Here is a 53,105-nt window from a genome sequence, read left to right on the forward strand (position 1 = left end):
GGCGGTGTAGCTCAGCTGGCTAGAGCGTCCGGTTCATACCCGGGAGGTCGGGGGTTCGATCCCCTTCGCCGCTATAAAGATCTTGTTGGACCTTTAGCTCAGCTGGTTAGAGCTCTCGGCTCATAACCGAGTGGTCGTAGGTTCAAGTCCTACAAGGTCCATTTTATATTTTGGAGGATTACCCAAGTCTGGCTGAAGGGAACGGTCTTGAAAACCGTCAGGCGTGTAAAAGCGTGCGTGGGTTCGAATCCCACATCCTCCTTTTATTATTAACGCGGGATGGAGCAGCTCGGTAGCTCGTCGGGCTCATAACCCGAAGGTCGTAGGTTCAAATCCTGCTCCCGCAATTTGGCTCGGTAGCTCAGTTGGTAGAGCAATGGATTGAAGCTCCATGTGTCGGCGGTTCGATTCCGTCTCGCGCCATTTTATAATAGTTATGCGGGTGTAGTTTAGTGGTAAAACTACAGCCTTCCAAGCTGTTGTCGCGAGTTCGATTCTCGTCACCCGCTTTGAACTTTGTTCAAATTACCAAGTTTTTGACTTGGGCGCGTAGCTCAGGTGGTTAGAGCGCACGCCTGATAAGCGTGAGGTCGGTGGTTCGAGTCCACTCGTGCCCATTAATAGGAGAATTACTCAAGAGGCTGAAGAGGACGGTTTGCTAAATCGTTAGGTCGGGTAACTGGCGCGGGGGTTCGAATCCCCCATTCTCCGTGATGTGATTTGAGAATCTTTATTAACTCTAGTGGGTTGGTGAAAAGTCATATTCTGGAGAGAGCCACATTGGCACTCTCTTTTTTTGGCTCTTTATCCTTGAGAAAGGTTTGAAAGACAGCCTGAAAGTGAGGGTGGACCAGCTTGAGATTATTTTCAACGAGTTCGAAAGAATTTTCTGCCTCCTTGTTCTGAAAGTTAAAAAGCAAGAGCTGATAGAGATTATAGTGTTTTTTCAGGTCTGGCGATAAAAGCGTTTATGACTTAGTTTCCGACTCTCCTGTTGGATGAGTTTCCAGTAGAGTTTGATTGCCTTATATTCGTACGATCTCCTATCAAACTGATTCATGAGTTGGATGCGAAGGCGGCTCATAGCACGGCCGAGATTTTGTACAATGTGAAAGCAATCGAGGATGATTTTAGCAGAAGGAAAGAGTTTCTTAGCGACGACCGTCATAGGGACTTTCTCGATTAATTTTTGAGCGATTTGGTGGTTTTTCTTGACTAAGGGAGTCTCTGCGACAGCCATTTTTCCACGGACTTTACAGCGAAAACACCGTTTTCTCAATCGAATCAGCCTTTTGTATCTCGCACCTTCTAGATAAGGGATTTTAGATTTTTTTGAAAATCATATTTCTTCAGTGATTTCCTGTTGGGGGATCCATATTGATAATATCTACACTCTTGATATTAGGGCCTTTAATATTGAGTAGTTTTGTGATAAAATGTACACTTAATTTGACAATTCAAGCCAACAAATAGGCTCCATAATCTCCATAGTGGTTTTACTCACTACAGAATTATAGAGCTTTATTATCTAATGCTGTTTCTGTAACTTTCATACTAGAAAAAATCATAAATAGACTAGATCTAGTGGTATACTAAGGTTAGAGACTTTAAGTGGCTGGGGGATAATCGAGATGAAAAATGGAGTAAAATTTCACAGTATTTTTTATAGATTTATACTATTTATCTTTGTAGTATTTCTAACTGTGATTTCAATGATCTTAGATGCAAAAAAGCGCAAATTCGCTTTTTTAACCTATCTTTGACTATCGGACAAGAGGAGTTGAAGGTTGTTACAGTTGTAGTTTTGCTCCTTACTTTTCTTCTATCTTTCTTGTTCAAATGGAAGTGTTTAATCCATAAAACTGGGATTTATCTAAGAAAAATTGATTTATTTGTAGATTGGAATGAGATTAGAGGTCTTAGCCATGTCTGGATAAATGAATATCATCGTGGACCTCATGGTTTCCTGTTCTATAATCGTAAGACGCTGGTTATTTATAGAGAAAATTATCAACCGATTTGCCTTTATAATATTTCAATATTGGCCTTATATGTGGCTAAATGTTATCATCCAAAATTGAAAACCAATATAGTTTCAGCAACGTTGGCAAGTCTCTTCAATATGGCTTTAAATGCATGCTTCTTGTACGAGATGTTTAGTAAAAATTTGGTGAATATAAAAGCTGAAGTCTTTATGTTTTGGCTGCTTTTGTATGCTGTTAAAGTTTTTGCACTTCCATTGGTCATGCTTGGACACGAAAATCACTGCTATGGGGTTTCTTTGGTACATAGCACGGCATATAAAAAGAATGCTTCGAAAGCTATTAACCTGTAAATTGTTGACAGGTTAATAGCTATTTATATATCTGTTGCTTTCTACATTCAAAAAGCACTATATGTTGCTAGTTGCATATAGTGCCGTTGTTAAGTCCAGCTAGTGAGTGAGATTTCACCACTATTGAGCCAGATTTCTGTCTGGTCATCAAGCTGGATAAGGAGTTGTCCTTTGTCGGAGATGTCCTTGGCGACTCCTTTTTTTCAGTCTGTTCTTGGATAAAACTGACCTCTCTTCCTAGAACAAGAGAGTGTTCTTTATAAAGATAGAGTAGTTCTTCGGGTGCTGTTTGGTAGAAACAACGCCAAATTTCTGAGATTAGTTCGTTTCGTGTGATAGGAGCTGGTGGTGTAAAGAGACTTCCAGCTTTTTCTTTTATCTCTTTGGGAAAATCGCTGATGGCAAAGTTGATTCCAACGCCGATAATGACATCTGTTACTAGACCTGTTTCCACGGACGTCATGGCTTCGGTGAGGATACCTGCTATTTTTTTATTTTTAAAGTAGATGTCATTTACCCATTTGATACCCACGTCAATCAAGGTGAGGTTTTTAATAGCTTTGTAAATGGCGCCTGCTGTAAGTAATGTGTAGGCAGGAAGCTGGTCATAGGTGAGATTTGGCTGAATATGTAATGACATATAAATACCTCCCTGAGCAGGAGAGTAGTAAGGGCGCTGAAAGCGGCCACGACCTGCTGTTTGACATGTGGAAAGATAGAGACTATTTCCCAGGCTTCCACCTTCAATACCTTCTTTTGCATCTGTTTGAGTAGATTTTGTTTCAGGCTTGTAGAGAATGCTTAAGTTGGTTTTCTCTTGAATCAAATCAGGTAGGATCAAATCGCCTTGAATAAGTTTGTAACCTTTATTTTTAATACTGTCAATCACGAGCCCTTCTTGTTGGAGGCGTTGAATTGCCTTCCATATGGATGTACGACTTAACGACAGTTCTTCTGCAATTTTTTCTCCGCTAACATAGTCGTTTTCTCTAGCTAATATTTGGTAGACTAGTTGGTGTGATTTCATTGATTTTCCTTTCTAGCTAAGAGGGAGTGAGAGAGTTCTTTTCGAGTTTGACTCGGTGTTTTTTGAAAAAACTGCTTGTAGGCTTTTGAAAAATGTAGTGGATCTGAGAAACCCACGGAGTATGCAATGACTTTAATAGATTCTTCAGTATGTTCCAGAAGTTGTTGTGCACGATGCATCCGAACGTAGAGTAGATACTCTTTTGGAGAGAGTTGGTGAAATTCTTTAAACACACTAGTTAAGTAACTTCTATGAACCGATAGCTCTTTAGCTAAATCTTGAATGGTGAGCGATTGTGGATAGTGACTATCTATCAATCGTTTGCAGTCAAGATAGAGTTGGTGGGTTGATGAAATATTCTTTTTTTTCTGATTAGGAGCAATCGTTCCTAAATGAAACATCAATTCATGAAGTTGCCCCATGATATGGAGTTGTGCTAGTTCGTTTGATTTTGTTACCTGAGCAAAACGGACAATATTTTCAATGAGTTTTGCAGTTGTCTGTGTATGACAGTTTTTTGACTGGATGAGGTAGGATTGATCAGAAATTTGAGACAGAGCAAAATAGTCAGGTGCCCTCCCTCCAGTAATCCCTAACCAGTAGTAAGCCCAAGGATCCTGGCTATCTGCTTGATAGAAGGTTAATTCATCTGGTTTTAGTAAAAAGAAATCTCCTGCCTTTAAATCAACAATTTTACCCTTATAATGGAATTGACCTTTTCCTTTAGTAATGTAATGTAGTACATAGGTATCTCGAATAGCTGGGCCAAAAGAGTAGTTAGGCGTGCATTCTTCATAACCGTAAAAGCTAAGAGAAAGATCAATTGTTCCAGTCTGGTATTCTGAAAAAACGAGCATGTGCCACCTCCTACCTAACATTTTACCATACTTTGTAGACATTTCTCTATTTTAGAAAGCGCTTTTATGTGATAAAATTTTATCAAGAAATCGAAGAGGTGATATATATGGGAGTTCGAATAGAGAATAATCTATTTTACGTTGAGAGTAACGGTCTAAGTTTGATTATTGAAAATAGGGATGGGTTCTTATTATTAAAACATTTAGGAAAGACCATTAAGAACTATAGAGGTGCCAATAGTGTTTATGAACGCGATCATGCTTTTTCACCTAATCCAACAGCTACTAATCGAACCTTTAGTTTGGATACGCAACGTCAAATTTTTGGACAACATGGTTTGGGTGACTTTAGAAAACCAACTTTACAGGTTCAACATGATTCAACTGAAGTAACAGACTTTCGATTTGTAGAAGCAAAGATTTTAAAAGGTCAGAATGGTCCACAGGGCTTACCTTCTCCACACAGCATGGATGGTACAGAGACGCTTGCCTTGATTTTAGAAGATTCTAAGGCTCAACTTAGTCTGACTTTGTATTATACAGCTTTTGAAAATGATGCGACAATTGCTAGTTACAGCAAATTGGAAAATAATAGTAATCAGGAAGTTGTCATCCACAAGGACTTTTCTTTTATGGCTGATTTTCCCGCTGCAGCTTACGAAATAGTGACTTTACAGGGAGCTTATGCTCGTGAAAAGACTGTTCGACGTCAACAGGTAGAACAAGGAATTTTTTCGATTAGTTCGAACCGTGGAGCTTCTGGGCATGCTCAAACACCAGCTCTTCTATTATGTGATCAAGGAGTCACAGAGGATGCTGGGAATGTGTTTGCTATTCAACTGATGTATAGTGGAAACTTCGAAGCTTTTGTCCAAAAGAATCAACTGAATGAAGTTCGGGTGGCTATTGGCATTAATCCAGAAAATTTTTCTTGGAAGTTAGATCCTGAGGAAAACTTTGAAACACCGGTAGCTTTAGTGACCTTTTCAGATCAGGGATTAACTGGTATTAGTCATGAAAGTCAGAATTTTGTACTTAAGCACATTATGCCAAGTCAGTTTTCTAAAAAAGAACGTCCAATTCTAATCAATAACTGGGAAGCTACCTACTTTGACTTTCAGAGAGAAAAACTGTTAGAATTGGCAGATGAGGCTAAGAAAGTTGGTATTGAACTTTTTGTATTAGATGATGGGTGGTTTGGTAATCGCTTTGATGATAATCGTGCTTTAGGTGATTGGGTTGTTAATGAGAAAAAACTGGGTGGAAGTCTAGACAGTCTGATTTCAGCTATCCATGAAAGAGGTTTGCAGTTTGGGCTTTGGTTAGAGCCTGAAATGATTTCTGTAGATAGTGATTTGTATCGTAAACATCCTGACTGGGCTATTCAGGTTCCAGGATATGAGCATACCTATTCTAGAAATCAGTTAGTACTTAATCTTGCCAATCCCCAGGTAGTAGGATATTTGAAAAATGTTTTGGATGAACTCCTCTCCCATCATAAAATTGACTACATCAAATGGGATATGAACCGCAATATCACTAATCTGGGGAATGGTTCAGTTTATCTGGAAACCCAGATGCAGTCTCATCAGTATATGTTGGGGCTTTACGAACTCGTTTCTTATCTGACAGAGAAGCATAGCCATATTCTCTTTGAGTCCTGCTCTGGTGGCGGTGGCAGAAATGATCTTGGTATGATGCGTTATTTCCCACAAGTCTGGGCTAGTGATAATACTGATGCAATTGCACGTTTACCAATTCAATACGGCTCATCCTATCTCTATCCAACCATTTCTATGGGGGCTCATGTGTCAGCAGTACCAAATCATCAGATGGGACGAATGACACCATTGGAAACTCGTGGTCATGTGGCAATGATGGGGAATCTGGGTTATGAGCTTGATTTGACAAGTTTATCAGATGAGGAGAAAGTTGAGATTGCTGATCAGGTGAACTTGTATAAAGAATTGCGGCCAGTAGTCCAGTTGGGAAACCAGTATAGGTTAATCAATCCCGATGCTGAATCCAATGAAGCAGCTGTACAATTTAACTATGGAAATCAAACAATTGTAACCTACGCCCGAATCTTATCAGTTGTAGAGACCATGGAAACAACTTTAAAGTTAAAAGATTTGGATGAAGAGGGACGGTATGAATTACAGGAAAATGGTGTAGTTTACTCAGGTGCAGAACTCATGTATGCGGGTATTACTATGGAGCTTCCGCAGGGAGATTATCTCAGCAGGCAGTTACATTTCATTAGAAGATAAGGAGACAAGATCATGAGATGGTATAAAAAGATAAGCTTAATTGCTGCTACAGGACTCTGCCTTTTGGGACTGTCAGCTTGTAGTAGTCAAGAGGAGTCAACTGATGGCAAGGTAACGATTGAGTTTTTTAACCAGAAGACCGAGATGGCAGATACCTTGCAAAGGATAGTGGATGATTTTGAAAAGGAACACCCTAATATTGATGTGAAGCTGACTACAGTACCTTCAGCTGGAATTGTGCTAAAGACTCGTATTTTATCAGGAGATGTTCCAGATATTATTAATATCTATCCTCAAAATATGGATTTTCAGGAGTGGGCGAAGGCAGGCTATTTTGCAGATATGACAGGAAAACCCTATCTTGAGAACATCAAGAATGACTATGCCGAAAAGTATGCAATCAATAACAAGATTTATAGTGTGCCATTAACAGCCAACCTTTATGGAATCTATTACAATAAAACAAAATTTAAAGAATTAGGACTTGAGGAACCGAAGACTTTTAAAGAATTTCAAGAGATTGTTAAAAAGATAAAAGATAGTGGAAATTCTCCATTTGCAGTTGCAGGCAATGAAGGCTGGACATTAAATGGTTACCACCAACTTTCTCTCATTACTCTTACAGGTAGTGGAGGCGCGGCTAATAACTACCTTCGCTTTTCAAAACCAAACGCTATCTCTGCAGATGATGCTATTTTAAAAGCAGATGCAGAACGACTCGATTTATTGGCAGATAATGCTCAAGATGGTTGGCGTGGTGCTTCTTATAATGATGCAGTGGTAGCATTTTCGAGTGAAAAAGCTTTGATGATGCCACAAGGATCATGGGCATTAGCGGCAATTAATCAACAGGATCCAAAATTTGAGGTGGGGATGTTTGCCTTCCCAGGAGAAGAAGTAGGAAAAGAAGTCACTGTTGGTGCAGGGGACATGGCATTATCAACTTCAGCTACTACCAAACATCCGAAAGAAACCGAAGAATTTATCAGCTATATGACTAGTCCAAAAGCTATGCAGTCATACTATGATGTAGATGGTTCACCAGTTGCGGTGAAAGGCATACAGGAAAAAGAAGATTCAGCGCTTGCAGCTATTTCTAAACTGGCATTTACGGATAAACATTATGTTTGGTTGGGCCAACGCTGGAACTCTGAAGAAGACTTTTTTAATCTAAGCGCAGGTTATCTGATGGATAAAAATCTGAAAAATATGGCAAACAATCTCAATGCTTTCTTTAATCCAATGAAGGCAGATTTGGACTAGAATAGGAGTTAAGATGATATGGCTATTCGAAAATTTTTAAATAAATACTGGGGTTGGACATTTTTGCTTATCCCGCTTGCTTTACAAGCGATCTTCTTTTACTTTCCAATGGTACAAGGTGCTTTCTATAGTTTGACTAACTGGACTGGATTGACCTATAATTACAAATTTGTTGGTTTGAATAACTACAAATTGCTGATGATTGATGGGAAATTCTTCACAGCCATAGCCTTTACTTTGATTTTAACTCTGGCATTGATTATTGGAGAGATTACGATTGGGATGGTCGTGGCACGAGCCTTAAATTCTAAGATGAAGGGGCAGACCTTCTTTAGAGCTTGGTTCTTTTTCCCGGCTGTTTTGTCTGGTTTGACAGTTTCCTTGATTTTTTAAACAATTCTTCAACTATGGGCTTCCAACGATTGGAAGAATTTTAGGGATTGGTTTTTTACAAGAGAGTCTATTAGGAACACCTGTCGGAGCGGTAGTAGCAACTATCTTTGTTCTTCTATGGCAAGGAGTAGCAATGCCAATTATTCTCTTTCTTGCTGGTCTTCAGAGTATTCCAAATGATATTTTGGAGGCGGCATCAATTGATGGTGCAACAAGTAAACAAACCTTTTGGAAGATTGAATTACCCTATTTGCTGCCAACGATTTCTATGGTTTTTATTCTGGCTCTTAAGTCCGGTTTGACAGCCTTTGACCAAATTTTTGCGTTGACGAGTGGTGGGCCAAATAATGCTACAACGTCTCTTGGACTTTTAGTCTACAACTATGCTTTCAAGAGTAATCAATATGGATATGCGAATGCAATTGCCTTGATTTTATTCTTAATTATTGGAATTGTTTCTCTGATCCAAATCAAGCTATCAAAGAAATTTGAAATCTAATAGAGGAGTCCTACACATGAAAAAAGAAGAAAAATTGAATCAGTTTTGGAAATATGTCCTCTTGATAGTCGGTGGTATTCTTATACTTGTTCCTTTGTTGGTAACGGTATTTAGTTCTTTCAAGACAACTAAGGATATCATGAATCATTTCTTTAGTTTGCCCAATCCTTTTACGTTGAGTAATTATGAACGATTGATTTCGGATGGAATTGGAGGCTATTTCTGGAATTCAGCTGTTATTACGGTGTTATCATTGATTGTAGTGGCTTTCTTTATACCAGCTGCAGCTTATTCTATTGCTCGAAATATGTCCAAGAAAAAAGTTTTTGCAATTATGTATTCGCTCTTGATCTTAGGGATATTTGTTCCATTTCAGGTGATTATGATTCCCATCACAGTTATGATGAGTAAACTCGGTCTGGCAAATATGTGGGGGTTGGTAATACTCTATCTAACTTATGCTATTCCACAGACTCTCTTCTTGTATGTTGGTTATATAAAAATCAGTGTACCAGATAGTTTGGATGAAGCTGCGGAAATTGATGGGGCTGATCGTTTTACAACTTATCGTCGAATCATTTTTCCAATGTTGAAGCCCATGCATGCGACAACTTTGATTATCAATGCTCTCTGGTTCTGGAATGACTTTATGTTGCCACTCTTGATTCTGAACAAGGATTCTAAGATGTGGACTTTACCTCTCTTCCAATACAACTACCAAGGTCAGTACTTCAATGACTATGGTCCAAGTTTTGCATCTTATATTGTGGGAATTGTAACGATAACCATTGTCTACCTCATCTTCCAAAAACATATCATTTCAGGAATGAGTAACGGGGCAGTGAAGTAAGAAAGTGCTTAGGGAATTTATAATTCCATACATAGAGGAACAGTTCAGCTTGTTGACAATTTTATGTAGAAAAAAGAAAGTAGTACTTAGTTGCTTACAGTCTATATTAGTATGAGTTCGAAGTGAACAAAAATCTAAAAATATCTTTCATTTACGAAGCCAGGTCATATAAGACTTGGCTTTCATCAGAAAAAGGGGAACATCTATGACCATTCAAAATAAAACCATGTTGATTACTTACTCAGATAGTCTTGGAAATAACCTTAAAGACTTGTATGAGAATTTGGAAGAACATTTTGGCGATGCTATTGGTGGAGTTCACCTTCTACCATTTTTCCCGTCAACAGGAGATCGTGGATTTGCACCAGTGGACTATGATGAAGTGGATCCAGTGTTTGGTGATTGGGAGGATGTTAAGCGTTTAGGTGAGAAATATTATCTTATGTTTGATTTTATGATTAACCATATTTCTCGTCAATCGAAATATTATAAGGACTATCAAGAAAAACATGAAGCTAGTGAATTCAAAGATCTCTTTTTAAACTGGGACAAGTTTTGGCCGGAAAATCGTCCGACACAAGCTGATGTAGATTTAATTTACAAACGTAAGGATCGAGCACCAAAGCAAGAGATTCTTTTTGCAGACGGTTCAGTAGAACATTTGTGGAATACTTTTGGTGAGGAGCAGATTGATCTTGATGTGACCAAAGAAGTAACGATGTCATTCATCCGTAAGACGATTCAACATCTAGCAAGTAACGGGTGTGATTTGATTCGTCTAGATGCCTTTGCTTATGCAGTGAAGAAATTGGATACCAATGATTTCTTTGTGGAACCAGATATTTGGAATTTATTGGACAAAGTTCGAGATATCGCTGCTGAGTATGGGACAGAGCTCTTACCTGAGATTCATGAACACTATTCGATTCAGTTTAAAATAGCGGACCATGATTACTATGTTTATGATTTTGCCCTTCCAATGGTGACCCTTTATACTCTTTACAGTTCCAGAACAGAGCGTTTGGCTAAGTGGTTAAAGATGAGCCCGATGAAGCAATTTACGACACTAGATACCCATGATGGGATTGGAGTGGTGGATGTCAAGGATATCCTGACTGATGAGGAAATTGACTATGCTTCAAATGAGCTCTATAAGGTTGGAGCGAATGTCAAACGTAAGTACTCTAGTGCAGAGTATAACAATCTAGATATCTACCAAATCAATTCAACCTACTATTCTGCGCTCGGAGATGATGATGTCAAGTATTTCCTAGCTCGTTTGATTCAAGCTTTTGCTCCAGGCATTCCTCAGGTTTACTATGTGGGTCTATTAGCAGGAAAAAATGACTTGAAATTATTAGAAGAAACCAAAGAAGGTCGAAATATTAATCGTCATTACTATACCAATGAGGAAATAACAGAAGAAGTTCAACGTCCTGTGGTGAAGTCTCTTCTCAATCTATTTTCTTTCCGTAATCAATCAGAGGCCTTTGACCTAGAAGGGACTATTGACGTTGAAACACCAACAGCTCACAGCATTGTAATCAAACGTCAAAATAAAGACAAGTCCGTAACAGCAGTAGCAGAAATTGATTTGCAGAGTCAGACCTATCAAGTAGTGGAAAACGGCAGAAATATTCAGTTCTAGTGCTATATTGCTGACAGAAATTTTTGTAGTGAAAACGTGTTCATTGTTCCCAAATGACGGAAAAAATGGTAGAATATAAAGATAGTTTAGCATTTATCTTCTGGAGAAATCCAGAACAGAAAGGATCCGTTTTGAAATCAATTGGATTACTGGATAAGATAAGAGGGCTTTCGAAAAAAGATTTCTTTTTATATTTGATGATCATAAGTATCTTTTTACCTTTTTATTTATTCTTAGGGCTCTTTGCTTTATATTTGATAGGTTTACTTGTTACTGGGGAGATGAAGGGAATTATCAAAGGATTGGCCAAACATCCTGTACTTCTCTTTTTTATTGCCTACAGTAGTATCATCTCTATCGTCGCTAAGAATTGGCTTGGATTGGTTGCATCTTTACTGATGTTTCTCTTCCTCATTTTCTTTAGTTTCTACCAGAAACGTCTGACACATGCTTTCTTTCGACTGATACTGCAGACAATCTTGTTTGGTAGTGTGCTCTCTGCGGCTTTTGCTACTTTGGAGCATTTCCAAATTGTAAAGAAATTTAACTATGCCTTTCTTTCGCCCAATATGCAGGTATGGCATCAGAATCGGGCAGAAGTGACCTTTTTTAATCCTAATTACTATGGAATTATTTGTTGTTTCTGTATCATGATTGCCTTCTATCTCTTTACAACGACCAAGTTGAATTGGTTGAAGGTATTCTGTGTGATTGCAGGCTTTGTTAATCTCTTTGGATTGAACTTTACGCAAAATCGAACTGCCTTTCCTGCTATTATCGCTGGAGCCATCATTTATCTCTTTACAACCATTAAAAACTGGAAGGCCTTTTGGCTTAGTATCGGGGTCTTTGCGATTGGCTTGAGTTTCCTTTTTTCTAGTGATTTGGGAGTTCGGATGGGGACTTTAGATTCCTCTATGGAAGAACGCATTTCTATCTGGGATGCTGGGATGGCCTTGTTTAAGCAAAATCCTTTTTGGGGGGAGGGGCCATTGACCTATATGCACTCTTATCCTCGGATAAATGCTCCTTATCATGAACATGCTCACAGCCTTTATATTGATACGATTCTGAGTTACGGAATTGTGGGAACCATTTTATTAGCTTTGTCTTCTGTTGCTCCTGTTCGTTTGATGATGGATATGAGTCAGGAGTCGGGGAAACGTCCAATTATCGGTCTTTATCTATCTTTCCTTACAGTGGTTGCTGTGCATGGAATCTTTGACTTGGCCCTTTTCTGGATTCAGTCAGGCTTCATTTTCTTGTTAGTTATGTGCAGTATTCCATTGGAGCGTCGAACTTTGGTATCAGACATGACGGATTAAGTTTATAAGATTGAAATCTTCTACCTTGAGTAGGAGATTTTTTACTGAGAAAAATTAGTTCTAAATCGAAATAGTTGACAGATGGAATGACAGGTGTTACAATAAAAACAATTCGATATAGAAATAAATTGGAGGGATCATGAAGGATAGTCATTTAGTTGCCCATCATATTCGTTTGTTGAATGGGCGGATTTTTCAAAAGTTACTGAGTCAGGATCCTGAGGCTCTTTATCGGAGTGAACAGGGCAAGATTTTAGCGGTTTTATGGAATAGTGAAACTGGCTGTGCAACTGCGACAGATATTGCGCTAGCGACTGGTCTTGCTAACAATACGCTCACAACCATGATAAAGAATCTTGAGGAGCAAAACCTGGTCATCATTAGCCCATGTGGAATAGATAAGAGAAAGAAGTATGTCAAGCTAACGGAGCAAGGTTGGTCCCAGAAAGAAGTGGGCTTCCGTATTAGTCAAAAACTGGATGCTATTTTTTATAAAGGATTCACTGAGGAAGAAATTCGCCAGTTTGAAAGTTATCAGGAACGCATTTTGGACAATCTGAAAGAGAAAGCAAATGAGGAATAAAATATGTCAAAACAAGTGAAAAATGCTCACAACCTATACATTCATGCTATTCAAGATGGACGAGTTGCCGAGGCTCAGGCCCAGTCTGTAGGAGATACCTACATTCAACACTCGACAGGTGTGCCAGATGGGAAAGAAGGATTTGCAGCTTTCTTTGCAAATTTCTTTGAGCGCCATCCCGAGCGTGAGATGAAAATTGTTCGCACTATTGAAGACGGCAATCTAGTCTTCGTCCATGTTCATCAATATCTCAATGGCGGGGAAGCTCAATGGGTGACGACAGATACTTTCCGTGCGGATGAGAATGGTCGTATCGTGGAGCATTGGGATGTTATTGACTACTATCGAACACCTGAAAACGGCCAATTAGACCAGATTTTTGGAGATTTTAAGATCAAGGATTTGGATAAGACAGCAGAAAATAAAAAAACTGTTCGCCGTTTCTTGACAGAAATTTTCCAAAATGGGGAGCTAGAGCAGTGGAGTGATTATGTGGCAGAAGATTTGATTCAGCATAATCATGAGATTAGACAAGGAAGTGCTGCTTATAAAAACTATGTGGCTGAACATGGTGTCACTTTTGACTTTGTTTTCCAACTTTTGGGACAAGGAAATTATGTGGTCAGCTATGGACAGACTCAGATAGATGGGGTGCCTTATGCTGAGTATGACATCTTCCGTTTGGAGAATGGCTTGATTGTGGAGCATTGGGATAATAAGGAAGTCATGCCTAAGGTAGATGACTTGACGAATCGAGGAAAGTTTTAAATAGAGGACAAAGAATGATTGAATATAAAAATGTAGCGCTACGCTATACAGAAAAAGATGTTTTGAGAGATGTCAATTTACGGATTGAGAATGGAGAGTTCATGGTTTTAGTTGGACCTTCTGGGTCAGGTAAGACGACTATGATTAAGATCATTAATCGTCTTTTGGAACCGACTGATGGAAATATTTACATGGATGGCAAGCGCATCAAAGACTATGATGAGCGGGAGCTTCGTCTTTCTACTGGTTATGTTTTACAGGCTATCGCTCTTTTTCCTAATCTAACGGTTGCGGAAAATATTGCTCTCATTCCTGAGATGAAGGGCTGGACTAAGGAAGACATTGCGAAGAAAACAGAAGAGCTTTTAGCTAAGGTTGGTTTACCAGTAGCTGAGTATGGGAATCGTCTTCCTAGTGAACTATCTGGTGGAGAACAGCAGCGGGTGGGCATTGTCCGTGCCATGATTGGTCAGCCTAAGATTCTCCTCATGGATGAGCCCTTTTCAGCCTTGGATGCTATTTCGAGAAAACAGTTGCAGGTTTTGACGAAAGAATTGCATAAGGAGTTTGGGATGACAACGATTTTTGTGACCCATGATACGGATGAAGCTTTGAAATTGGCGGACCGTATTGCTGTCTTGCAGGATGGAGAGATTCGTCAGGTGGCGAATCCTGAGACGATTTTAAAAGCGCCTTCAACGGACTTTGTAGCAGACTTGTTTGGAGGTAGTGTTCATGGCTAATTTGATATCAACTTTTCAGGATCGTTTTGGTGACTGGGTAACAGCTCTATCTCAACATTTGCAGTTGTCACTGTTGACCTTGTTACTAGCTATTTTTATTGCTATTCCCTTGGCTGTTTATCTTCGCTATCATGAGAAGTTGGCGGACTGGGTCTTGCAGATTTCAGGAATTTTCCAGACTATCCCGTCTCTGGCCTTGTTGGGACTCTTTATCCCCTTGATGGGAATTGGAACCTTGCCTGCTTTGACGGCTCTAGTGATTTATGCGATTTTCCCAATTTTGCAAAATACTATTACTGGACTGAAGGGAATTGATCCAAGTCTGCAAGAGGCTGGGATTGCCTTTGGGATGACTAGATGGGAGCGTCTCAAGAAGTTTGAAATTCCACTTGCCATGCCTGTCATAATGTCTGGGATTCGGACGGCAGCGGTCTTGATTATCGGTACGGCGACCTTGGCAGCCTTGATTGGGGCAGGGGGACTGGGTTCCTTTATCCTTTTGGGAATTGACCGCAATAATACCAGTCTGATTTTGATTGGTGCTCTTTCTTCTGCAGTGCTGGCCATTGCCTTTAACTTCCTACTAAAAGTGATGGAAAAAGCAAAATTGAGAACGATTTTCTCTGGTTTTGCCTTAGTGACCTTATTGCTCGGTCTGTCTTATAGTCCAGCACTCTTAGCTCAAAAAGAGAAAGAAAACTTGGTGATTGCTGGGAAATTGGGACCGGAACCAGAAATTTTGGCTAATATGTATAAGTTACTGATTGAAGAAAATACCAGTATGACTGCGACTGTTAAGCCGAATTTTGGGAAAACAAGCTTCCTCTATGAAGCTCTGAAAAAAGGGGATATTGATATCTATCCTGAATTTACGGGTACGGTGACTGAAAGTCTGCTTCAACCATCACCGAAAGTGAGTCATGAGCCAGAACAGGTTTATCAGGTGGCGCGTGATGGCATTGCCAAGCAAGATCAGCTGGCCTATCTCAAACCTATGTCTTATCAAAATACCTACGCTGTAGCTGTTCCGAAAAAGATTGCTCAAGAATATGGCTTGAAGACCATTTCGGACTTGAAAAAAGTAGAAGGACAGTTGAAGGCAGGCTTTACTCTCGAGTTTAATGACCGTGAAGATGGCAATAAGGGCTTGCAGTCTCTCTATGGACTCAACCTCAATGTAGCAACCATGGAGCCAGCCCTCCGTTATCAGGCTATCCAGTCGGGTGATATTCAAATCACGGATGCATATTCGACCGATGCAGAGTTGGCGCGTTATGATTTACAGGTTTTGGAAGATGACAAGCAACTCTTCCCACCTTATCAAGGGGCTCCTCTGATGAAAGCAGCTCTTCTTAAGAAACATCCAGAGTTGGAAACGGTGCTTAATAAACTGGCTGGTAAAATTTCTGAAAGCCAGATGAGCCAGCTCAACTATCAAGTTGGTGTCGAAGGCAAACCAGCAGAACAAGTAGCCAAGGAATTTCTACAAGAACAAGGCTTGTTGAATAAATAAAAGGAAAGTCAGTGGTAGTCACTAGCTCCCTTCTTTAGCAGACAAAATCCCATCTCGTCTATAATTCGAGATGGGATTTTTAGTGTTAGAGTAAGATAAACAAGAGAGCAATCAAAGCTGCTAGTGTGCCCCTTATAATGTGGTGCGATATATGTTGGTTTTCTTGCTGTCGCCCATTCCAGTAAGCACCGTAGCAGATGATGCTAGAGCCCACTATCCATAAGATGATCGTTGCTAGTGGAACGAAGAAAAAGATAGCAAGAGCTAGTGAAGTGAGACAACTGCCGACCAAGATGCACGTGTTTCCCAGACTGTAGTTCTTTTGTTTCATGGCTGCGAAAGCTGCCGCGAGATGAAGGAGGGAGAAAATAAGAGCCAATACAATCGTTAGAATTCCTAGGATAATAGAAGTTAACATGGTTGATTCCTTTCTTCGTGATAGGATTAAATTTCGAGTGATTTTGTAGAAGTCATCTCAATCACATCTAAGTAAAATCTCACCACTTGGTCTTCGGTATAAGATTTTCCTTTTTTTAGCCACCAGGTCAGTGTTTCGATAAAGTTGGTTACTACAAAATGTTTGAGGTAGGAAGCCGGAATGTTTGGATAGGACTCTTGCAAATCATCTGCCACCATGGGATAGACGTGGTGTTCGAGCTCCTTGTGTAGTTGGCGGAGGAAGTAGTCGTTTTTGGAAAAAAGAAGACTGGTGACATGGTCTTGATTTTTTTGAAAATGTAAAAAGATATGAGCGAGGTAGTCTTCTGTAGTCAAGTGTTCTTCCCTTTCAAAGAGATGATGAAAGAGGTAGCGACAGAGTTCATCTAAAAGCAGTTCCTTACTCTCGTAGTGACAGTAAAAAGTGGAACGCCCAACATCTGCCAAGTCAATGATATCTTGGACAGTAGTAGCATCATAGCCCTTGTCGTTCAAAACTTGTAGAAAAGCTTGATAAATGGCTTTTTTCGTCTTACTAACCCGACGATCTCTTTTTGGCATATAGACACTTGAGACAAACTGTTCAGAACTGAACAAGGCTGACAGTTTGCTTCTATCCTTTCTTTGGATTTTATTAGATAATACAAATGAAAGAAGTATATATACCTATTATACCAAAGGAGGGAGAGAAATGAGTTCTAAAACATCTATCTGGCTAGCCTTTTTCTTGAATCTATCATTTTCTGTTGTCGAATTTATTTTTGGAGGCATCTTCAATTCAAGTGCGGTCTTAGCGGATGCGGTTCATGATTTGGGCGATGCCCTTGCCATAGGCTTATCAGCTTGCTTGGAAACTATTTCCAATCGTCAGGAAGACAAACGTTATACTCTTGGTTATAAACGCTTCAGTCTGCTAGGCGCCATGCTGACTGCCTTGATCCTTTTGACAGGATCTGTCATGATGCTCTTGGAGAATATTCCTCGCCTCCTATCGCCACAGCCTGTCAACTACCAAGGGATGCTTTGGTTGGGGATTCTTGCGATTCTTATCAATCTCTTGGCTAGTCTGATTGTTCGTAAGGGTCAGACCAAGAACGAAGCTATCCTGACCTTGCATTTTTTAGAAGATATTCTGGGTTGGCTAGCGGTTATTCTGGTTGCTGGTATTTTGTATGTGACAGACTGGTACTTTCTTGATCCGCTCTTATCACTCTTGATTTCTAGTTTTATCCTCTGGAAAGCCATTCCTCGTTTTTGGTCAACACTTAAGATTTTCTTAGATGCTGTGCCTGAAGGAGTCGAGACTGCTGAGCTAGAGAAAGAGTTAGCAGCGCTAGCTAATGTTAAAAGTGTTAATCAACTCAGTATTTGGTCTATGGATGGTCTAGAAAATGACGCCATTGTTCATATCTGTTTAGAGGATTGGTCTCAAATGGTAGAAACCAAAGATGCTGTGCGCCACTTGCTACGAGATAGAGGAGTACATAATATCACCATCGAAGTGGATGCCAGCCAAAGCAATCATGCCAAACACAAGCGGAATGTGCATGATCTAGAGCACCTCTCAGGACACCATCACCATCATCACTAGAAAAAAACGGCCTCTTTATGAGGTCGTTTGGTGTGCTCTCTAAAGGTCAGTCTAGGGATTTTATAACCGTGAAGAACTTCTTTGTTGAGAATATTAAAACCATCCTAGTCCCCCTCCTCAGTATAGAACGTGATGCTAAAGAGAGTGGGAAATAGGTATCATTGTCCGGTAATCCTATATCATTCCCCAATCTTGACTGAGATTGATTGCAAACCGAGAAAGTCTAGAATTGTAGAGCAATTTTTCAAGTTCAAAAAGGTTGGCATAGATAAGAAATCTTGCAGTTGGCATTTGTTTTTGAACTCATTCATTTTTGACCCACAAAGAGAAACTTACAACCATTGATTTCCTCTAATCTGATAGATTTTAGATGAGCCAAATCATGTCCCGTCGTAACCATTGGCATTGCCATAGTCCAAGAGTTGCTGAAAGGGGTGAGTCCACATTTGGGTCATTATGATATTACCAAGAATGAAGAAAAGCTACTGTGAAACTCCAATCTAGCGATACCGTTACTACTCACGCAATACAAAACACTGCTATAGTAGCAGTAAGGTTCATGGTTCTCTCTTTTTATTTTTGAAATTCCTAGGGAAAATACCAATACGGAATAGAATAAGTTTGTGTCTCAAGAAGATTATTTGAAGGCACAAGAGTAATAAGTTTTATGCCCTTACTCATTCTGATTTCAAACAAAAATCTACAAAAGATGTATAATAAAAGTGAGAAACCAATAGAAAAGGAGTGGTTCTATGAAGAAAACAGTTTATACAAAAGCTGGTCAGGTTGGTCTTATTGAAGTGGAGCATCCGCAAATCATTGAGGCAGATGATGCTATTATCCGCATTGTCCGCACTTGCGTTTGTGGCTCTGATCTATGGAGCTATCGCAATCCAGATATTGAAACAGGCCATCAGAATAGCGGGCACGAAGCGATTGGTATCGTTGAGGCAATTGGTAATGCAGTGACGACCGTTAAACCTGGCGATTTTGTTATTGCTCCATTTACTCATGGATGCGGGGAATGTGATGCCTGTCGAGCAGGATATGATGGCACCTGTGATCGTCATATTGGCAATAACTGGTCAGATGGGGTGCAAGCAGAATATATGCGCTTCGATTATGCCAACTGGGCACTGGTTAAAATCCCTGGACAACCTTCTGACTATACAGAAGGCATGCTAAAGTCCCTCTTGACTCTTGCAGATGTTATGCCGACAGGCTATCATGCGGCGCGTGTTGCAAATGTTCAAAAAGGGGATAAGGTTGTGGTCATTGGTGATGGGGCTGTTGGTCAATGTGCTGTTATCGCAGCTAAAATGCGTGGAGCATCGCAAATTATCCTTATGAGTCGTCATGAAGATCGTCAACAAATGGCTTTGGAGTCAGGGGCGACAGCTGTTGTGGCTGAACGTGGCGAAGAAGGAATTGCCAAGGTGCGAGAAATTCTTGGTGGAGGAGCAGATGCAGCTCTTGAATGTGTTGGAACAGAAGCGGCTATTGATCAAGCCCTAGGAGTCCTTCACAATGGTGGTCGTTTGGGATTTGTTGGGGTTCCTCACTATAACAATCGAGCTCTTGGTTCAACTTTTGCTCAAAATATTACGGTAGCAGGCGGAGCAGCCTCTGTAACGACTTACAACAAACAGTTCTTACTGAAGGCAGTCCTTGATGGCGATATCAATCCAGGTCGCGTTTTTACTTCCAGTTATAAATTGGAAGAGATTGACCAAGCCTATAAAGACATGGACGAACGCAAGACGATTAAGGCTATGATTGTGATGGATTAAAAAAGAAAATCCTAATGGAGATTTGAGAATCTCTATTAGGATTTTTTGCTTTGTTATATTAGTTGAGTTATGGCAAAGTACTTTCTCTCAATGTCAGTCTGGTTCCCAGCATGGTCAGGCTAGGAATTTTCCGACCGTGGAGGACTTCCTTGTTAAGAATATCCATCCCTGCTCGGCCCATTTCTTCGGTATAGATAGTGATACTGGATAGGGGAGGATAGACCTGCTTGGTCAGGCTAGTGTCGTTAAAAGAAATGAGACTGACGCGGTCTGGTAGGCTGATTCCAGCTTCTTGAAGGGCACGAAGGGCACCGATGGCTAAACTATCGCTGGCTGCGAAAAAGGCTGGTGGGAGTTGTTCTCCTAGCTTGTGAATGGCCTCCTTCATCAAGTCATAGCCAGACTGGGCAGTAAAGCTCCCCTGAAAGACCAGTTCTTCATGGTAGATTCCATTTGCTTGGGTAATGTCTTTGAAATTTTCTAGCCGCTTATCCTGGATAATTTCTTCCTGGTCGGTTGTTTCTTCGAGACCTGTTAGAATCCCGATACGGTCCATCCCTTGGCTGAGGAAATGGTCTACAACTTGTTTCACAGCAGTGTAAAAGTCAGTGATAATACAGGTATGACCTAGTGAGAGGGTGTCGCTGTCTATAAATACCAAGGGTTTTTGATATTCTTCAAAGGCAGAAATCTGAGCTCGGCTAAATTTTCCGATGCAGAGAATCCCAATCACTTCCTCACTTAATGTAAAAGGATGGTCATTAAAATAGCGCAAGATATCATAGTCCAACTCTTGGGCTCTTTTTTCAATACCTAGACGAATCTGGTAGTAGTAGAGGTCGTCCAACTCCCCTTGTTCGCTGACCCATTGGATAATGGCAATCTTTTGCTTGGGTTTGTGGGATTCGCCTGTCTTGAGGTGCTTAGTATAGCCCAGCTCTTCAGCAACGGTTAATATACGGTGTCTGGTTTCTTCTGTAACAGATAGGCTCTGGTCGCGATTAAGGACACGGGATACGGTCGCGATAGAGACAGAGGCTAGCTGTGCAATGTCTTTTAAGGTAGCCATAAATCCTCCTCCTTTTAGGTTAGTATATCATATTTTTCTGCTTTTTACTGATAGTTTAGTAAAAGTTTAGTAAAAAGGATTGACCTTGGTAAATCCCTTGGATACAATAGAAGAAAACGATTACACGTTAAGGCGACTTAACGAACAGTCAAAGGAGAATTTATATGACACAAGATCTTACTACTGAAGCCCTTCGCAAAGACTTTCTTGCCGTTTTTGGTCAAGAAGCAGACCAAACTTTCTTTTCACCAGGCCGTATCAATTTGATTGGTGAACACACGGATTACAATGGTGGACATGTTTTCCCAGCAGCTATTTCCTTGGGAACTTATGGGGCGGCTCGCAAACGTGACGACCAAGTTTTGCGTTTCTACTCAGCCAACTTTGAGGACAAGGGTATCATCGAAGTGCCTCTTGCTGATCTCAAATTTGAAAAAGAGCACAACTGGACCAACTATCCAAAAGGGGTTCTTCATTTCTTGCAAGAAGCTGGGCACGTGATTGATAAAGGTTTTGATTTTTATGTTTATGGGAATATCCCAAATGGTTCTGGCTTGTCTTCATCAGCATCCTTGGAACTCTTGACAGGGGTCGTGGCAGAGCATCTCTTTGATTTAAAACTAGAGCGTCTCGATTTGGTTAAAATCGGAAAACAAACAGAAAATAACTTTATCGGAGTAAACTCTGGTATCATGGACCAGTTTGCTATCGGTATGGGGGCAGACCAACGTGCTATTTACCTAGATACTAACACTTTGGAGTACGACTTGGTGCCACTTGATTTGAAAGACAATGTCGTTGTTATTATGAATACCAACAAACGCCGTGAACTAGCGGACTCTAAATACAATGAACGCCGTGCTGAGTGTGAAAAAGCAGTAGAAGAATTGCAAGCTGCCTTGGATATTCAGACCTTGGGTGAATTGGATGAGTGGGCCTTTGACCAATACAGCTATCTGATTAAAGACGAAAATCGTTTAAAACGTGCTCGCCATGCTGTGCTTGAAAACCAACGTACTCTTAAAGCTCAAGCAGCACTTCAAGCAGGTGATTTGGAAACATTTGGTCGTTTGATGAATGCTTCTCACGTTTCTCTAGAACATGACTATGAAGTAACTGGTTTGGAATTGGACACACTTGTTCATACAGCTTGGGATCAAGAAGGTGTTCTGGGTGCTCGTATGACAGGAGCAGGTTTTGGAGGTTGTGCCATTGCCTTGGTTCAAAAAGACGCTGTTGAGGCCTTTAAGGAAGCTGTTGGCAAGCACTACGAGGAAGTAGTTGGATATTCTCCAAGCTTCTATATCGCTGAAGTTGCAGGTGGCACTCGCGTCCTTGACTAGTCAAAAGGAGGCTCTATAGTGACCTTAGTAGATAAATTTGTAACACATATCATTTCTGAAAGTTCATTTGAGGAAATGGATCGAATCTACCTGACCAATCGTGTTTTGGCTCAAGTGGGCGAAGGTGTTTTGGAAGTTGAGACTGATCTGGATAAATTGATTGACCTCAAGGACCAGCTGGTTGAGGAAGCGGTTCGATTAGAGATGATTGAGGATAGTCAGACTGCGCGTGAAATCCTTGGTGCTGAACTAATGGACTTGGTAACCCCTTGTCCAAGTCAGGTTAATCGTGACTTCTGGGCAACCTATGCCCAATCTCCCGAACAGGCAATTGCGGACTTCTACCAACTTAGCCAGAAAAATGACTACATCAAACTCAAGGCCATTGCAAAAAATATTGCTTATCGTGTTTCATCTGATTATGGAGAACTTGAGATTACCATCAACCTCTCTAAGCCTGAAAAGGATCCAAAGGAGATTGCGGCGGCTAAGTTGGTTCAAGCTAGCCATTATCCCCAGTGTCAACTCTGTCTAGAGAATGAGGGCTACCATGGTCGAGTTAACCATCCAGCCCGTAGCAACCACCGTATTATTCGTTTTGAAATGCCTGGTCAGGAGTGGGGTTTCCAGTATTCGCCCTATGCTTATTTTAATGAGCACTGTATTTTCTTAGACGGCCAGCATCGTCCCATGGCTATTAGCCGTCAGAGTTTTGAGCGTCTGCTGACTATCGTTGAACAGTTTCCAGGCTATTTTGCGGGCTCAAATGCCGACTTGCCGATAGTGGGGGGGTCTATCCTGACCCATGATCACTATCAGGGAGGCCGTCACGTATTTCCTATGGAAATGGCTCCTTTGCAAAAGGTTTTCTGCTTTGCTGGATTTGAGCAGGTCAAGGCTGGGATTGTCAAGTGGCCTATGTCAGTGCTACGTTTGACTTCGGATTCCAAAGAAGATTTGATCAACTTGGCTGACAAGATTTTGCAGGAATGGCGCCAGTATTCAGATCCTGCAGTGCAGATTTTGGCAGAGACAGACGGGACACCGCATCACACCATCACACCGATTGCGCGTAAGCGTGATGGTCAGTTTGAGTTGGACTTGGTCTTGCGAGACAATCAGACATCGCCAGAGCATCCTGACGGCATCTATCATCCCCACAAGGATGTCCAACATATCAAGAAGGAAAATATCGGCTTGATTGAGGTCATGGGCTTGGCTATCCTGCCGCCACGTCTGAAAGAAGAAGTGGAGCAAGTAGCAGGCTACCTTGTAGGAGATGATGAAGCAGTTGCCTCTTATCATCAGGAGTGGGCCGACCAACTCAAAGCCCAACATCCAGATCTAACGGATAAAGAAAAAGCCCTTGAAATCGTTAAGAACTCTGTTGGTGTTATCTTTGCGCGCGTTTTGGAGGACGCAGGGGTTTACAAGCAGACGGAACAAGGACAGGCAGCCTTTATGCGCTTTGTTGAGCAGGTTGGAATTTTACCAGACTAGGAGCTTTCTCCTTGCACAGTCCTATAAAAAGTAGTATCATAGGGTCGTTTGAAATATCAGGAGGAAACGATGAAAGATTTTCATTTTGACGCTATATCTGCCTTTGAAAATTACGAAATTGAACAAATGAGAGATGGTCACGTTGAGGTGACGACCAAAGTAGTGGACTCGTCGCTCAACTACTATGGCAATGCCCATGGAGGCTATCTCTTTACCCTCTGTGACCAGATCAGTGGATTGGTGGTCATCTCGCTGGGGCTTGATGGAGTGACGCTCCAGTCCTCTATCAACTACCTCAAAGCAGGAAAGCTAGATGATGTACTGACCATTAAAGGAGAATGTGTCCATCATGGACGCACAACCTGTGTGGTAGATGTCGATATCACCAATCAAGAAGGCAGAAATGTCTGCAAAGCCACCTTTACCATGTTTGTCACAGGCCAGCGGTCAGAAGAAAGACAGGTAAGGATATAAAGTACTGAGAGTTGACCTGCACTCTAAGGGTTAGATATTTTTTGTCGAACTTTTGGAGTGCAGGTTAGTTTTGATCCTCGCAGATGAACCAACTGCTTCACTAGACCCCAAAAACTCTGAGGAATTACTTTCTATATTAGAATCTTTAAAAAATCCGAATCGGACCATTATTATTGCGACCCACAATCCTCTTATCTGGGAGCAAGTGGATCAAGTAATTCGAGTTACCGATTTATCTCATCGATGATAAGAGAACATTAAGTTAGAAGAAAGAGTCACAAATACACTTTGTGGCTTTTTTATTTCCGTAAAAATGGTAAAATAGTAGGAGTAGAAATGGAGTTTGAGACATGAAAGTAATCGATCAATTTAAAAATAAGAAAGTCCTTGTTTTAGGTTTGGCTAAGTCTGGTGAGTCTGCGGCCCGTTTGCTAGACAAGCTGGGAGCTATTGTGACAGTAAATGACGGCAAGCCTTTCGAGGAAAATCCTGCTGCTCAAAGCTTGTTAGAAGAGGGGATCAAGGTTGTCACTGGTGGGCATCCTTTGGAGCTCTTGGATGAAGATTTTGCTCTGATGGTGAAAAATCCAGGTATCCCTTATAGCAATCCCATGATTGAAAAGGCTTTGGCAAAGGGGATTCCAGTCTTGACTGAGGTGGAGTTGGCTTACTTGATCTCAGAAGCGCCGATTGTTGGTATTACTGGTTCAAATGGGAAAACAACCACAACGACCATGATTGGGGAAGTTTTGACTGCTGCTGGTCAACGAGGTCTTTTGTCAGGCAATATCGGCTATCCTGCCAGTCAAGTGGCTCAAACTGCAACAGCCAAGGACACGCTTGTCATGGAACTTTCTTCTTTCCAACTGATGGGTGTTCAAGAATTCCATCCTGAGATTGCGGTTATTACCAACCTCATGCCCACTCATATCGACTACCATGGTTCTTTTGAGGAATATGTGGCAGCTAAGTGGAATATCCAGAACAAGATGACAGCAGCTGATTTTCTTGTTTTGAACTTTAACCAAGATTTGGCAAAAGAATTGGCTACTAGAACACAAGCCACTGTTGTTCCATTTTCAACACTTGAGAAGGTTGATGGAGCTTATCTGGAAGATGGTCAACTCTACTTCCGTGGGGAAGTGATCATGGCAGCTGATGAGATTGGTGTTCCAGGTAGCCACAATGTAGAAAATGCCCTTGCTACTATTGCTGTAGCCAAGCTCCGAGGTATCGACAACCAAATCATCAAGGAAACTCTCTCAGCCTTTGGTGGTGTCAAACACCGTCTCCAGTTTGTGGATGAAATTCAGGGTGTCAAATTCTATAACGATAGCAAATCAACCAATATCCTGGCCACTCAAAAAGCCTTGTCAGGATTTGACAATAGTAAGGTTATCTTGATTGCAGGTGGTTTGGACCGTGGCAATGAGTTTGACGAATTGGTGCCAGATATTACAGGGCTCAAGAGAATGGTTATCCTCGGTCAGTCTGCAGAACGTGTCAAACGGGCAGCAGAGAAGGCTGGTGTGGCTTATGTAGATGCGACAGATATTGCTGATGCGACTCGCAAGGCTTATGAGCTAGCGACTCAAGGAGATGTGGTTCTCCTCAGTCCTGCCAATGCCAGCTGGGATATGTATGCTAACTTTGAAGTACGTGGCGACCTCTTTATCGACACAGTAGCGGAGTTAAAGGATTAATATGAAAAAAATTGTCTTTACAGGTGGGGGGACGGTTGGACATGTCACCCTCAACCTTTTGTTAATGCCTAAGTTCATCGAAGACGGCTGGGAAGTTCACTATATCGGGGATAAACACGGAATCGAACACCAAGAAATTCTCAAGTCAGGCTTGAATGTGACCTTCCATTCCATTGCGACTGGGAAATTGCGTCGCTATTTCTCTTGGCAAAATATGCTGGACGTGTTTAAAGTTGGTTGGGGAATTGTCCAATCCCTCTTTATCATGCTACGAATGCGTCCACAGGCCCTTTTTTCTAAGGGAGGATTTGTCTCTGTGCCGCCGGTTATTGCAGCGCGAGTTTCCAGAGTGCCTGTCTTTATTCACGAATCGGACCTATCTATGGGCTTGGCCAATAAAATTGCCTATAAATTTGCGACCAAGATGTATTCAACCTTTGAGCAAGCTTCAAGTTTGTCTAAGGTTGAGCATGTGGGAGCAGTGACCAAGGTTTCGGACCAAAAAACTCCAGAACCAGATGAATTGGTGGATATCCAAACCCACTTTAATCCTAAATTGCCAACGGTATTATTTGTCGGTGGTTCTGCAGGAGCTCGTGTCTTTAACCAATTGGTGACAGATCATAAGCAAGAACTGACAGAGCGCTACAATATTATCAATCTCACTGGAGATTCAAGCCTCAATGAGTTGAGTCAAAATCTCTTTCGTGTTGACTATGTGACGGACCTCTATCAACCCTTGATGGAGCTGGCAGATGTGGTGGTGACGCGTGGCGGTGCCAATACGATTTTCGAGCTCTTGGCCATGGCGAAACTCCATCTCATCGTACCATTGGGTCGTGAAGCAAGTCGAGGAGACCAGATTGAAAATGCAGCCTACTTTGTTAAGAAAGGCTATGCAGAAGAGCTTCAAGAAAGTGACTTGACCTTGGAAAGCTTGGAGGAGAAACTCAGCCACTTGCTTAGTCACAAGGACCAATACCAAGTTAGCATGAAGGCTTCGACTGAATTGAAATCTCTTGCAGATTTTTACGATCTATTAAGAAAAGACCTATCATAAGGAATATCAATGTCAAAGGATAAGAACAAAGAATCAAATCAGAAGCAAGAATTGTCTGAATGGCAGAAACGAAACCAGGAATACCTGAAAAAGAAGGCTGAGGAAGAAGCTGCCCTAGCTGAAGAGAAAGAAAAGGAAAAACAAGCTCGAATGGAGGAAAACTCTAAGATGTTAGAGGAAGCCAAGAAATCATCGAGCGAGTCAGACGAGGAAGCCGCAAGTCCGAGCAAGGAACCATCCGAAAAAGAAGAAAAATCTCAAAAGGATGATCATAAAGTCAAAGAGGAAAAAGAGAAGAAGAAAAAAGAAAAACCAGAAAAACCTGCCAAGCCTAAAATTGCGCCTATTCATATTTGGCGAGCTGTGAGTATCTTGGTACCGAGTGTTCTGGTTCTCCTCCTTTCTATCTATCTCTTGACCCCTCTTTCGGCTATCAAGCATATCGAGGTCAAGGGGAATGTCCAGACTCAAGCGGATGACATTAAACAGGTTTCTGGCATTCAGGATAGTGATTATACCTTGTCTTTGTTATGGAACAAGGAGAAGCACGCTGAGCAGATCAAGTCGAATCACTGGATAGAGTCAGCAAAGATTGACTACAAATTTCCGACAAACTTTACGATTGAAGTCAAAGAGTTTGAGATTGTTGGCTACTATGTGACAGGTGAAGACCACTATCCAATCCTATCTAGTGGAACAATTGACTCAAGCCCTGTCAACCTTTTGAATCTGCCTGAGACCTACCTAACAGTCACCTTTAACGATGAGCAGCAGGTGAAAGAGCTGATAACAGGATTGTCTACCATCAGTGAGGATATCAAGAGTCAGATCCAGAAGATCGAATTAGCGCCGAGCAAGGCAACAGCCGATCTTCTAAAAATTACTATGCAGGATACAGATGAAATATTGGTTCCCCTATCAGAATTGAGTAAGAAATTGCCTTATTACAGCAAAATTAAGCCACAGTTAGCAGAACCGAGCTTCATCGATATGGAGGCAGGAATCTATAGCACTAGCCTGGCTGATAAACGTTTAGAAGAAGCTGAGGAAAAGGCTAAACAAGAAGCTAAAGAAGCAGAGAAGAAAAAACAGGAAGAAAAAAAAGCTGAAGAAAAGAAACAAGAATAAGAATCTTCAGTTTTTACTTGACAAGTGTCGTTATAAATAATAGAATAGTAGAAAACTTTTAAAGCAGTCCAGAGAGGCAGCTAAGGTTAGACAGTGAAAGGGTGGAGACTACCCGTTTTTCGTGGAACCTAGCTGCTAGCAGGTTCCTTTTTTTGAGCAATGGACTGTTAGCAAAGAATAGGAGAAAAGAATGCGTGAGAGTCGCCCGGTCATTGCTCTGGATTTTCCAAGTTTCGAGGAAGCCAAAGAATTTTTAGCCCTTTTTCCAGCAGAGGAAAAACTCTATGTCAAGGTAGGAATGGAAATCTACTATGCAGTAGGTCCCGAAGTTGTGCGTTATTTGAAATCATTGGGACATAGTGTTTTTTTGGATCTCAAGTTGCATGATATTCCAAATACGGTCAAGTCAACCATGAAAATCTTGTCAAGTCTGGGTGTCGATATGACCAATGTTCAGGCTGCAGGTGGACTTGAGATGATGCAGGCCGCGCGTGAAGGCCTTGGTGATCAAGGGATTCTTATCGCGGTGACCCAATTGACCTCAACATCTGAAGAACAGATGCAAGACTGTCAAAATATCCAAACTAGTCTGCAAGAATCAGTGATTCACTATGCTAAGAAAACAGCTGAAGCTGGATTGGATGGAGTGGTTTGCTCAGCCCAAGAGGCGCAGCTCATCAAGGAGGCGACAAACGAAGACTTTATCTGCTTGACACCAGGTATTCGACCAGCAGGTGCTGCAGCAGGGGATCAAAAACGAGTGGTAACCCCTGGTCAAGCCTATCAAATCGGTAGTGACTACATTGTAATAGGCCGTCCAATCACACAGGCAGCAGACCCTGTAGCAGCTTACCACGCTATCAAGGAAGAATGGACACGCGATTGGGTCTAAAGCGTATTTGATTATAGATTTAAGGATAAGAAGGAGTATACCATGACACTTGCTAGAGACATTGCTAGCCATCTATTGAAAATTCAAGCGGTTTATCTCAAACCAGAAGAGCCTTTCACTTGGGCATCTGGTATTAAGTCACCTATCTATACGGATAATCGTGTGACCCTAGCTTACCCGGAAACTAGAACTTTGATTGAAAATGGTTTTGTGGATGCTATCAAAGCAGCCTTTCCAGAGGTTGAAGTCATCGCTGGTACAGCGACAGCAGGGATTCCTCACGGAGCTATCATCGCGGATAAGATGAATCTACCATTTGCCTATATCCGTAGTAAACCAAAAGACCATGGAGCCGGAAACCAAATCGAAGGCCGTGTAGCCCAGGGGCAAAAAATGGTAATTGTAGAAGACCTGATCTCAACTGGTGGTTCTGTTCTCGAAGCGGTAGCAGCTGCCAAGCGTGAAGGAGCAGATGTTCTCGGTGTAGTAGCCATTTTTAGCTATCAACTAGCAAAAGCAGATAAGAACTTTGCAAACGCAGGCGTGAAACTGGTGACTCTCTCAAACTACAGCGAGCTCATCCACCTAGCTCAGGAAGAAGGCTACATCACACCAGAGGGATTGGATCTCTTAAAACGATTCAAAGAAGACCAAGAAAATTGGCAAAATGCCTAAAATATTGAAAATCAGGTAGTCACTAGGATTACCTGATTTCTTTTTATTTTCGGAAAGTATTAGTCAACTTTTCCACCTTCAACCACTAGATCATCTGCCTTAGCAGCATCACCGTAAGTTGGGTGAAGTGTTTTTTCATAGGCCTTGTGGAAGAAGTTTTCTTTGCCTAATTTTTCAATATCTTTATTGATGAAGTCAAGCAATTCTTGGTTTCCTTTTTGAACTGCTGGCGCAATGGTGTCTGGATCACCGAGGGAAGTAATTCCTACTTCGTACCCTTTATTTTCAAGAGCCCAAGCTAGGACTTCAGTATTGTCAGTAGAGAAGGCATCTCCACGTCCGTCCAGAAGGGCTTGGTAGGCATCACTATATTGGTCGTATTTTTGAAGTTTGACTTCTGGGTGATTTTTCTCAAAGTAGGTTTCAGCAGTGGTTCCTTTTGTGACAATCAAGGTTTTGCCTTCCAGCTCTTTAACGTCTTTGATGACTTTATCTTTTGGTGACACAACACCGAGAGAAACTTTCATGTAAGGAAGGGCAAAATCAACTTGTTTCTTACGTTCGTCAGTGACTGTAAAGTTGGCAAGGGTGATATCCACCTTGTTTGAAATCAAGTATTCCGCACGGTTGGCTGCATCAACTGAAACGTATTTAACCTTCACACCAAGGTCTTGAGCTAGTTGATTTCCCAATTCGATATCGTAGCCTTGGTAAGAACCGTCGTTGTCAACATAACCAAACGGTTTTTTGTCTCCAAATACGGCGATTCGTAACTCACCGCTTTTTTTGATTTCGTCGATAGTGCGGGCCTTGGCAGTTGCTTTTCCTGATGAAGCATCAGAGCTTCCACCTGAGCTACAAGCTGTGACAAAGATAAGCGCAAATGCTAGAGCAAAAACAGTTAGAATTGGTTTGATGATTTTCATATAAATCTCCTTTATAGATATGAGCCAAACTGGCTAAAGTCAAAGACGTTTAAAAATTCCTGTGCTCGTTTGGTTTGTGGGTTGGTAAAGAAGTCTTGAGCCGTTCCTTCTTCAGCGATTTTCCCTTGGTCGAGAAAGATAATGCGGTCTGCAATGGCTTGGGCAAACTGCATTTCGTGGGTCACCAAAATCATAGTGCGCCCTTCTTGAGCCAAGTCATTGATGAGTTCGAGAACCTCGCGCACCATTTCTGGATCCAGCGAAGCCGTCACTTCGTCAAAGAGGATAATTTCTGGATGCATGAGCAGAGCACGGACAATGGCAACCCGTTGCTTTTGTCCACCAGATAATTGTCGAGCAAAGCTGTCTTTTTTATCAAGTAGTCCGACGCGTTCCGGTAATTGCAGGGCTTCTTCCGTCACCTCTTTCTTATCTCGACCTTGTGCTTTGATAGGACCTAGGATGAGATTTTGCAGGACGTCCAGATGGGGAAAGAGTTCATAACTTTGAAAGACCATCCCAATCTTTTGGCGAACCAAGTGAAAGTCTTTCTGGTTTCCAATAATGGACTGGCCATCCAGAAGAATATCCCCACCTTGTATGCTTTCTAGACCATTGAGGCAACGAAGGAGAGTGCTTTTTCCGCAACCAGATGGTCCTAGAATGACGACGACTTCTCCCTTTTTGATATCTAGAGAAAGGCCTTGGAGGATGGGATTGTCTCCAAAGGATTTTTTTAAGTCTTTGATTTCTAAAATAGTTTCAGACATTTAGTTCCTCCAATGTTTTTCTAAGTGAGTGGATAGTTTGGAAATAGGAAAACAGACTGCGAAATACAGGACCAGAATGGTTCCATAAATCCAAAAGGAAGCGGTTGGGATGGTCAAGCGATTGCTATCGATGATTTGTTGTCCAACCTTGGTAACTTCCACAACCCCAATCAAGACAACTAAGGAAGTCGTTTTGATCATCCGAGTGACAAGGTTGATGGCCTGCGGAAGCAATCTTCTCAAGACCTGTGGAATGATGATATGGTAGTAAAGTTGGAAATTTGTTAAGCCAAGCGCCTGTCCGCTTTCAAACTGATGTTTGGGAAGGGAAGTGATGGCTCCGCGCACCAAGTCCCCCATCTCAGCTGTTCCCCAGAGAGTAAAAACGATAATAGCCGAAGTCTCACCTGAGATATTGATATTAAAGTTTCGAGCCAAGCCGAAATAAACTATGAAAAGTAATACTAGCTGGGGCATGATACGGATAAATTCCAGATAAAAGCGTGTTAAAAAACGAATAACTCTAGAATGGGTGGTCATGATGATTCCCATGACTGTTCCGAAAATCATGGATAAAATGACAGACAGGATCGAAATCCCAATCGTGACTCCCAATCCCTGTAAAATCCGCAGGAGATTATTTCCCTGAAAGAGTACTTGGATTCCCGAATCCTGCATGGCGGAGCCTCCTTTCTATCCAGCTAAAGACTAGAGAGATGGGTAGAAGCATGATCAGGTAAGCAACTACCAACATGGCTAGTGCAATGTCTGTCTCATAATAGAGTCCAATCAAGTCCTTGGCGACGTACATGAGATCGGCTAAGGCTACCGCAGAGAAAACTGAGGTTTCTTTGATGAGAAAAATGACATTGGCACTAAAGGACGGTAGGGCTACCGCAGTCGCTTGCGGAAGAACCACATAGCGAAAGACCTGTACAGGCGTTAGACCAATGGCTAAACCAATCTCGTGCTGGGTTTGACTAACTGCTTCCAGTCCGCTTCTGAAAGATTCAGCCATGTAGGAGCCACCTAAAAAGATGAGCCCAACTGTTGCACAGACTTCTGAAGAAAGAACAATCCCTATTCGGGGAAGCCCGAAATAGAGGAAGAAGAGCTGAATCAAAAGGGGCGTGTTGCGTGACAATTCGATGTAGGCTGTTGCTAACTGTGAAAAGATAGGAACGCGATAATGACGAATGACACTAACGATTAGACCAACAAGGAAAGAACCCAGAATTCCCCAAACTGCGATATGTAAGGTCAGAAAGAATGCCTTTTGATAGAGTGGTAAATATTGTTCAACAATGGACCAATCCAAAATAGAACCTCCCATCTAGGAATAATATAGCTATTGTAGCACTAAAGGGCATGTTTGGATAACATGAATTTTTTATCACAATGATAGAAAATATTTATCATGTCTGTGCTTTGAAATTTCCAGACAAATTTTTTGAAAGGAATCTGAAAAAGGGTTAAGATATTTATGTAAGAAAAAAAGTAAACGCTTACTTAACAAGGAGGACACTTTATGTCATATAAAACAAGCAATGCAGAAGGACCTGTAGATTTTATTAACACTTATGATTTGGAGCCAATGGCGCAACAAGTCATTCCTAAAGCTGCCTTTGGTTATATCGCTAGTGGAGCAGAGGATACTTTCACTTTACGCGAGAATATCCGTGCCTTTAACCACAAACTCATCGTTCCACATACGCTTTGTGATGTTGAAAATCCAAGTACAGAGATTGAATTTGCAGGTGAAAAATTATCTTCACCAATTATTATGGCGCCTGTTGCGGCTCATAAATTGGCAAATGAACAGGGGGAAGTAGCTACTGCGCGTGGTGTGCATGAATTTGGTTCTCTCTACACAACTAGTTCCTACTCTACGGTTGACCTTCCAGAAATTACGGAAGCTCTTCAAGGAACACCTCATTGGTTCCAATTTTACTTTAGTAAGGATGACGGCATTAACCGCCATATCATGGACCGTGTGAAGGCTGAAGGTTATAAAGCGATTGTCTTGACAGCAGATGCTACTGTAGGGGGTAATCGTGAGGTCGACAAGCGCAATGGTTTTGTCTTCCCAGTTGGCATGCCGATTGTTGAGGAATACCTGCCAGAAGGTGCTGGAAAATCAATGGACTTTGTTTACAAATCAGCTAAACAACGCTTGTCTCCACGCGATGTCGAATTTATCGCTGAATACTCAGGTCTTCCTGTTTATGTCAAGGGGCCACAATGCCGTGAAGACGTTGAACGTTCGCTTGCCGCAGGTGCTTCTGGTATCTGGGTAACCAACCACGGTGGCCGCCAAATCGACGGTGGGCCAGCGGCCTTTGACTCACTTCAAGAAGTAGCAGAAGCAGTTGATAAACGTGTGCCAATTGTCTTTGACTCTGGTGTTCGTCGTGGTCAGCACGTCTTTAAAGCTTTGGCTTCAGGAGCAGACTTGGTAGCTATTGGCCGCCCTGTGATCTATGGTTTGGCTCTTGGTGGTAGTGTTGGTGTGCGTCAAGTCTTTGAGCACTTGAATGCAGAATTGAAGACAGTCATGCAATTATCTGGAACTCAGACTATTGAGGATGTCAAACACTTCAAACTCCGTCACAACCCATACAACCCAACCTTCCCAGTCGACCCTCGTGAATTAAAATTGTATTGATAAAGAAGACGGCCTCCACCTTATGTGGAGGTTTTTCTTCGTGTATAAAAAGATTAAATCGTTATTAGAAACTATATAAATATATTTTCCGGTCAAATATCTTGCTAGGGCTTTCAATTTCTGTTATACTGGTCCAGTAATAAAATAATAAAGACATTTGGGGTGCTTTAGGCTGAGATGATACCCATTGAACCTGATACAGTTAAGACTGGCGAAGGGAAATGTGAAAAGGTTTTTTTCGTATGTCGAAATGAACTGTCTAATCTTGTAAGGTAAACTCTAATTCTCGTTTGTAATTGGAGTTTTTTTGTTTATCAAAAGAGGATAGGCTTGACCGCAAGTCTTTCGGTAGCTCTCCTTGAATGCCCCACTTTTCTTTAAAAAAGGAGTTTTTTATGTTGAAAAAATGGCAATTAAAAGATGTTATCTTGCTTGCTTTCTTGTCTATCTTTTTTGGTGGCGTTTTTGTGGGTTCAGGCTATCTATTTGATATCCTCACCCTAATCTTGGCCCCTCTTGGTTTACAGGCTTTTGCCAATGAAATCCTCTTTGGTCTCTGGTGTATGGCTGCGCCCATTGCGGCCATCTTTGTTCCAAGAGTCGGAAGTGCAACGATTGGAGAAGTGCTCGCTGCGCTTGCTGAAGTCCTTTATGGTAGCCAATTCGGTCTAGGCGCTCTTTTGTCTGGCTTGGTTCAAGGCTTGGGAAGTGAATTTGGTTTTATCGTAACCAAGAATCGCTATGAAAGTTGGCTCTCTCTAACTGCTAATAGTATTGGGATTACGCTTTTTAGCTTTGTCTATGAATACATTAAGTTAGGTTACTACGCCTTTTCCCTTCCTTTTGTCCTTTCCTTGCTTGTGGTGCGTTTTATTTCCGTCTTTTTCTTCTGTGCCATCTTGGTTCGTGCCATTGTCAAACTCTATCATCAGTTTGCGGCTGGAGGAAAGGCGTAGATGGGGCTGGAACTACGGGGGATTCAGTCCCCAATCTTTTCGGAGCCGATTGATTTTACTTTTCATGCGCAAGCCTTTACCTTGTTAGTTGGGAGCAGTGGTTCAGGAAAATCCAGTCTCTTTCAAGTCATTGCTCAAGTAAGTTCTCTTCCCTATAGTGGTCAAGTCCTGATAGATGGGAGCGAGGTCAGTCAGCTTTCTATCGTTGAACGTGTCCAGACGGTTGGTATTCTCTTTCAAAATCCCAATCATCAATTCACCATGGAGAACTTGTTTGAGGAGCTGGTTTTTACCTTGGAGAATATCGGGCATCCCCTTCAAGATATTGATGCTAAAATAGCAGAGGTGGTCCGGCAATGTCGCTGTAAGGCAATCTTGCACCGTCCCATTCATCACCTATCAGGTGGGGAAAAGCAAAAGGCTGCGCTAGCTGTTCTCTTTGCCATGAATCCTAGGGTCTATCTCTTGGATGAGCCCTTCGCTTCCATTGATCGAAAGAGTAGGCTGGAGATATTGGAGATTCTAAAAGAGTTGGCTCTTGATGGGAAGACAGTCATCCTGTGCGATCATGATTTAACGGACTATGGAGCCTACATTGACCATATGGTGGAGTTAAGAGACGGACAGCTAAGGGAAGTGTTTCAAATCCCTTGCTCTGAGATGATACAGGCTTCTTCAAAGGAAGTTGCTTCTAGCCCAGAACTATTCCATATGGATCGTGTGACTTGTGAGCTGGGTAATCGCCCCCTCTTTTCGATTGCTGATTTCACGTTTTACCAAGGAATTTCCTGTATCCTAGGTGATAATGGTGTTGGGAAATCAACCCTCTTTCGTTCCATTCTTCAATTTCAAAAGTATAGAGGGCGCATTACTTGGAAGGGTTCGGTCCTAAAAAAGAAAAAGAGTCTGTATCGTGACCTGACGGGTGTTGTTCAGGAAGCTGAGAAGCAGTTTATCCGAGTCAATCTGAGAGAGGAACTGCAATTAGATAGCTCAGACTCCGTGAGAAATCAGCGGATTCTCCAAGCATTACAATTTTTAAATTTGGATCAGGCACTCGATAAGAGTCCTTATCAATTAAGTGGTGGCCAGCAAAAGATTCTTCAGCTATTGACCATCTTGACTAGCAAGGCTTCTGTGATCTTGCTAGATGAACCTTTTGCAGGTTTGGATGATAGAGCTTGCCATTATTTTTGCCAGTGGATTGTGGAGGAGAGCAATCAAGGAAGAAGTTTTTTGATCATTAGCCATCGTTTAGATCCCTTGATTTCTGTGGTCGATTATTGGATTGAGATGACTAGTGAGGGTCTCAGTCATCTCCAAGACGTGACCATCAGCAAACCTCTCCCCTCTCTGAACAATGATACTCTAGGGGAGGTGAGGTAGTATGATCAAAGTAGCAACCAAGACACCAGTTATCAGCCTCTTCTTTCTAATTTTATCCTTGGAAACATCTTTCATTCCTTCGATTGCTCTGAATCTTTCGGTAGTCGCATTTTGCATCCTCTTTATGCTCTATTATCGTCGATTTAAGATGTTAGCTTGGATGTTCGTGCTCGCCATCTTACCATCTTTGGCCAACTACTGGGCAGTTCAGTTACATGGGGATACTTCGCAGGCAGTCATGCTTGGAACGAGGGCCTTTGTGACGGTTTGTATCGGTCTTGTCTTTGTTTCCAGTATTTCCTTAAAAGAGCTTCTCTTGTACTTGGCTCAAAAGGGGTTATCACGGTCTTGGGCCTATGCCTTGATTGTGGTATTCAATGCCTTTCCCCTCATTCAGCAAGAAATCAAATCCCTCAAGGAAGCTTGCCTATTACGTGGTCAAAAACTGCATGTTTGGTCGCCCTTGATTTATAGCAAGGTTCTGATGACGGTCTTTAGGTGGCGCCATCTTTACCTGAGAGCTTTGTCTGCACATGGATATGATGAGCATGCACAGTTGGAGAATCGCTATCGGACTTTTTATATTTCTCAGAGGACAAAATTGATCTACCTGCTGTTCTTTTTATTGCTTCAAACCAGTTTATTTCTATAAAGGAGTTATTATGGAATTTACAGATATTGCGATGGAATTATCCAAGGAAGCTTGGCAGGCTTCCTTTCATCACCCCTTTGTTTTACAGTTACAAGAGGGGAATTTAGAACCTTCTATTTTCCGCTATTACCTGATTCAGGATGCCTACTACCTGAAGTCTTTTTCAGAAGCCTATCACCTCTTGGCTGATAAGACTTCAAACCAAGAGATGAAAAGACTCTTGAAACAAAATGCCCAGAGTCTAGTGGAGGGTGAGTTGTTTATCCGCCAACAATTTTTCATGGAATTAGGAATCAGCGACCAGGAGATGGACGAGCAACCGATTGCTCCGACTTGCTATCATTACATTTCGCATATTTATCGGCAATTTGCAGAGTCAAATTTGGGCATTGCTTTTGCTAGTTTGCTTCCATGTCCTTGGTTATACCATGATTTGGGCAAGGCACTTAATCGCAAACCATCCCCGAATCCTCTTTATCAACAGTGGATTGAGACCTATATCACCGATGAGTTAGAACAGCAGATTAAAGAGGAAGAAGCCCTGGTCAATCAGCTCTATCGCGAAAGCAACGAGACAGACAAACAAAAAATGCTAGAGGCCTTCCACCGAAGTGTCCACATGGAAGCTAAGTTTTGGGAGATGGCTTACCAACATCAAACCTGGACGAGTGATTTGCAATCCTTAGAAAAAGAGAAGAAATAGAAAATGAGAAACCACCAACTACAAGTTCACAAATTAACCATTTTATCCATGATGATTGCCCTTGACGTAGTTCTTACACCCATCTTTCGAATTGAGGGAATGGCACCGATGTCCAGTGTAGTCAATATCCTAGCAGGAATTTTGATGGGGCCTGTTTATGCCTTGGTCATGGCTACAGTCACAGCCTTTATCCGTATGTCAACTCAGGGGATTCCTCCTTTGGCCCTCACAGGAGCTACTTTCGGAGCCCTCCTAGCAGGTCTCTTTTATAAGTACGGTCGGAAATTTCACTATTCTGCCCTAGGAGAAATCTTGGGAACAGGGGTTATCGGTTCCATTGTTTCCTATCCTGTTATGGTTCTCTTTACAGGATCTGCGGCGAAGCTTAGTTGGTTTATCTACACCCCTCGATTTTTCGGAGCAACCTTGATTGGTACAGCGATTTCCTTTATTGCCTTTCGATTTTTAATCAAGCAGGAATTCTTTAAAAAAGTGCAGGGATATTTCTTTGGAGAAAGGATAGAATGATGCAGGAATTTACAAATCCCTTTCCTCTAACCTCCAGCTCCTTAATTCACTGCATCACCAATGAGATTTCTTGTGAGATGCTGGCAAATGGCATTTTGGCTCTGGGATCTAAACCTGTCATGGCAGATGATCCCCGTGAGGTCCTTGATTTTACCAAACAAAGCCAAGCTCTCTTCATCAATTTGGGGCATTTGTCAGCTGAGAAGGAGAAAGCAATCCGTATGGCGGCTACTTATGCAAACCAAGCTTCTCTCCCAATGGTAGTAGATGCGGTTGGCATAGTGGCTTCCCCCATTCGTAAGGATCTAGTCAGAGATCTTTTAGACTATAGACCTACGGTCCTTAAAGGAAATATGTCGGAAATCCGAAGTCTTGTTGGCTTAAAACACCACGGAGTCGGGGTCGATGCTAGTGCTAAAGATCAAGAAACTGAAGATTTGCTCCAAGTCTTGAAAGACTGGTGTCAGCTTTATCCTGGTATGTCGTTCTTAGTAACTGGACCCAAGGACCTCATAGTTTCAGAAAATCAAGTTGCTGTATTGAGGAATGGCTGTGCAGAATTGGACTGGATAACAGGGACAGGAGACTTGGTTGGAGCCTTGACAGCTGTTTTTCTCAGCCAAGGAAAGACTGCATTTGAAGCTTCCTGCCTAGCGGTCTCTTATCTCAATATCTCTGCCGAGAGAATACTTGTTCAAGGAATGGGATTGGAAGATTTTCGTTACCAAGTTCTCAATCAACTCTCTCTCCTAAAAAGAGATGAAAATTGGCTAGATACCATCAAAGGAGATATTTATGAATAGAGAAGCACTCAGACTATATCTGGTAACCAATCGCTACCAAGATTCCTTGGAAAACTTTCTTAGAAAGGTCGAGACGACCTGCCGTTCAGGTGTTACCATCATCCAGCTACGAGAAAAAAACCTCACTACCAATCAATATTATCAACTGGCAAAACAAGTCAAGGAAATAACAGATGCCTACCAAGTACCCTTAATTATCGATGATCGGTTGGATATCTGTCTAGCAGTCGATGCTGCAGGTCTGCATATCGGAGACGATGAACTACCAGTTTCGGTTGCCCGCAAAGTCTTGGGTCCTGAAAAAATCCTCGGTGTCACTGCTAAAACAGTTAAAAGAGCCCTAGAAGCAGAAGAAGGAGGTGCGGATTACTTGGGAACAGGAGCCATTTTCCCGACTAGGACCAAGGAGAATGCGCCTATCACTCTGATTTCAACCTTGAAAACAATTTGCCAAACGGTCGCCATTCCAGTAGTTGCTATCGGAGGATTGACGTCAGAGAATATTGACCAACTTGTCGACACGGGTATAGCTGGAGTAGCAGTCGTACGCGATCTGATGCAGGCAGAAGATATAGAAGCAAAAACGCAAGCTTTTTTAACAAAGCTTGATGACATTATTTCCTAATCAAAAACTCTCTAATTCCCTTAAAGTGGGAACTAGAGAGTTTTTTTAATCTTTAAAGCTTGTATGGTTGACTGGGCCAGAACCATGACCGAGTTGAGGGGCATCTTGGATGGCTTTCGTGATAAAGGCCTTGGCTTTATCGACTGCTTGATAGAGGGTTTTCCCCTTGGCTAGTTCAGCAGTAATCACTGCAGCAAAGGTACATCCAGTACCATGTGTATGACAGGTTTGAATTCGTGGACTTTCCCAGACAAATTGGTCCTCCTTGGTAAAGAGGAAATCCTTGGCACCGCCTTCGAGATGGCCTCCTTTGATGACAACAGACTGAGGACCAAATTCTTTTAAAATCAGGCGACCGGCACGCTGCATGTCTTCAGGATCATGGATTGAAAAACCAACAATCTCTTCTGCCTCAGGGAGATTGGGTGTAATAATAGTTGCAAGGGGAAGTAGATTTGTTTTTAGGTAGTCTCTGGCACTGGTATCAATCAGGGTGTCTCCGCTTGTTGCGACCATAACAGGGTCAAGGACGTAGGGACAATCCAGCTTTTTAAGATAGGGTTGGATGATTTCCATAATTTCGGTAGTTGCCAACATCCCAGTTTTTACAGCCTGAGGCTTGATATCCGAAAAGACACTCTCCAATTGGGCTTTTAACATTTGAGGAGAAACGTGCTCGATTAATTGAACACCTCTGGTATTTTGAGCGACAAGACTGGTTACAACGGCCATTCCATAGACATCTCTAGCTTGGAACGACTTTAAATCTGCCATAATGCCAGCACCACCACTAGGGTCAGTCCCTGCAATGGTCAAAGCAACGGGTAAATAAGTCATCTAAAACCTCCCAACCAACTGAAGTTTGCATTCTTAAGAACAAGCTAGTCTGTTTTAGGAAAGCAATAGAAGACAGGTAGTCCTCATTATCATTTCCACTTCCATCAGCTAGCATTACCTAGATTGAGTCAAAGGGTCAAACAGTCGTTAATCTCAGCTTTACGCACCCCTAGTGGTTGTTTTCTTTTTTCTACAGTATAGCATATTTTTATAGTTTATATAGTAAAATTTGACTGCAAATCTCTCGTTATGTACTTAAAATTCTATTTTTCGAAAAAATAAGAAGATTTATAATTGACAAACGTAGATTTTGAGAGTATACTTAGATTTATAATTGACAAACGTAGATTTTGAGAGTATACTTAGATTTATAATTGACAAATGTAGATTTTGGAGGTGTACTGATGCAGATTTCAGATGCAGAATGGCAGGTTATGAAGATTATTTGGATGCAGGGGGAGCAGACCAGTACGGATTTGATCAGGGTTCTGGCAGAGCGGTTTGACTGGTCCAAGTCCACGGTTCAGACCCTTTTGGCTCGTTTGGTTGAGAAAGAGTGTTTGACTAGAAAAAAAGAGGGCAAGTCCTTTGTTTATTCAGCCCTTTTAACTCTAGACCAAAGCCGAGACTTGCTTGTCCAAGATATCAAGGACAAGGTTTGTTCTCGTAGGATTAAGAACTTGTTGGCTGATTTGATTGCTGAATGTGATTTTACTCAGGTTGACTTGGAAGACTTGGAAGCTGTGATTTCTGAGAAGAAATCAAGCGCTGTAACAGAAGTAAAATGTAATTGTATGTAAAGGAGACGTCATGTTAAATAGCATTGTAACCATTATTTGTATTGCCCTTATCGTGTTTATCTTGTTTTGGTTTTTCAAAAAGCCTGAAAAATCTGAACAAAAGGCCCAGCAAAAAAAGGGCTACCAAGAGATTCGAGTGGAAGTCAAAGGGGGCTATACGCCTGAGTTGATTATTCTTAAGAAATCAGTGCCAGCCCGTATCGTCTTTGACCGTAAGGACCCTTCACCCTGCCTAGATCAGATTGTTTTCCCAGATTTTGGGGTGCATGCGGACTTGCCTATGGGTGAAGAGTATGTAGTGGAAATCACACCTGAACAGGCTGGAGAGTATGGTTTCTCTTGTGGCATGAATATGATGCACGGTAAGATGATTGTAGAATAGGAGAATGATATGACTGAAATTGTAAAAGCAAGTCTTGAAAATGGTGTTCAAAAAATCCGTATCACGGCAGACAAAGGCTACCATCCAGCCCACATCCAGCTTCAAAAAGGAATTCCCGCTGAAATTACCTTTCATCGTACAACTCCTTCAAACTGTTATAAGGAAATTCTGTTTGAAGAAGAAGGCATCTTGGAACCAATCGGCGTGGATGAAGAGAAGACAATTCGTTTTACACCCCAAGAGTTGGGGCAACATGAATTTTCATGTGGTATGAAGATGCAAAAGGGAAGCTACACCGTAGTTGAGAAGACTCGAAAATCTCTATCCCTCCTACAGCGTTTTTGGATTACCAGTATCTTTACCCTGCCTCTTGTGATTATCATGATTGGGATGTCGACAGGAGGAATTAGTCACCAAGTCATGCGTTGGGGCACCTTTTTAGCTACAACACCTATCATGCTAGTAGCAGGTGGTCCATATATCCAAAGTGCTTGGGCCAGCTTTAAAAAGCACAATGCCAACATGGATACCTTGGTTGCTCTGGGAACTCTAGTGGCCTATTTCTATAGCTTAGTTGCCCTCTTCGCTGGTCTCCCCGTTTACTTTGAAAGTGCTGCATTTATCTTCTTCTTCGTTCTTTTGGGAGCCGTTTTTGAGGAAAAAATGCGAAAAAATACTTCCCAAGCTGTGGAGAAATTACTTGACTTGCAGGCTAAAACTGCAGAAGTCTTGCGTGATGATAGCTATGTTCAAATCCCCTTGGAGCAAGTCAAGGTAGGTGACCTGATTCGAGTGCGTCCCGGTGAAAAGATTGCGGTTGATGGGGTTGTAGTCGAAGGTGTGTCCAGTATTGATGAGTCTATGGTGACAGGTGAGAGCCTGCCGGTAGACAAAACAGTTGGAGATACCGTCATTGGCTCAACCATCAATAATAGCGGAACGCTTGTTTTTAAAGCAGAAAAAGTTGGTTCAGAGACTGTCTTGGCACAGATTGTGGACTTTGTGAAGAAAGCCCAGACCAGCCGAGCACCAATTCAGGATTTGACGGATAAGGTTTCAGGGATTTTTGTACCAGCGGTTGTCATTTTAGGGATTGTGACCTTTTGGGTTTGGTTCGTCTTGCTCAGGGATAGTGTAGTCGTGCTTGGAGCGAGTTTTGTCTCTTCTCTTCTCTATGGAGTGGCTGTTTTGATTATCGCCTGCCCTTGTGCCTTGGGTCTTGCAACACCGACAGCTCTTATGGTGGGGACAGGTCGCAGTGCCAAGATGGGGGTTCTCCTCAAAAATGGAACGGTTCTACAGGAAATCCAGAAAGTTCAAACTATTGTCTTTGATAAGACCGGGACTTTGACGGAAGGGAAACCTGTGGTAACAGATATCATCGGCGACGAAGTAGAAGTGCTTGGATTGGCAGCCTCCTTGGAAGAAGCTTCCCAACACCCACTGGCTGAGGCCATTGTCAAGCGAGCGAGTGAAGCTGGACTTGAGATTCAAACTGTGGAAAATTTCCAAGCCTTGCACGGAAAAGGTGTCTCAGGGCAAATCAATGGAAAACAAGTTCTGCTTGGAAATGCTAAAATGCTGGATGGCATGAACATTTCTAGCACTTATCAAGAAAAACTAGAAGAACTAGAAAAAGAAGCTAAGACAGTTGTCTACTTGGCTGTTGACAATGAAATTAAAGGCTTGCTTGCCCTGCAAGATATTCCCAAGGAAAATGCCAAGCTAGCCATCAGTCAGCTGAAAAAACGTGGACTTAAAACAGTCATGCTGACAGGGGATAATGCTGGAGTGGCGCGTGCTATTGCAGATCAGATCGGAATCGAAGAGGTCATTGCAGGTGTCTTGCCAGAAGAAAAAGCCCATGAAATCCATAAACTACAATCAGCTGGAAAAGTAGCCTTTGTTGGTGATGGTATCAATGACGCTCCTGCCCTCAGCGTAGCAGATGTGGGGATTGCTATGGGAGCTGGAACAGATATTGCCATCGAGTCAGCAGATTTGGTGTTGACAACTAATAACCTCTTAGGAGTGGTTCGTGCCTTTGACATGAGCAAGAAAACCTTCAATCGAATTCTGCTCAATCTTTTCTGGGCCTTTATCTACAATGTCGCCGGAATTCCGATTGCAGCAGGAGTCTTTTCAGGAATTGGTCTCGTTCTCAATCCAGAACTGGCTGGTCTAGCCATGGCCTTTAGTTCTGTATCTGTATTAACCAGTTCACTCATGCTAAACTTTAGTAAAATAGACTAAAAGCGAGCTTGCTCGCTTTTTATTATAAAACAGTTACATAAAACGTTTTCAAACTGTACTGTAATAGAGAATAAAAACTTCTGAGCACATTCTTAGGAGACCCAAAACAAATGTGGTAAAGTAGTAGAGTAAAAATTTGCTGAAACGTTTCCAATTAGTATATGAAAACGGATTTATCAAGTTTTAAAAATATTTGAAGGAGAGTTATCATTATGACTCAAGGGAAAATTACTGCATCTGCAGCAATGCTCAACGTATTGAAAACATGGGGCGTAGACACAATCTACGGTATCCCATCAGGAACACTCAGCTCATTGATGGATGCTTTGGCTGAAGACAAAGATATCCGCTTCTTGCAAGTTCGCCACGAAGAAACAGGTGCTCTTGCAGCGGTCATGCAAGCTAAATTCGGTGGCTCAATCGGGGTTGCAGTTGGTTCAGGTGGTCCAGGTGCGACTCACTTGATTAACGGTGTTTACGATGCAGCTATGGATAACACTCCATTCCTTGCTATCCTTGGATCACGTCCTGTTAACGAACTCAACATGGATGCCTTCCAAGAATTGAACCAAAACCCAATGTACAACGGTATCGCTGTCTACAACAAACGTGTAGCATACGCTGAGCAATTACCAAAAGTAATTGACGAAGCTTGCCGTGCTGCAGTTTCTAAAAAAGGTCCAGCTGTTGTTGAAATCCCAGTAAACTTCGGTTTCCAAGAAATCGATGAAAACTCATACTACGGTTCAGGTTCGTACGAACGTTCATTCATCGCTCCTGCCTTGAACGAAGTTGAAATCGACAAAGCTGTTGAAATCTTGAACAATGCTGAACGTCCAGTTATCTATGCTGGTTACGGTGGTGTTAAAGCTGGTGAAGTGATTACTGAATTGTCACGTAAAATCAAAGCACCAATCATCACAACTGGTAAAAACTTTGAAGCCTTTGAATGGAACTATGAAGGTTTGACAGGTTCTGCTTACCGTGTTGGTTGGAAGCCAGCCAACGAAGTGGTCTTTGAAGCAGACACAGTTCTTTTCCTTGGTTCAAACTTCCCATTTGCTGAAGTTTACCAAGCATTCAAGAATACTGAAAAATTCATCCAAGTGGATATCGACCCTTACAAACTTGGTAAACGTCATGCCCTAGACGCTTCAATCCTTGGTGATGCAGGTCAAGCAGCTAAAGCTATCCTTGACAAAGTGAACCCAGTTGAATCTACTCCATGGTGGCGTGCAAACGTTAAGAACAACCAAAACTGGCGTGATTACATGAACAAAATCGAAGGTAAAACTGAGGGTGAATTGCAATTGTATCAAGTTTACAATGCAATCAACAAACATGCTGATCAAGACGCTATCTACTCAATCGACGTAGGTGACACTACTCAAACATCTACTCGTCACCTTCACATGACACCTAAGAACATGTGGCGTACATCTCCACTCTTTGCGACAATGGGTATTGCCCTTCCTGGTGGTATCGCTGCTAAGAAAGACAATCCAGATCGCCAAGTATGGAACATCATGGGTGACGGTGCATTCAACATGTGCTACCCAGACGTTATCACAAACGTTCAATACGACCTTCCAGTTATCAACGTTGTCTTCTCAAATGGTAAATATGCCTTCATCAAGGACAAATACGAAGACACAAACAAACACTTGTTTGGTTGTGACTTCCCTAATGCTGACTATGCGAAAATCGCTGAAGCTCAAGGTGCTGTAGGATTTACAGTTGACCGTATCGAAGACATCGATGCAGTTGTTGCAGAAGCTGTTAAACTCAACAAAGAAGGTAAAACTGTTGTGATCGATGCTCGCATCACTCCACACCGTCCACTTCCAGTAGAAGTACTTGAATTGGATCCAAAACTTCACTCAGAAGAAGCAATCAAAGACTTCAAGGAAAAATACGAAGCAGAAGAACTCGTACCATTCCGCCTCTTCTTGGAAGAAGAAGGATTGCAATCACGCGCAATTAAATAATTCCTTCGTGGAACTTAAAAAGATCGGAGCAATCCGGTCTTTTTCTGGAGGATAGTAAATGAATTTAAATCAATTAGATATTATCGTTTCAGATGTTCCCCAAGTCTGTGCTGACTTGGAGCGTATTTTGGATAAAAAGCCCGATTATGTTGATGACAGTTTTGCTCAGTTTACGATTGGCAGTCACTGTCTGATGTTGTCCCAAAATCATTTGATTCCTTTGGAAGATTTTCAGTCAGGAATCATTCTTCATATCGAGGTTGAGGATGTAGACCAGAATTACCAACGGTTGAAAGAACTTGGTATCCAGGTTTTAAACGGACCAACTGTAACCGATTGGGGAACAGAGTCCTTATTAGTTAAAGGGCCTGCTGGTCTAGTGATTGATTTTTATCGTATGAAGTAGGTAATTCTATTATCAAATTTTTTATCTAAACATTCTTGGAGTGAAACTTAAAAAGATCGGAGCAATTCGATCTTTTTTGTATTTATGCGACTTTCAGTCCGTCTCGCTCCGTTAGGTGCGAGACAAAAAACCACCCGTTTTCACGGGTGGTTATGATTTCTACACTTATTGTTTGGCTTCCTGTTTTAATTGTTGCACCTGTTCCTCGTACTGGACAAGCTCCCTGTCTTTTATATTGATAGTCGCTTCTGCTTCAGCAATGCGGCTTCTCAGATCTTGAGTCTTGTTATGGTGATAGCTAATACCAATAGCACTACCAGCAATGATCCCGATTACTAGACAAGTAAAAATCACCAAAATCAAGGGAGCAGATAGTTGTGTAAAGACAAGACTGACAGTTACTGTTTGACGATTGAGTAGACCAAATGAGATCACAATGACTAATAAGCTCAAACCGCCAATTAGATAAGCCTTATCTTTCAGTGACAATTCATTAAATTTTTTTAGCATAAGTTCCTTTTCTCCTGACTATGTTGATAGAAAACTACACACCATTTAGGTATTAACAAAATTCATTTTACTAGAAAATTTCGATACTGTTAATAATTTCTAACGGCTTATTTACCATCAATCAATCGATTCATTGAAAAGGAGTATTCATTTTCTAATATTTGATTGAGTAAACAGAACGGAGCAATTCGGTCTTTTTTCTGTTCCCTCTTTCTTATAACAAGATTGTGATAGTTTATATCTTTATAACAAAAGTTTTAAAGACTTGATTGTTTTGAAAGAATATTTTAAAATAAGATTCAGTAAAAATGAAAGAGGTTTTGAAAATGTCTGAAAAACAAATGAAAATTTTAGGTTGGGTAGCGACCTTTATGTCTGTTATGATGTATGTGTCTTACTTCCCACAAATCATGAACAATCTGGCTGGTCAAAAAGGAAATTTCATCCAGCCCTTGGTTGCTGCCATCAACTGTAGTCTCTGGGTTTACTACGGTCTTTTCAAAAAAGAAAGAGATATCCCCCTTGCAGCAGCTAATGCACCAGGTATTATTTTTGGTCTGGTAACGGCTATCACAGCTTTGATTTAAAAAGAAGACTGGTTTCAGTCTTTTTTGTACATAAAAATAGATTCTCAAGTAAAGAAAGTCTAATGAGAGTTGAGGAGAATAGCCGTTGACAGCGAGCTTTCTGATTGCTGCTTTAGGGGTTCCTCCATCAAGTAAGAGATTGTTTCGTTACTATTTTTACAAAATCTTCTCCCTACTTTATAAAATAGAAAAAAGAGTTCAATTCGAACTCTTTTTTTGCTATAATGAGGGGAGAAAAATCAGACAGGAGATCGACATGTCAGAACCATTATTTTTACAATCAGTTATGCAAGAAAAAATCTGGGGTGGGACCAAGCTACGTGATGAGTTTGGTTACGACATTCCAAGTGAAAAAATCGGGGAATACTGGGCTATCTCAGCCCACCCAAATGGAGTTTCTAAGGTAGCCAATGGACGCTACGAGGGAACAGACCTTGCTACTTTGTATGCGGAACACCGTGAGTTGTTTGGCAACCGTCCAGAACCAGTATTTCCTCTCTTAACTAAAATTCTCGATGCCAACGACTGGCTTAGCGTCCAAGTTCACCCAGACGATGCCTATGGACTAGAACACGAAGGCGAACTTGGAAAAACAGAATGCTGGTATATCATCGCAGCGGATGAGGGATCAGAGATTATCTATGGTCACAATGCCAAGTCAAAAGAAGAACTCCGCCAGCAAATTGAGGACAAGAACTGGGATGCCTTACTGACAAAAGTGCCAGTTAAGGCTGGAGATTTCTTCTATGTGCCAAGTGGTACCATGCACGCTATCGGTGCAGGTATCTTGATTCTTGAAACCCAGCAGTCTAGTGACACTACCTACCGTGTCTATGACTTTGACCGCAAGGATGACAAGGGCAACTTGCGTGAACTTCATCTTGAAAAATCCATCGATGTTTTAAACATTGGAGAACCTGCCAATAGCCGACCTGTCACTGTCAAAGCAGATGATCTACGTTCCACTCTCCTTGTATCCAATGATTTCTTCGCAGTTTACAAATGGGAAATTACTGGAAAAGTTAACTTTGAAAAGACAGCTGACTACAGCTTGTTGAGTGTCTTGGCTGGTCAAGGTCAACTAACTGTTGACGGGAAAAACTATCCAATCCAAAAAGGGAGCCACTTTATCCTACCAAGTGATGTTGAAGCTTGGACTCTGGAAGGGCAAGGTTTGGAATTGATTGTCAGTCATCCATAAAAAGAAAAGACTTGAGAGATATTCTCAAGTCCTTTTTTGTATTTACATAAATTGGGCGATAAAGACCACGATGATGATGATAGGAATGATAAAACGAAGAAGGAAAAGCCAGACTTGGAAAAGTCCCTGTTTCCATGCTGTTTCATCAAGGTGTAGTTCCTCCATTGCAAGAGCCTTTTTAAAGACATAGCCTGTAAAAAGTGAAAGGCAGAGAGCTCCAAATGGCATGAGGAGATTGGAAACTAAGAAGTCCATAGCATCAAAGAAAGTCTTACCAAAGATGTGAACATCCGCCATAACTCCATAGGATAGGGCTGAAGGAATGCCAAAGACAAAGGTCAAGATTCCTAAAATGGTACTCCATTTAGCACGCATACTGTTGTCCTGGTTGGTGATATTGCCCACATTGATTTCCAGCATCACGACAGAGGAAGTGACCGTCGCAAAAAGGAAGAGCAAGAGGAAGAGGATGTAGAAAATGGTTCCAAAAGGCATCTTGTCAAAGAGTTGAGGCAAGACGATGAAGAGCAGGCTTGGTCCCCCTTCAGACTGAATATTGAAGGCTGACATGGCTGGGAAAATGGCTAGACCTGCCATGATGGATACCGAGATGTTCATGGCTACGATGGAAATCCCTGACTGGACCAGATTGGTTTTCTTGTCTAAGTAAGAAGCATAGGTCAGCATGGCTGTGACCCCTAGTGAAAGGGCAAAGAAAGATTGTCCTAGAGCATAAAGGAAACCGGCACTGGTCAGTTTTGAGAAGTCTGGTTTGAGGAAGTAGAGAACGCCTTCCATGGCATTTGGCAAACTGAGAGAGCGTCCAATGATAATGACAAAAATGATAAAGAGCAGGGGCATCATAACTTTTGAGGCTCTTTCAATCCCTTTTTGAACCCCACGTGATACAATAAAGATATTCAACAAGATAAAGGAAGCTTGAGCCCCTAGAGCAATGGCTGGATTTGAAATGATTGAAGTAAATAACTGAGCATAATCACCCGTTCCGCCAAGTTGGAACAATTTCCCAAACTCAATACTCAGATAGACTAGAATCCATCCTCCGATGACACTGTAAAAGGAGAGGAGGATAAAGAGGGCAAAGGCACCAATCCAACCGATAAAGTTGTACTTGTTATTCTTGCCCAGTTTTCCAAAGGTTTTGATAGCAGAAACGCCAGCACTACGGCCAAGGGCAAACTCAGCAAGCAAGAGCGGGAAACCGATTAAAATGGTAGAAATGAGAAAGACCAGTAGAAAGCCTCCACCGCCATTTGCAGCAGTCATGTATGGAAACTTCCAAACGGCTCCAAGTCCGATGGCTGAACCAGCAGATGCTAGAATAAAGCCTAGTTTTGAACCCCATTGTGATTTTTCTGACATAGTTGAAACTCCAATCTCTTTTTTAAAATAAGAAAAGGCTACTTGAGATGTCAAATAGCCTTCTCTCAACGGCTCTCTATGAGCCTTCTGTTTGATTGATAGACTTGACTATCCTATCATGTTTTCTAAGGTCTGTCAAGAAAACCATTTTCAAGTTTTCACACCTTTCCCAAAAAGTTAAAAAATTTTCGCAGAAACACTTGACTCTGACCTAAGGGGAGGGGTTATACTATCAATGTAATACTCTTCGAAAATCAAATTCAAACCACGTCAGCGTCGCCTTACCGTACTCAAGTACAGCTTGCGGCTAGCTTCCTAGTTTGCTCTTTGATTTTCATTGAGTATAAGGAGGAAATCATGTACCATATAAAAGAAGCTGCGCAGCTTTCGGGTGTCTCTGTCAAGACCCTGCACCACTACGATAAGATAGGACTCTTGGTTCCGTTAAAGTCGGAAAACGGCTATCGAACCTACAGTCAAGAAGATTTGGAACGCCTTCAAGTCATTCTTTACTATAAATATCTAGGTTTTTCTTTAGAAAAAATAGCAGAGCTGTTAAAGGAAGAAAGGACAGATTTATTGCCTCATTTGACCAGGCAGTTGGACTATTTGACCCAAGAAAGGCAACATCTGGATACCTTGATTTCCACCTTGCAAAAAACCATTCAAGAACAAAAAGGAGAAAGAAAAATGACGATTGAGGAAAAATTCACTGGATTTAGCTATCAAGACAATCAAAAATACCACCAAGAAGCGGTAGAGAAGTATGGACAAGAGGTGATGGACCAAGCGCTCGAACGCCAGAAAGGTCACGAAGATGAGGCTACAGCCGCCTTCAACCAAGTTTTTCAAGCCTTGGCACAAAACCTTCAAGCTGGTCTGCCTGCAACAGCGTCCGAAAACCAAGAAGAAGCAGCCAAACTCTTGCAAGCTATTCGTACTTATGGATTTGACTGCTCTATTGAAGTATTTGGCCATATCGGCAAAGGCTACGTCTATAACCCAGAGTTTAAGGAAAATATTGACAAGTTTGGACTTGGCACAGCCCAGTACACATCAGATGTCATTGCACACTATGTTCAAACTCAGATAACATAAGCATCGCTGGAGATTTGTCCTGCTCCGCTAAAAAAGCTAAATCTTCTATTTAACTTTTTTAGGGGACAGGTCATTTTAGTTGTTACTTTTTTGAAAAGCATTCTGGTCCCAGACTCTTTACTTTGTTACTAAAAGAAAATTCATTTTTAAGTTTTTGCATTGTCAACTCTGAGTGATTAGTTCGCCTTGATAAAATCAGTAAAAAAAGATATGATAGTAGGAGAAAAATGAGGTTAAGAGTGATGGACAAAAGTAGAATTAAAACAGAAACACAGCAGGTAATTGAAGATGTTTTGGAAAAGGCTGGATTGCGTGAGGGGGCTCTCTTTGTCCTTGGACTCTCGTCTAGTGAGGTTTTAGGTGGGCAAATCGGCAAGGATTCCAGCCAAGAAATTGGCGAAATCATTGTGAAAACCATCCTAGATATCCTAGAGGAAAAAGGAATTCACCTAGCTGTTCAAGGCTGTGAACACGTCAATCGGGCCCTGGTCGTTGAACGTCAAGTGGCGGAGCAATTTGGTCTGGAAATCGTCAGTGTCCTACCTACTCTTCATGCGGGAGGTTCGGGTCAGCTAGCTGCCTTTAAGTTTATGAAGAACCCTGTTGAAGTGGAGTTCATCAAGGCTCATGCGGGATTGGATATCGGAGATACCGCAATTGGCATGCATGTCAAGCATGTGCAGGTTCCGATTCGACCAGTTTTGCGTGAGATTGGTCATGCCCATGTAACAGCTCTAGCTAGTCGTCCAAAGCTAATCGGGGGTGCGCGTGCCCAGTATCCACAAGATTCTATTAGAAAGATATGAGAATGAAAAAGAGAAAAGAACAGTTTCAAAAAAACCTAAAGTATTCTATTCGTAAATTGACTGTTGGAGTTGGTCCTGTAGCAATCGGGGCCTTTCTTGTTGGTGCCAGCTTGTTATTAACTGGTAAAGTCCAAGCAGATGAATTAGCTGAAGTGAATTCAGTCCATTACCGTTATCTGGCAGAGCAAGAATTAACCGAGTCTGAAAAAGCCTTGATTCATCATGAAGTTCCTACAGAATTTCATGATGAAGATATTATTTATGTAGTTTATCGCAAGAAAGCAACTAACAGTCAACAACTTCCCTATACAGGAAGTAAAGAATTTGCTTTAGCAGGTCTTGGTCTTGCAACAGCATCTTTAGCTGTTTTTTTGGTGTCTAAAAAACAGCGTCAGAAAGTTCTTGGAGTGCTTTTGATTGGTTCTCTTGGTGTCAGCAACTTCATTCCTTTTGCTACTTTTGCCTTTGAGAATAAAGAATTACTTTCTTACAATCAAACGATCTCGGCCTCCTCAAATGAAGAACTAGCGAAAGGTGTGATCGATATTGGAGGATATGAGTATATTGGTTATTTTAAAGGAACTGACATAAAAGTAGCTAGTTTTTCTAAAAAAGGGAAGCTCCTCGATCAAGATAGTTTGCCAGCGTATACTGGAAAACTTGAAAGCAAGGGTACTCAGGAGTCTGGTAAAGAAGGTGAATCCCTTGTTCAAGATAGTTTGCCAGCCTATACTGAAAAACTTGAAAGCAAAGGCACTCAAGAAGAAGACAAAGAGGGTCAATCTCTAATTCAAGATAGTTTGCCAGCGTATACTGGAAAACTTGAAAGCAAGGGCACTCAAGAAGTAGGTAAAGAAGGCGATTCCCTTGTCCAAGATAGTTTGCCAGCCTATACTGAAAAGCTTGAGAGTAAGGGTACTCAGGAAGCTGGAAAAGAGGGTGAATCCTTAGTTCAAGAGCCTCGGGCAGAATATACTGGAAAACTTGAGAGCAAAGGTACACAAGAGTCTGGTCAAGAAGGTGATTCCCTTGTCCAAGATAGTTTACCAGCCTATACTGAAAAACTTGAGAGCAAGGGTACTCAGGAATCCGGTAAAGAAGGC

Annotated in this window: 49 protein-coding genes, 8 tRNA genes, 4 pseudogenes and 2 riboswitches; of the genes and pseudogenes, 48 read left to right on the top strand and 13 right to left on the bottom strand. The window is 41.7% G+C overall.

Translation table 11 applies throughout. The features are described from left to right. The 8 genes from HMPREF0850_RS06230 (at nucleotide 1) to HMPREF0850_RS06265 (ending at nucleotide 711) form a co-directional block, all read left to right on the top strand. Nucleotides 1–74 (top strand) — tRNA-Met (locus tag HMPREF0850_RS06230). A gap of 13 nt (nucleotides 75–87) precedes the next feature. Continuing rightward, a tRNA-Ile gene (locus HMPREF0850_RS06235) sits at nucleotides 88–161 on the top strand. 11 nt (nucleotides 162–172) lie between these two features. Next, nucleotides 173–262: transfer RNA gene (locus HMPREF0850_RS06240), tRNA-Ser, on the top strand. Nucleotides 263–273: 11 nt separating this feature from the next. Further along, a tRNA-Met gene (locus HMPREF0850_RS06245) sits at nucleotides 274–347 on the top strand. A gap of 3 nt (nucleotides 348–350) precedes the next feature. Continuing rightward, nucleotides 351–423: transfer RNA gene (locus HMPREF0850_RS06250), tRNA-Phe, on the top strand. A 15-nt stretch (nucleotides 424–438) separates the two neighbouring features. Further along, a tRNA-Gly gene (locus HMPREF0850_RS06255) sits at nucleotides 439–509 on the top strand. A gap of 34 nt (nucleotides 510–543) precedes the next feature. Beyond that, nucleotides 544–617, top strand: a tRNA-Ile gene (locus HMPREF0850_RS06260). Between the two features lie 6 nt (nucleotides 618–623). Continuing rightward, nucleotides 624–711: transfer RNA gene (locus HMPREF0850_RS06265), tRNA-Ser, on the top strand. A gap of 89 nt (nucleotides 712–800) precedes the next feature. On the opposite strand, the pseudogene HMPREF0850_RS12955 reads toward HMPREF0850_RS06265, so the two are convergent. Next, nucleotides 801–1,457, bottom strand: a pseudogene (locus HMPREF0850_RS12955) (transposase); the annotation flags it as partial. Between the two features lie 323 nt (nucleotides 1,458–1,780). On the opposite strand from HMPREF0850_RS12955, the gene HMPREF0850_RS06275 reads away from it, so the two are divergent. Further along, the gene (locus tag HMPREF0850_RS06275; RefSeq protein WP_009013890.1) at nucleotides 1,781–2,335 is read left to right on the top strand and encodes a hypothetical protein; all 555 of its coding nucleotides are present in this window, start codon (nucleotides 1,781–1,783) and stop codon (nucleotides 2,333–2,335) included. A gap of 89 nt (nucleotides 2,336–2,424) precedes the next feature. Here the strand turns inward: HMPREF0850_RS06275 and birA are convergent. Both birA and HMPREF0850_RS06285 read right to left on the bottom strand, forming a co-directional pair. Beyond that, nucleotides 2,425–3,362 (bottom strand): annotated as a pseudogene (gene birA / locus HMPREF0850_RS06280) (bifunctional biotin--[acetyl-CoA-carboxylase] ligase/biotin operon repressor BirA). Next, the gene (locus HMPREF0850_RS06285) at nucleotides 3,359–4,219 is read right to left on the bottom strand and encodes an AraC family transcriptional regulator (protein WP_000959981.1); all 861 of its coding nucleotides are present in this window, start codon (nucleotides 4,217–4,219) and stop codon (nucleotides 3,359–3,361) included. Before HMPREF0850_RS06285 ends, birA begins: the two are co-directional and overlap by 4 nt. Nucleotides 4,220–4,326: 107 nt before the next feature. Between HMPREF0850_RS06285 and HMPREF0850_RS06290 the strand changes: the two genes are divergently transcribed. The 10 genes and pseudogenes from HMPREF0850_RS06290 (at nucleotide 4,327) to HMPREF0850_RS06335 (ending at nucleotide 16,074) form a co-directional block, all read left to right on the top strand. Then, nucleotides 4,327–6,489, top strand: coding sequence for an alpha-galactosidase (locus HMPREF0850_RS06290; RefSeq protein ID WP_000538959.1), 2,163 nt, complete (start codon nucleotides 4,327–4,329; stop codon nucleotides 6,487–6,489). 12 nt (nucleotides 6,490–6,501) lie between these two features. Next, nucleotides 6,502–7,752 (top strand): extracellular solute-binding protein, encoded by a 1,251-nt coding sequence (locus HMPREF0850_RS06295; RefSeq protein ID WP_001267885.1) that lies wholly within the window; start codon nucleotides 6,502–6,504, stop codon nucleotides 7,750–7,752. Nucleotides 7,753–7,770: 18 nt separating this feature from the next. After that, a pseudogene (locus HMPREF0850_RS06300) lies at nucleotides 7,771–8,644 on the top strand (carbohydrate ABC transporter permease). Between the two features lie 16 nt (nucleotides 8,645–8,660). Further along, the gene (locus HMPREF0850_RS06305) at nucleotides 8,661–9,494 is read left to right on the top strand and encodes a carbohydrate ABC transporter permease (RefSeq protein WP_000711273.1); all 834 of its coding nucleotides are present in this window, start codon (nucleotides 8,661–8,663) and stop codon (nucleotides 9,492–9,494) included. Between the two features lie 205 nt (nucleotides 9,495–9,699). Next, nucleotides 9,700–11,142, top strand: coding sequence for a sucrose phosphorylase (gene gtfA / locus HMPREF0850_RS06310; protein WP_000155209.1), 1,443 nt, complete (start codon nucleotides 9,700–9,702; stop codon nucleotides 11,140–11,142). Between the two features lie 131 nt (nucleotides 11,143–11,273). Beyond that, nucleotides 11,274–12,467 carry an O-antigen ligase family protein gene (locus HMPREF0850_RS06315; RefSeq protein ID WP_008293041.1) on the top strand — a complete coding sequence of 398 codons (1,194 nt, stop codon included), beginning with the start codon at nucleotides 11,274–11,276 and terminating at the stop codon, nucleotides 12,465–12,467. Between the two features lie 139 nt (nucleotides 12,468–12,606). Further along, the gene (locus HMPREF0850_RS06320; protein WP_000655217.1) at nucleotides 12,607–13,050 is read left to right on the top strand and encodes a MarR family winged helix-turn-helix transcriptional regulator; all 444 of its coding nucleotides are present in this window, start codon (nucleotides 12,607–12,609) and stop codon (nucleotides 13,048–13,050) included. Between the two features lie 3 nt (nucleotides 13,051–13,053). Beyond that, complete coding sequence (locus tag HMPREF0850_RS06325) at nucleotides 13,054–13,818, top strand: nuclear transport factor 2 family protein (protein ID WP_000043865.1); 765 nt, start codon at nucleotides 13,054–13,056, stop codon at nucleotides 13,816–13,818. Nucleotides 13,819–13,832: 14 nt separating this feature from the next. Next, the gene (locus HMPREF0850_RS06330) at nucleotides 13,833–14,561 is read left to right on the top strand and encodes an ATP-binding cassette domain-containing protein (protein ID WP_000575223.1); all 729 of its coding nucleotides are present in this window, start codon (nucleotides 13,833–13,835) and stop codon (nucleotides 14,559–14,561) included. Continuing rightward, a complete protein-coding gene (locus tag HMPREF0850_RS06335; protein ID WP_001284955.1) occupies nucleotides 14,554–16,074 on the top strand; it encodes an ABC transporter permease/substrate-binding protein in 1,521 nt (506 codons plus the stop codon). Before HMPREF0850_RS06330 ends, HMPREF0850_RS06335 begins: the two co-directional genes overlap by 8 nt. A gap of 85 nt (nucleotides 16,075–16,159) precedes the next feature. Here HMPREF0850_RS06335 and HMPREF0850_RS0103220 read toward each other — a convergent pair whose 3' ends face one another. Together HMPREF0850_RS0103220 and HMPREF0850_RS06340 are read right to left on the bottom strand one after the other, a co-directional pair. Continuing rightward, nucleotides 16,160–16,492: a hypothetical protein gene (locus HMPREF0850_RS0103220; RefSeq protein ID WP_000958079.1), complete on the bottom strand. Its 333-nt coding sequence runs from the start codon at nucleotides 16,490–16,492 to the stop codon at nucleotides 16,160–16,162. Nucleotides 16,493–16,518: 26 nt separating this feature from the next. Continuing rightward, nucleotides 16,519–17,073, bottom strand: a complete 555-nt coding sequence (locus HMPREF0850_RS06340) for a TetR/AcrR family transcriptional regulator (RefSeq protein ID WP_001126076.1) — start codon at nucleotides 17,071–17,073, stop codon at nucleotides 16,519–16,521. A 130-nt stretch (nucleotides 17,074–17,203) separates the two neighbouring features. Here HMPREF0850_RS06340 and HMPREF0850_RS06345 point away from each other — a divergent pair, with 130 nt between their 5' ends. Together HMPREF0850_RS06345 and HMPREF0850_RS06350 are read left to right on the top strand one after the other, a co-directional pair. Next, nucleotides 17,204–18,103 (top strand): cation diffusion facilitator family transporter, encoded by a 900-nt coding sequence (locus HMPREF0850_RS06345; protein WP_000095919.1) that lies wholly within the window; start codon nucleotides 17,204–17,206, stop codon nucleotides 18,101–18,103. Between the two features lie 752 nt (nucleotides 18,104–18,855). After that, complete coding sequence (locus HMPREF0850_RS06350) at nucleotides 18,856–19,893, top strand: zinc-binding dehydrogenase (RefSeq protein WP_000754511.1); 1,038 nt, start codon at nucleotides 18,856–18,858, stop codon at nucleotides 19,891–19,893. A gap of 67 nt (nucleotides 19,894–19,960) precedes the next feature. On the opposite strand, the gene galR is transcribed toward HMPREF0850_RS06350, so the two are convergent. Then, nucleotides 19,961–20,962, bottom strand: a complete 1,002-nt coding sequence (gene galR, locus HMPREF0850_RS06355; RefSeq protein WP_000212500.1) for a DNA-binding transcriptional regulator GalR — start codon at nucleotides 20,960–20,962, stop codon at nucleotides 19,961–19,963. 164 nt (nucleotides 20,963–21,126) lie between these two features. On the opposite strand from galR, the gene HMPREF0850_RS06360 reads away from it, so the two are divergent. The 9 genes and pseudogenes from HMPREF0850_RS06360 (at nucleotide 21,127) to pyrE (ending at nucleotide 29,737) form a co-directional block, all read left to right on the top strand. Next, entirely contained in the window at nucleotides 21,127–22,305 is a 1,179-nt protein-coding gene (locus tag HMPREF0850_RS06360; protein ID WP_000189886.1) for a galactokinase, read from the top strand. Nucleotides 22,306–22,323: 18 nt separating this feature from the next. Further along, entirely contained in the window at nucleotides 22,324–23,805 is a 1,482-nt protein-coding gene (locus HMPREF0850_RS06365) for a UDP-glucose--hexose-1-phosphate uridylyltransferase (RefSeq protein WP_000176967.1), read from the top strand. A gap of 69 nt (nucleotides 23,806–23,874) precedes the next feature. Then, nucleotides 23,875–24,279: a PaaI family thioesterase gene (locus tag HMPREF0850_RS06370; RefSeq protein ID WP_000651217.1), complete on the top strand. Its 405-nt coding sequence runs from the start codon at nucleotides 23,875–23,877 to the stop codon at nucleotides 24,277–24,279. Between the two features lie 70 nt (nucleotides 24,280–24,349). Continuing rightward, nucleotides 24,350–24,526, top strand: a pseudogene (locus HMPREF0850_RS12750) (AAA family ATPase); the annotation flags it as partial. 103 nt (nucleotides 24,527–24,629) lie between these two features. Then, a complete protein-coding gene (murD, locus tag HMPREF0850_RS06375) occupies nucleotides 24,630–25,982 on the top strand; it encodes a UDP-N-acetylmuramoyl-L-alanine--D-glutamate ligase (RefSeq protein ID WP_000863077.1) in 1,353 nt (450 codons plus the stop codon). A gap of 1 nt (nucleotide 25,983) precedes the next feature. Continuing rightward, nucleotides 25,984–27,042: a UDP-N-acetylglucosamine--N-acetylmuramyl-(pentapeptide) pyrophosphoryl-undecaprenol N-acetylglucosamine transferase gene (locus tag HMPREF0850_RS06380; RefSeq protein WP_000724806.1), complete on the top strand. Its 1,059-nt coding sequence runs from the start codon at nucleotides 25,984–25,986 to the stop codon at nucleotides 27,040–27,042. Nucleotides 27,043–27,051: 9 nt separating this feature from the next. Further along, nucleotides 27,052–28,170, top strand: coding sequence for a cell division protein FtsQ/DivIB (locus HMPREF0850_RS06385; protein WP_000031184.1), 1,119 nt, complete (start codon nucleotides 27,052–27,054; stop codon nucleotides 28,168–28,170). A 190-nt stretch (nucleotides 28,171–28,360) separates the two neighbouring features. Then, nucleotides 28,361–29,062 carry an orotidine-5'-phosphate decarboxylase gene (pyrF, locus tag HMPREF0850_RS06390; RefSeq protein ID WP_001209286.1) on the top strand — a complete coding sequence of 234 codons (702 nt, stop codon included), beginning with the start codon at nucleotides 28,361–28,363 and terminating at the stop codon, nucleotides 29,060–29,062. Nucleotides 29,063–29,104: 42 nt separating this feature from the next. Continuing rightward, complete coding sequence (gene pyrE, locus HMPREF0850_RS06395) at nucleotides 29,105–29,737, top strand: orotate phosphoribosyltransferase (protein ID WP_000170978.1); 633 nt, start codon at nucleotides 29,105–29,107, stop codon at nucleotides 29,735–29,737. A 59-nt stretch (nucleotides 29,738–29,796) separates the two neighbouring features. Here pyrE and HMPREF0850_RS06400 read toward each other — a convergent pair whose 3' ends face one another. The 4 genes from HMPREF0850_RS06400 to HMPREF0850_RS06415 are packed head-to-tail and all read right to left on the bottom strand — an operon-like array spanning nucleotide 29,797 to nucleotide 32,751. After that, nucleotides 29,797–30,663 (bottom strand): cysteine ABC transporter substrate-binding protein, encoded by an 867-nt coding sequence (locus tag HMPREF0850_RS06400; protein WP_000691538.1) that lies wholly within the window; start codon nucleotides 30,661–30,663, stop codon nucleotides 29,797–29,799. 11 nt (nucleotides 30,664–30,674) lie between these two features. Then, nucleotides 30,675–31,433 carry an amino acid ABC transporter ATP-binding protein gene (locus HMPREF0850_RS06405; protein WP_000004992.1) on the bottom strand — a complete coding sequence of 253 codons (759 nt, stop codon included), beginning with the start codon at nucleotides 31,431–31,433 and terminating at the stop codon, nucleotides 30,675–30,677. After that, nucleotides 31,434–32,111, bottom strand: a complete 678-nt coding sequence (locus HMPREF0850_RS06410) for an amino acid ABC transporter permease (protein ID WP_001154132.1) — start codon at nucleotides 32,109–32,111, stop codon at nucleotides 31,434–31,436. Continuing rightward, nucleotides 32,071–32,751, bottom strand: a complete 681-nt coding sequence (locus tag HMPREF0850_RS06415) for an amino acid ABC transporter permease (protein WP_000384103.1) — start codon at nucleotides 32,749–32,751, stop codon at nucleotides 32,071–32,073. The genes HMPREF0850_RS06410 and HMPREF0850_RS06415 overlap by 41 nt, the downstream gene beginning before the upstream one ends. Before the next feature lie 210 nt (nucleotides 32,752–32,961). On the opposite strand from HMPREF0850_RS06415, the gene lctO reads away from it, so the two are divergent. From lctO to thiE, 8 genes are all read left to right on the top strand, one after another. Continuing rightward, entirely contained in the window at nucleotides 32,962–34,098 is a 1,137-nt protein-coding gene (lctO, locus tag HMPREF0850_RS06420; protein WP_000120740.1) for an L-lactate oxidase, read from the top strand. A 148-nt stretch (nucleotides 34,099–34,246) separates the two neighbouring features. Continuing rightward, a riboswitch (TPP riboswitch) is annotated at nucleotides 34,247–34,335 on the top strand. Nucleotides 34,336–34,493: 158 nt separating this feature from the next. Next, complete coding sequence (locus HMPREF0850_RS06425) at nucleotides 34,494–35,054, top strand: ECF transporter S component (RefSeq protein WP_000915266.1); 561 nt, start codon at nucleotides 34,494–34,496, stop codon at nucleotides 35,052–35,054. After that, nucleotides 35,055–36,440, top strand: coding sequence for an ATP-binding cassette domain-containing protein (locus HMPREF0850_RS06430; protein ID WP_000522141.1), 1,386 nt, complete (start codon nucleotides 35,055–35,057; stop codon nucleotides 36,438–36,440). Nucleotide 36,441: 1 nt separating this feature from the next. Beyond that, entirely contained in the window at nucleotides 36,442–37,092 is a 651-nt protein-coding gene (locus tag HMPREF0850_RS06435) for an energy-coupling factor transporter transmembrane component T (RefSeq protein ID WP_000598426.1), read from the top strand. Between the two features lie 10 nt (nucleotides 37,093–37,102). Next, the gene (gene tenA, locus HMPREF0850_RS06440; protein ID WP_000397194.1) at nucleotides 37,103–37,795 is read left to right on the top strand and encodes a thiaminase II; all 693 of its coding nucleotides are present in this window, start codon (nucleotides 37,103–37,105) and stop codon (nucleotides 37,793–37,795) included. A 3-nt stretch (nucleotides 37,796–37,798) separates the two neighbouring features. After that, nucleotides 37,799–38,323 carry an energy coupling factor transporter S component ThiW gene (gene thiW / locus HMPREF0850_RS06445; protein ID WP_001244056.1) on the top strand — a complete coding sequence of 175 codons (525 nt, stop codon included), beginning with the start codon at nucleotides 37,799–37,801 and terminating at the stop codon, nucleotides 38,321–38,323. Continuing rightward, nucleotides 38,323–39,126, top strand: a complete 804-nt coding sequence (locus HMPREF0850_RS06450; RefSeq protein WP_009013895.1) for a hydroxyethylthiazole kinase — start codon at nucleotides 38,323–38,325, stop codon at nucleotides 39,124–39,126. The genes thiW and HMPREF0850_RS06450 overlap by 1 nt, the downstream gene beginning before the upstream one ends. Then, nucleotides 39,119–39,751, top strand: coding sequence for a thiamine phosphate synthase (gene thiE / locus HMPREF0850_RS06455; RefSeq protein WP_001078205.1), 633 nt, complete (start codon nucleotides 39,119–39,121; stop codon nucleotides 39,749–39,751). Before HMPREF0850_RS06450 ends, thiE begins: the two co-directional genes overlap by 8 nt. A gap of 45 nt (nucleotides 39,752–39,796) precedes the next feature. Here thiE and thiD read toward each other — a convergent pair whose 3' ends face one another. Next, nucleotides 39,797–40,588 (bottom strand): bifunctional hydroxymethylpyrimidine kinase/phosphomethylpyrimidine kinase, encoded by a 792-nt coding sequence (gene thiD / locus HMPREF0850_RS06460; RefSeq protein ID WP_000221741.1) that lies wholly within the window; start codon nucleotides 40,586–40,588, stop codon nucleotides 39,797–39,799. An 83-nt stretch (nucleotides 40,589–40,671) separates the two neighbouring features. Further along, a riboswitch (TPP riboswitch) is annotated at nucleotides 40,672–40,769 on the bottom strand. Between the two features lie 223 nt (nucleotides 40,770–40,992). Here thiD and HMPREF0850_RS06465 point away from each other — a divergent pair. The 5 genes from HMPREF0850_RS06465 (at nucleotide 40,993) to HMPREF0850_RS06485 (ending at nucleotide 46,417) form a co-directional block, all read left to right on the top strand. After that, the gene (locus HMPREF0850_RS06465; protein WP_001167214.1) at nucleotides 40,993–41,388 is read left to right on the top strand and encodes a CopY/TcrY family copper transport repressor; all 396 of its coding nucleotides are present in this window, start codon (nucleotides 40,993–40,995) and stop codon (nucleotides 41,386–41,388) included. A gap of 10 nt (nucleotides 41,389–41,398) precedes the next feature. Continuing rightward, nucleotides 41,399–41,770, top strand: a complete 372-nt coding sequence (locus HMPREF0850_RS06470; protein ID WP_000935070.1) for a cupredoxin domain-containing protein — start codon at nucleotides 41,399–41,401, stop codon at nucleotides 41,768–41,770. A 9-nt stretch (nucleotides 41,771–41,779) separates the two neighbouring features. Continuing rightward, the gene (locus tag HMPREF0850_RS06475; RefSeq protein ID WP_000136333.1) at nucleotides 41,780–44,023 is read left to right on the top strand and encodes a heavy metal translocating P-type ATPase; all 2,244 of its coding nucleotides are present in this window, start codon (nucleotides 41,780–41,782) and stop codon (nucleotides 44,021–44,023) included. 212 nt (nucleotides 44,024–44,235) lie between these two features. Further along, on the top strand, nucleotides 44,236–46,011 hold the full coding sequence (gene spxB, locus HMPREF0850_RS06480) for a pyruvate oxidase (RefSeq protein ID WP_000191819.1): 1,776 nt from the start codon (nucleotides 44,236–44,238) through the stop codon (nucleotides 46,009–46,011). Between the two features lie 58 nt (nucleotides 46,012–46,069). Further along, nucleotides 46,070–46,417: a VOC family protein gene (locus HMPREF0850_RS06485; RefSeq protein WP_001052638.1), complete on the top strand. Its 348-nt coding sequence runs from the start codon at nucleotides 46,070–46,072 to the stop codon at nucleotides 46,415–46,417. A gap of 165 nt (nucleotides 46,418–46,582) precedes the next feature. On the opposite strand, the gene HMPREF0850_RS06490 is transcribed toward HMPREF0850_RS06485, so the two are convergent. Beyond that, a complete protein-coding gene (locus HMPREF0850_RS06490; protein ID WP_000913393.1) occupies nucleotides 46,583–46,927 on the bottom strand; it encodes a lipopolysaccharide assembly protein LapA domain-containing protein in 345 nt (114 codons plus the stop codon). A gap of 326 nt (nucleotides 46,928–47,253) precedes the next feature. Here HMPREF0850_RS06490 and HMPREF0850_RS06495 point away from each other — a divergent pair, with 326 nt between their 5' ends. Beyond that, nucleotides 47,254–47,514, top strand: a complete 261-nt coding sequence (locus tag HMPREF0850_RS06495) for a SemiSWEET family transporter (RefSeq protein WP_001291471.1) — start codon at nucleotides 47,254–47,256, stop codon at nucleotides 47,512–47,514. Between the two features lie 256 nt (nucleotides 47,515–47,770). Continuing rightward, nucleotides 47,771–48,715 carry a mannose-6-phosphate isomerase, class I gene (manA, locus tag HMPREF0850_RS06500; RefSeq protein WP_001294306.1) on the top strand — a complete coding sequence of 315 codons (945 nt, stop codon included), beginning with the start codon at nucleotides 47,771–47,773 and terminating at the stop codon, nucleotides 48,713–48,715. 42 nt (nucleotides 48,716–48,757) lie between these two features. Here the strand turns inward: manA and HMPREF0850_RS06505 are convergent, their stop codons facing one another. Beyond that, nucleotides 48,758–50,098: a sodium-dependent transporter gene (locus tag HMPREF0850_RS06505; protein ID WP_025168375.1), complete on the bottom strand. Its 1,341-nt coding sequence runs from the start codon at nucleotides 50,096–50,098 to the stop codon at nucleotides 48,758–48,760. Between the two features lie 357 nt (nucleotides 50,099–50,455). Between HMPREF0850_RS06505 and HMPREF0850_RS06510 the strand changes: the two genes are divergently transcribed. The 3 genes from HMPREF0850_RS06510 to HMPREF0850_RS0103230 all read left to right on the top strand — a co-directional run. Then, nucleotides 50,456–51,196 carry a MerR family transcriptional regulator gene (locus HMPREF0850_RS06510; protein ID WP_000274777.1) on the top strand — a complete coding sequence of 247 codons (741 nt, stop codon included), beginning with the start codon at nucleotides 50,456–50,458 and terminating at the stop codon, nucleotides 51,194–51,196. A gap of 242 nt (nucleotides 51,197–51,438) precedes the next feature. Beyond that, nucleotides 51,439–52,002, top strand: a complete 564-nt coding sequence (locus tag HMPREF0850_RS06515; protein WP_000361603.1) for a TIGR01440 family protein — start codon at nucleotides 51,439–51,441, stop codon at nucleotides 52,000–52,002. Nucleotides 52,003–52,004: 2 nt separating this feature from the next. Next, nucleotides 52,005–53,105: YSIRK signal domain/LPXTG anchor domain surface protein (locus HMPREF0850_RS0103230; protein ID WP_000746262.1), on the top strand; the 1,101-nt coding region annotated here is incomplete at its 3' end.

Source organism: Streptococcus sp. M143, assembly GCF_000162495.1.
Classification (GTDB): Bacteria; Bacillota; Bacilli; order Lactobacillales; family Streptococcaceae; genus Streptococcus; species Streptococcus dentisani.

Excerpts from the sequence above, each read along its gene's own strand:
- HMPREF0850_RS06345 (WP_000095919.1), top strand. The coding sequence starts at position 17,204 with ATGAGTTCTAAAACATCTATCTGGCTAGCCTTTTTCTTGAATCTATCA.
- HMPREF0850_RS06515 (WP_000361603.1), top strand. The coding sequence starts at position 51,439 with ATGGACAAAAGTAGAATTAAAACAGAAACACAGCAGGTAATTGAAGAT.
- HMPREF0850_RS06320 (WP_000655217.1), top strand. The coding sequence starts at position 12,607 with ATGAAGGATAGTCATTTAGTTGCCCATCATATTCGTTTGTTGAATGGG.
- HMPREF0850_RS06295 (WP_001267885.1), top strand. The coding sequence starts at position 6,502 with ATGAGATGGTATAAAAAGATAAGCTTAATTGCTGCTACAGGACTCTGC.
- HMPREF0850_RS06475 (WP_000136333.1), top strand. The coding sequence starts at position 41,780 with ATGACTGAAATTGTAAAAGCAAGTCTTGAAAATGGTGTTCAAAAAATC.
- HMPREF0850_RS06495 (WP_001291471.1), top strand. The coding sequence starts at position 47,254 with ATGTCTGAAAAACAAATGAAAATTTTAGGTTGGGTAGCGACCTTTATG.
- HMPREF0850_RS06410 (WP_001154132.1), bottom strand. The coding sequence starts at position 32,111 with ATGCAGGATTCGGGAATCCAAGTACTCTTTCAGGGAAATAATCTCCTG.
- HMPREF0850_RS06285 (WP_000959981.1), bottom strand. The coding sequence starts at position 4,219 with ATGCTCGTTTTTTCAGAATACCAGACTGGAACAATTGATCTTTCTCTT.
- HMPREF0850_RS06360 (WP_000189886.1), top strand. The coding sequence starts at position 21,127 with ATGACACAAGATCTTACTACTGAAGCCCTTCGCAAAGACTTTCTTGCC.
- gtfA (WP_000155209.1), top strand. The coding sequence starts at position 9,700 with ATGACCATTCAAAATAAAACCATGTTGATTACTTACTCAGATAGTCTT.
- HMPREF0850_RS06490 (WP_000913393.1), bottom strand. The coding sequence starts at position 46,927 with ATGCTAAAAAAATTTAATGAATTGTCACTGAAAGATAAGGCTTATCTA.
- manA (WP_001294306.1), top strand. The coding sequence starts at position 47,771 with ATGTCAGAACCATTATTTTTACAATCAGTTATGCAAGAAAAAATCTGG.
- HMPREF0850_RS06505 (WP_025168375.1), bottom strand. The coding sequence starts at position 50,098 with ATGTCAGAAAAATCACAATGGGGTTCAAAACTAGGCTTTATTCTAGCA.
- HMPREF0850_RS06290 (WP_000538959.1), top strand. The coding sequence starts at position 4,327 with ATGGGAGTTCGAATAGAGAATAATCTATTTTACGTTGAGAGTAACGGT.
- pyrE (WP_000170978.1), top strand. The coding sequence starts at position 29,105 with ATGACACTTGCTAGAGACATTGCTAGCCATCTATTGAAAATTCAAGCG.
- tenA (WP_000397194.1), top strand. The coding sequence starts at position 37,103 with ATGGAATTTACAGATATTGCGATGGAATTATCCAAGGAAGCTTGGCAG.
- HMPREF0850_RS06470 (WP_000935070.1), top strand. The coding sequence starts at position 41,399 with ATGTTAAATAGCATTGTAACCATTATTTGTATTGCCCTTATCGTGTTT.
- murD (WP_000863077.1), top strand. The coding sequence starts at position 24,630 with ATGAAAGTAATCGATCAATTTAAAAATAAGAAAGTCCTTGTTTTAGGT.
- HMPREF0850_RS06425 (WP_000915266.1), top strand. The coding sequence starts at position 34,494 with ATGTTGAAAAAATGGCAATTAAAAGATGTTATCTTGCTTGCTTTCTTG.
- HMPREF0850_RS06305 (WP_000711273.1), top strand. The coding sequence starts at position 8,661 with ATGAAAAAAGAAGAAAAATTGAATCAGTTTTGGAAATATGTCCTCTTG.
- HMPREF0850_RS06450 (WP_009013895.1), top strand. The coding sequence starts at position 38,323 with ATGCAGGAATTTACAAATCCCTTTCCTCTAACCTCCAGCTCCTTAATT.
- HMPREF0850_RS06370 (WP_000651217.1), top strand. The coding sequence starts at position 23,875 with ATGAAAGATTTTCATTTTGACGCTATATCTGCCTTTGAAAATTACGAA.
- HMPREF0850_RS06435 (WP_000598426.1), top strand. The coding sequence starts at position 36,442 with ATGATCAAAGTAGCAACCAAGACACCAGTTATCAGCCTCTTCTTTCTA.
- pyrF (WP_001209286.1), top strand. The coding sequence starts at position 28,361 with ATGCGTGAGAGTCGCCCGGTCATTGCTCTGGATTTTCCAAGTTTCGAG.
- HMPREF0850_RS06400 (WP_000691538.1), bottom strand. The coding sequence starts at position 30,663 with ATGAAAATCATCAAACCAATTCTAACTGTTTTTGCTCTAGCATTTGCG.
- HMPREF0850_RS06385 (WP_000031184.1), top strand. The coding sequence starts at position 27,052 with ATGTCAAAGGATAAGAACAAAGAATCAAATCAGAAGCAAGAATTGTCT.
- HMPREF0850_RS06325 (WP_000043865.1), top strand. The coding sequence starts at position 13,054 with ATGTCAAAACAAGTGAAAAATGCTCACAACCTATACATTCATGCTATT.
- galR (WP_000212500.1), bottom strand. The coding sequence starts at position 20,962 with ATGGCTACCTTAAAAGACATTGCACAGCTAGCCTCTGTCTCTATCGCG.
- HMPREF0850_RS06330 (WP_000575223.1), top strand. The coding sequence starts at position 13,833 with ATGATTGAATATAAAAATGTAGCGCTACGCTATACAGAAAAAGATGTT.
- HMPREF0850_RS06335 (WP_001284955.1), top strand. The coding sequence starts at position 14,554 with ATGGCTAATTTGATATCAACTTTTCAGGATCGTTTTGGTGACTGGGTA.
- HMPREF0850_RS06430 (WP_000522141.1), top strand. The coding sequence starts at position 35,055 with ATGGGGCTGGAACTACGGGGGATTCAGTCCCCAATCTTTTCGGAGCCG.
- thiW (WP_001244056.1), top strand. The coding sequence starts at position 37,799 with ATGAGAAACCACCAACTACAAGTTCACAAATTAACCATTTTATCCATG.
- HMPREF0850_RS06405 (WP_000004992.1), bottom strand. The coding sequence starts at position 31,433 with ATGTCTGAAACTATTTTAGAAATCAAAGACTTAAAAAAATCCTTTGGA.
- HMPREF0850_RS06485 (WP_001052638.1), top strand. The coding sequence starts at position 46,070 with ATGAATTTAAATCAATTAGATATTATCGTTTCAGATGTTCCCCAAGTC.
- thiE (WP_001078205.1), top strand. The coding sequence starts at position 39,119 with ATGAATAGAGAAGCACTCAGACTATATCTGGTAACCAATCGCTACCAA.
- HMPREF0850_RS06340 (WP_001126076.1), bottom strand. The coding sequence starts at position 17,073 with ATGCCAAAAAGAGATCGTCGGGTTAGTAAGACGAAAAAAGCCATTTAT.
- HMPREF0850_RS06350 (WP_000754511.1), top strand. The coding sequence starts at position 18,856 with ATGAAGAAAACAGTTTATACAAAAGCTGGTCAGGTTGGTCTTATTGAA.
- HMPREF0850_RS06465 (WP_001167214.1), top strand. The coding sequence starts at position 40,993 with ATGCAGATTTCAGATGCAGAATGGCAGGTTATGAAGATTATTTGGATG.
- HMPREF0850_RS06510 (WP_000274777.1), top strand. The coding sequence starts at position 50,456 with ATGTACCATATAAAAGAAGCTGCGCAGCTTTCGGGTGTCTCTGTCAAG.
- thiD (WP_000221741.1), bottom strand. The coding sequence starts at position 40,588 with ATGACTTATTTACCCGTTGCTTTGACCATTGCAGGGACTGACCCTAGT.
- lctO (WP_000120740.1), top strand. The coding sequence starts at position 32,962 with ATGTCATATAAAACAAGCAATGCAGAAGGACCTGTAGATTTTATTAAC.
- spxB (WP_000191819.1), top strand. The coding sequence starts at position 44,236 with ATGACTCAAGGGAAAATTACTGCATCTGCAGCAATGCTCAACGTATTG.
- HMPREF0850_RS06380 (WP_000724806.1), top strand. The coding sequence starts at position 25,984 with ATGAAAAAAATTGTCTTTACAGGTGGGGGGACGGTTGGACATGTCACC.
- HMPREF0850_RS0103220 (WP_000958079.1), bottom strand. The coding sequence starts at position 16,492 with ATGTTAACTTCTATTATCCTAGGAATTCTAACGATTGTATTGGCTCTT.